Raw genomic sequence first — 57,671 nt, 5'->3', positions numbered from 1 at the left:
TACGCCGCGAGCGATGATCACGCGCTCGCCATCGTCCGCTCCATCATCCGCAGCCTGCATCAGCCCAAGCCGGCCACCGTTGGCCTGACGGATGTCGAGGAGCCGCTCTACAATCCGCAGGAGCTGCATGGCCTTGTCCCACGCGATGTGCGTGAGCCCTATGACGCCCGCGAGGTGATTGCACGGACGGTTGATGGCTCTGAATTCCATGAGTTCAAACAGCTCTACGGTGAGACGCTGGTTTGTGGCTTTGCCCGCATCTACGGCATGCCGGTCGCGATTCTTGCCAATAATGGCATCCTGTTTTCTGAAAGCGCGCAGAAGGCGGCCCACTTCATTGAGCTTGCCGACCAGCGCCGCACGCCGCTGATCTTCCTGCAGAACATCACTGGCTTCATGGTTGGCTCCAAATATGAAGCCGGCGGCATCGCCAAGGATGGCGCCAAGATGGTGACGGCGGTCGCGACAGCGTCTGTGCCAAAGCTCACCGTTGTAACCGGCGGCAGTTTCGGGGCAGGTAATTACGGCATGTGCGGACGCGCCTACAGCCCGCGCTTCCTCTTCATGTGGCCAAACTCGCGCATCTCCGTGATGGGCGGCGAGCAGGCTGCCTCCGTGCTCGCAACCGTCAAACGTGACGGCATGGAACGGCGCGGCGAAGACTGGAGCGCCGACGCTGAAGAAGACTTCAAAGCGCCGATCCGTGATCTCTATGAGCGCGAGGGCAGCCCGTATTTCTCGACAGCGCGTCTCTGGGACGATGGCATCATCGATCCGGCCGATACCCGCCGTGTTCTCGGTCTTGCCTTGTCCGCAAGCCTGAATGCGCCGCTGGGCGAACGCGGCTTCGGCCTCTTCCGGATGTAGATAAACCATGAAAAGGTTGGCAGGTCTTTTGATAATTACCCTGCTGACCTCAGCAGGCTGCGGCGTCTTCGAAACCGTGAACTCGCTTGTCGAAGGCGATCATTACTCTGTGCAGGAAGGGCGCGTTGTCTGGATCAGCTGGTCCTCCATGGGCGGGCCACCTAGTCGCGCAGAACGCGCTGTCGATGCAAATGCTGAAACCTTCAACATTCTGGATGATGCGAGATATGGCGAGGATGGCGAGCATGTCTTCTGCGAGGGGCGTATCCTGGACGCGGCCGATGCATCCAGCTTCCACGTTTTGCCCCGTGTTGAAGGCGGCGAGCGAGACTATGCGGTCGATGCGACGAATGTGTGGACCGGCTGCGAGAGGGTCCAAGACGCAGATGCCGGAACATTCCAGCCGCTTGCAGGATCATATGGGAAAGATGCCGAACACGTATTTAGCTGGAAATACGTGATTGATGGGGCAGATGCGGGTACCTTTGTGCCTCTCGACCAAGACCCCGATTATGGCCGTGACAGAACTGGCATTTGGTACGCTTCATTTCTTATGCCTGTCACCAATCCAGATCGTTTCAGGCTGATCGGTGGAAATTACTCAACCGATGGCGATGCGATTTACTATGCACAATACAAGGTCGATGGCGCTGACGTTGCCAGCTTCCGTGTGCCGAAAGGGATGTCGTATGGCCGCGACAATAGCGGATGCTGGACCGGCACCATGCCAAAGCCTTGTCTATCGGAATGATGATAGACATTTAATGCTCTTGTTAGAGGCCAGAAAATATTGAGTAAAACTACCGCAAAACGGTGCGTTCCCTTCGCCTGACCAAACGGTAATGGCTCCTTTTGCGCCGCCAGGCGTCTCCTCCATGCGCCACAGAACTTGGCGCTCGTAAAATGGAGAAGACCAATGAAACGCTTTGCAATTATCGCCGCCGGTGCCGCAGCAGCCGCTGCATTCTCAGCATCCGCTGGAGAGATGCCATCCTTCAGTGACATCGATACCGACGCGAGCGGAGCAATCTCGGAGGCCGAGTTTGTAGCTTACAAGACCGCAGATGGTGACAAGACGGCCGAAGAAGCCGCAGAGAAGTTCGCCCTGATCGACACCAATATGGATGGTGAGATCTCTGAGGTCGAAATGGAAACGGCCATGGAAGAGTGGAAAGACGACACGTCTGACATGGAGTCCGATATGGAAGACGGAATGTCTGACACGACCTATTAAGGTCGACCCGTCCAGTTATCCAGGAAAGGGCCTGCTTCGGCAGGCCCTTTTGCTTGCTCGATATCAGAACCCATACCACGCAGAGCCGCCAGGCGAGCTGAGGGAGAAGAGCGCTGACATCGAACCGGTTTGATCTGCTGCGTCTTGTCTTCGCGTCGACGGTATTCGTTTTCCACGCAGTTGCGCTATCTGCCTACGCGCCCGGAGGTTCGCTCGAGCGTGTGCTGGGCGAATTGGCTGGGCTTGCCGTCGAAGGCTTTTTCATCGTTTCCGGTGCTCTGGTCTTCGGCTCTTTCGAGCGGTCCCGGTCCCTTGGGCTTTACACGGAAAAGCGGGCGCGCCGTATTTATCCGGCCTATGCGCTGGTGGTCGTCATCCCGGCCCGAAACTCAATGCTGCGCGCTTCGGCGACATCAGCTACGGCGTCTACATCACGCATTTCCCGATCATCCAGGCGCTGCTGATGCTGGGCCTGCTGCCGGTGTTTGGCGCAACCCTTACATTCGTCGCCGCGTTTAGTCTCATATTGCTGGCGAGTGCTTTGCTCTGGTGGACGGTGGAAAAACCAGCGCTTCGACGTGACAGTCATTATCGAAAGGCCGATAGAGAAGGCTGAAGACAAAAGGCATGTTTCAGGGGCTCGACGCCCCGAACACAGGATCAGGAGACCTATCATGGCTTACGAAACCATTTCACTCGACGCGACACCCGGCGGCATTGCCGTCATCACGCTCAACCGGCCGGACAAGCACAATGCGTTCAACGCCATTGTGATCGATGAGCTGACCGATGCACTGACGACGCTGGAAGAGCAGACCACCATCCGCATGGTCATCCTGCGCGGAAACGGGCCGAGCTTCTCGGCTGGCGCAGACCTGGAGTGGATGAAAGCGGCCGCTGACTATTCACGCCATGAGAATGAAGAGGACGCCTTCAAGCTCGCGGAGATGCTTCGCAAACTGTCCGAGTTGCCGCAGATGACGGTTGCTCTGGTGCAGGGCGCGGCCATGGGCGGCGGCGCCGGACTTGTTGCTGCTTGCGACATCGCTGTGGCCATGACGGACGCCAAGTTCCGCTTTTCCGAGGTACGCCTGGGCCTGACGCCTGCCACCATCAGCCCCTATGTGATCTCCGCGATCGGGCCACGCTGGGCCAAGGCGCTATTTGTGTCGGCTGAGAGCTTTGACGCGGCCTTCGCGGAACGTATCGGCCTGGTACAGTATGTCGTGGAGGGCAGTGAGGGCCTTCTGGAGATGGAAGAGTATCTTGCCGATCTCGCCTCCAAAGCTGCGCCGGGCGCAGTCGCCGACGCCAAGCGCCTCGTCCTTGATCTTGCGGGCGCCGAGATTGACCATGGGCTCAGCCATGAAACCGCCAAGCGGATCGCCGCGCGCCGCGCCAGCGATGAAGGCCGCGAAGGTCTGTCCGCCTTTCTCGAAAAACGCAAACCGAACTGGGCCGAATAGGACCAGGCAGGGCTGCTGCCTCGGAGCGCGCGCATGATTGCCTTGCCCGCGCCTTGGTTGCGCCAGCATCGCTTGCAAGATGGGCGGCATGTCGAGGGTTGAGGGTTTCAGAGATGCGTTGACGGCGCGGCGCGAGGCGTTTCGAACGCGCTTCGTCCGCGGGCCTGTGACGGCGGGCCTGTTTGAGTTTGTCAGCTTTGGCATAAAGCAGGGCTGGGCCTGTATCTTTGGCGGGCTTCTGCTCGCGCTGATCCTTGCGACCCATCTCTACTATCCGGAAAACGCCTGGCTCGGCCGTTATGACTTCCTCGTCATTGCGGCGGTCCTGATACAGGCCGTTCTTCTGCTCACCGGTCTCGAAACGTGGGAGGAGGCGCGGGTCATCCTCGCCTTCCATGTGGTCGGGACAATCATGGAAATCTTCAAGACGTCTGCGGGCAGCTGGATCTATCCGGAAGAGAACTTTCTGCGCATCGCAGGCGTTCCGCTCTTCTCAGGCTTCATGTACGCCGCTGTCGGCAGCTATCTCGCCCGTGTCTGGCGCATCTTCGAGTTCAAGTTTGACCGGTTTCCGCCGCTCTGGCTTCAGGCCCTTCTGGCCACAGCGATCTATGTGAACTTCTTCGCGCACCACTACATCATCGACATTCGCAACGCCCTGTTTGTGGCGACGCTTCTGGTCTATGGTCCCTGTGTCGTCTGGTTCAGGCCGGACAGGGAGTATCGGCCGATGCCGCTGGTGATCGGATTTGGGCTCGTTGCGCTTTTTATCTGGTTCGCCGAAAATATTGGAACTTTGGCCCGTGCATGGGCCTATCCGGGGCAAGAAGCAGGCTGGAAACTTGTTTCCGCTGCAAAATTCGGCTCTTGGTATCTGTTGATGATCATAAGTTTTGTGCTGGTGGCCCTGATCCACCGGCGCCGGGAAGGACACCATGCTGAAAAGCCTGCTAATCGCGAACCGGGGTGAGATTGCCTGCCGCATCATGCAGACATGTCGGCGCCTCGGCGTGCGCACCATCGCCGTCTATTCGGATGCTGACACCTATGCCCGCCATGTCCGCGAGGCCGATGAAGCGATCCATATCGGCGCAGCGCCTGCGACCGAGAGCTATCTTGATGCGGGTCGCATCATTGAGGCGGCAAAGGCCTCTGGCGCTGAAGGGATTCATCCCGGCTACGGCTTCCTCTCGGAAAATGCTGACTTTGCCGAGGCCGTCGTTGAGGCGGGCCTGATCTGGGTCGGCCCCAAAGGCGCGACCACCCGCGAGATGGGCCTCAAGGATGAGGCCAAGCGCATCGCAGAAGCCGCAGGCGTTCCGGTCCTGCCCGGCTATCGCGGCGATGCACAGGATGCCGCCACGCTGGAAGCCGAGGCCGAGAAGATTGGCTATCCGATCCTGATCAAGGCGGTGGCTGGTGGCGGTGGCCGCGGGATTCGCCTCGTGTCGAAACGCGAAGACCTTGCAGGTGAGCTTGAAAGCGCCGTGCGGGAGGCAAAATCAGCCTTTGGCGATGGCCGGGTCATGCTGGAAAAGCTGGTCGAGCAACCTCGCCACATCGAAGTGCAGGTCTTCGGCGACAGCCATGGCAATGCTGTCCACCTCTATGAGCGCGACTGTTCCCTCCAGCGTCGCCGCCAGAAAGTGGTCGAGGAGGCGCCAGCCCCGGGAATGCCTGAGGATGTGCGCGAGGCGATGACGGGCGCGGCTGTGAAGCTTGCAAGTTCCGTTGGCTATGAGGGCGCCGGCACGGTTGAGTTTATCGTCGATGGCGCGCGGCCACTCGCGCTCGATACGTTCTGGTTTCTTGAGATGAATACGCGCCTGCAGGTCGAACACCCGGTAACCGAGCTGATCACCGGCGCTGACCTTGTCGAATGGCAATTGCGGGTGGCCTCCGGCGAGACCATTCCGCTCAGCCAGGCCGACATTCCGCTGAATGGCCACGCCATCGAGGCGCGCGTCTGCGCAGAAGATCCGGCAGATGATTTCCGGCCGGGGGCAGGGCGGCTTCTGGCCTTTTCGCTCGGCCCGGCCGAGAGCCTCTCGACCAGTATGGAAGACTATGAAGCAGGTGCATCCGACGAGGATGGCTTGATCTACCGCGTCGATGCGGGATTCCAGGCGGGCGACACTGTGCCAGCCACTTACGACTCGATGATCGCCAAAGTCATCGTCAAAGGCTGGGACCGCGACAGCGCGACAGACGCGCTTTCAGAATCGCTCGGCTCCACCATTATTGCAGGCATCCCCAGCAATACCGGCTTCCTCAAGCGCTGCATCGACCATGACGTGTTCCGCGACGGCGCGCACCATGTGAACTGGATCGCCGAAGAGATCGACGTGCTCGCATCGCCGTCCGAAAACGCCCCGCGTTCGGCCGCTGGCATCATTGCGGGGGCCTTGCTGCAACCGCGCGGGCAAGGGCCGTGGCAGGCGAGCGATGGCTGGCGGATGAACGCTTCGCCGCGTCGCTCAATCCGCCTTGGCGTTGCAGGCGATGTGCTGGAGATCGAGCCAGACGAAGTTGATATGCCGGAGATGTGGGATGTCGAGCCGCTATCGGCGCGCCGGTTTGCCGTCGGCGTTGATGGTGAGACCTGGCTGGTCGATGTGCCTGATTACGAGGCGGAAGCTGAAGCCATTGTTGGCGGCGACCGCGTGACGGCGCCGATGCCCGGCAAACTGATTGACCTCAAGGTCTCCGCAGGTGACGAGGTGAAGAAGGATCAGGTCGTTGCCGTCATGGAAGCGATGAAGATGGAGCACAGCCTGAAGGCGCCGCGCGACGGTAGCATCAAGGCAACAGGTGCGTCCGTCGGCGATCAGGTGGCTGAAGGGGCTATGCTCGTCGAGCTCGACGAAGTCTGACGCCAACCCCATCTTGGGAAGGTAGAAGGCCAGGGTAGGTGCCACTGGCAAACTCGCGCTCATTTCAGAAGGAGGCGCTTTGCTGTTTGCAACGATCATCGCGATAGCGCTTCAAATCTCCGCTGAGACGGGGCCGGTTTCCGATGCCCTCAAGGCAAGTGAAGTGCCGTATACGTTCCGGGCCGCTTTCACAGTTGAGCTTTCCAGCGATAGCGCGTACCGCACATTCAGCTTCGACCCGCGTTGGCCGGACGGCGACCGCTGGCGTCTGATCGGCGGGGATGGCGAGGATGTGGCTCTTGATGCGGCTGCATCGGTCTGGTCACACGAAGCTTCGCCGGACAGTCGATTGTTCCGGAATGGCCTTCGTGCGGCAATGGGACAAATGATCGAGGCGGAGGATTTGGGAGCCGTCTGGCGCCTCTCCTTCAGCCATGTGCCTGACCTTGCAAACACAGACCTGACCATCTGGCTGGCAGACGAGGTGAAAGCCAATGCGTGGCTCGATCCGGCGACTGGCCGGTTCCTGCGCCTCGACTACCGGCTTGAAGCGCCTGTGCCCGGGCCGGGCGGGGGAGAGATTACCCAGTTCAGCCGATCCTACATTCTCGAGACCGACCCCGACTGGGGCTATACCTATACCTCTGCTTTTCTCGTAAATGACGAGATGATCGCAGAGACAGGGGGCGTGCGCCGGGACTATTCTGCGAAGATTACGTCGGTCGAGTTCTTCTATGTCCGCGCCAGCGGACAGCACAAAGATGTGGTTCAGCCGCAGGAGACCTCTGGCCCTGAGCTCGCTGAGCGCTAAACTTATAGAGGTGAGCCTCAACATTCTGAAACTGTGCGTCGGTGCGGATGATCTCAGCGATCTCCAGAACTGGCAGAAGCAACTGATGAAGACGCTGCCGGCGCCTGTGCACCGCACGCGCATGGTGCCCAAACGTATCGACGAGTTGCTCGATGGCGGCTCGATCTACTGGGTGATCAAAGGCGTCATACAGGTGCGTCAGGCATTCACCGACATACGCGTGATTGATGATCGCAACGGCCGCAAAGCATGTGAGCTGGTGTTCGACCCGGAGCTGATCATGGTCGATCCAACGCCGAAACGTCCCTTTCAGGGCTGGCGGTATCTCAAAGGCAGCGAAGCGCCCAAAGACCTGAAGCCCGGAAGTGCCGCAGACGATATTCCTCCCGACCTTCACGCCAAGCTGAAGGATGCGATGGTCTGGTAAAGAAAAACGCCCTGCAGATGATGCAGGGCGTTTCTTTATCTAAGGCTGGAAGCCGTTGAGAGGTCTAGTCGACCTGCTCTGGATTGGTCTTCTTCTTCGGCTTGGACTTCTTGCCCTTGTCCTCGATGTACTCGAAGGCGAGCTGCTCAGGATCATCCTTGTCGACGGTGATCTTCACCGCGCCGCCTTTGGCGAGCTTCCCGAAGAGTAGTTCTTCCGCCATTGGCTTCTTCACATGCTCCTGAATGGTGCGGGCGAGTGGCCGTGCGCCAAACTCCTCGTCGAAGCCGCGTTTGGCGAGCCAGTCGCGTGCATCGTCGCTGAGTTCGATGGTGACGTTGCGATCCGCCAGCTGGACTTCCAGCTGAAGGACGAACTTCTCGACGACACGTTCGATGATTTCCTGTGTCAGGCCACCGAAGGTGATCGTCGCATCGAGACGGTTGCGGAATTCAGGCGTGAACAGGCGCTTGAGGGCGTCTTCCTGCTCGTCCGTCTTCTTGCCGCGGCCGAAACCGATGGAGTTCTTCGCCGCATCAGATGCGCCGGCATTGGTCGTCATGATCAGGATGACATTGCGGAAATCGACCTTGCGGCCGTTGGCATCCGTCAGGGCGCCATTATCCATCACCTGAAGCAGGATGTTGAACAGATCCTGATGGGCCTTCTCGATCTCGTCGAGCAGCAGCACACAATGTGGATGCTGCATGACGCCATCGGTGAGGAGGCCGCCCTGGTCAAAGCCGACATAGCCCGGAGGCGCGCCGATCAGGCGTGAAACGGTGTGCCGCTCCATATATTCCGACATGTCGAAGCGTAGGAGTTCGACGCCCATGATGGAGGCGAGCTGACGGGCAACTTCGGTCTTGCCGACGCCGGTCGGGCCGGTGAACAGGTAAGAGCCGATTGGCTTGTTCGGTTCGCGAAGACCAGCGCGTGACAGCTTGATGGCTGAGGACAGCGCCTCGATGGCATCGTCCTGGCCGTACACAACACGCTTCAGGTCTGGCTGAAGGTTCTTCAGCGCCGCTGCATCGTCCTTGGTGACCTGCTTGGCCGGGATGCGTGCGATCTTGGCGATGATCGCCTCGATCTCCCGCACGCCGATCTGCTTGCGCCGACGGCTTTCCGGGACGAGCCACTGCGTGGCACCAGCTTCGTCGATGACGTCAATCGCCTTGTCGGGCAGCTTGCGGTCCGTGATGTAGCGGGCCGACAGCTCAACGGCGGCCTTGATGGCGTCATTGGTGTAACGCAGGCCGTGGAAGTCCTCGAAGGTGGATTTGAGGCCGGTGAGGATTTTCACTGCGTCAGGCACGCTCGGCTCAACAACATCGATCTTGCGGAACCGGCGGGCGAGCGCGCGGTCCTTCTCGAAATGCTGCTTGTACTCCTTGAACGTGGTCGAGCCCATGCAGCGAACCTCGCCGCTTTGCAGCGCAGGCTTTAAGAGGTTCGACGCATCCATGGCGCCGCCGGAGGTTGCACCAGCGCCGATCACGGTGTGGATCTCATCGATGAACAGGATCCCTTTTTCCTGCTCGCCAATTTCCTTCATCACCGCCTTGAGGCGTTCCTCGAAGTCACCGCGATACCGGGTGCCTGCCAGAAGTGCGCCCATGTCGAGCGCCCAGATGACAGCGTCGTCCAGGATCGATGGCACTTCGCCATCGACAATCTTCTTGGCGAGGCCTTCCGCGATGGCGGTCTTGCCGACGCCAGGATCACCCACGAGGATCGGGTTATTCTTTGAGCGGCGGCAGAGCACTTCGATGCAGCGCTCAATCTCGAAATCGCGCCCGATCAGCGGGTCGATCTTGCCGAGCTTCGCCTTCTCATTGAGGTTCACGCAGTAGGCTTCGAGCGCTTCCTTGGCGGGGCCGGCGGGTTTCTGCTGCTGCTCGGTCTCTTCAGCGCCGCGCGGCGTTGAGCTGCGTGACATGCCGGGCGACTTTGCGAGGCCATGCGAGACGAAGTTCACCGCATCATAGCGGGTCATATCCTGCTCCTGCAGGAAGTAGGCAGCGTGGCTTTCGCGTTCAGAGAAGATGGAAATCAGGACGTTCGCGCCCGATACTTCGTCGCGGCCGGAGCTTTCAACGTGCAGGATGGCGCGCTGCACCACCCGCTGGAAGGCGGCTGTCGGCTGGACGGAGGTCGATGGGCTGTCAGTGATCAGGCTCGACAGCTCTTCGTCGATATATTGCGTCAGCGATTGGCGCAGGTGCGGAATATCGACCTTACAGGCGGTCATCACCTCGACGGCGTCTGTATCTTCCGTCAGCGCGAGCAGGAGGTGTTCAAGCGTCGAGTATTCGTGCGAACGCTCGCCAGCAAGATTGAGGGCCTTTTCCAGAGCGGTCTCAAGGCTATCAGTCAATGAGGGCATATTTTTCTAGTCCTCTTTTTCCATCGTGCATTGCAGAGGATGTTCGTTGCGTCGCGCAAGGTCCATGACCTGGGCAACTTTTGTTTCGGCGACCTCGAATGTGTAGACACCACACACACCCACACCCTTCTGGTGCACGTGCAACATAATGCGAGTCGCCTGTTCCGGGCTCTTGTTGAAAAACTGTTCCAGAATGAACACGACGAACTCCATCGGCGTGTAATCATCATTCAACAGCAGGACCCGGTACATAGACGGTTTTTTCGTCTTTACCCGCGTTTCGGTCGCAATGCCGGTCCCGTCAGTGTCGCCCGTCCGTGTTGGACCTTTGGGGTCTTCAGGGTCTGAAAGCGTTGGTCGGTAATCTTTGGGAGCCATGTTTACGATATAAGTTTGAGATGGGGCGATTTTAAGCCTGAAGGGAAGTTGCGCGGGGATCAAGCTGCACTTCCCGTTTTTTGTTGTAACGTCTGCACCAGTGACCGGACACGTTTCTCGTTTGCACCAAGGTCACTGTGACCAATGCGTGAGCGCGAATAAACGGCGAGCTGAGACTGTTTTTCGTCAACCGTTACGACCTTGATTGCGACATCATCCTTGAATTTCAGGAGCTTTGTCTTCGCCACCGTGTCGAGTTGCATCGCGCCAGCATCTTCCTGCGTGATCGTCCAGCGGTCCTCGCCGGTGATGTGCGCATGAACAATGGCGTAAAGCCGCTCAGCCGGAACAGGGAAGACCGGCGAGATGTCATCATGATTGCCAGTGTCAGTGAGGCCGCTCACGCCGAGAAGAAACGTGTTGGGCTTGGATGGACGCTCGATCGCGCTGAAGTCCACTTTGAATGTCATTCGACAAATCTAGGTCGGCTGAGCCAAACTTGCACGCGATTGGATGCAGTTTTCCAAACGAAAATGGCCGGCTGTCTAAACAACCGGCCACTAAATTCAATTTTGCTTGCGCTTGGGCGGCTTAGGCCGCTTTCGCTTTCGAAGCAGCTTGCTTGGTTTCAGCAAGAACTTCTTTCGTGTAGCCAGCGAATGGCTCCATGAAATCTTTCATGGCGGCGGAATAGATGCCTGCCAGTTCGCTGATGCCGTCCATGTGGGCTTTCATTGCTGTGCGCATGTAGCCGGTCTGGATTTCCATGGCTTCTTCCATGGTGGTGGCGCCGGCGAGCGTTTTGCCCGTCTCAACGGTCATGCTCATACGGTCCTGGGCCTGGCGCATAACAGCGGCGCTGGCGTCCTGGAAGCTTTTGACGGAAGCCTTGGCACTCTCGGTGCTTGCGGTCATCGCGTCTTTGCCCATGTCGCCGAACGAGTTGGCGAACGGGAAAGCTTTTACAAAAGTCTCTGGATTGAACGTTCCAAACATATTGGTTTCGGTCTTGGCCATGGGTTGGTCTCCTTCTATGCACCTAATATAGGGGATCGCCTTCGCTTATGCAACATATTTTTGTGCGGTGCACAATAAACCACTTTTCGCGTGTCAGGCGAAAACGCGCCAACTGGTGCATTAATTGCAGGCAGCACACCAAAAAATCGGGGGTTAACGGGTAGATAACGCAATTCCCTCATCCTAAGCTCAACTCGGGAAAGTTCGGGGGAACACATGAGGAGGGAATATATGCTTATCGGCGCTGGCAGGAAGAAAATCCAGGCAGCACTTGGCGCATTGGCCTTGCTATTCGCGATGGCTCCGGCGGCGGTTGCAGAGAAATACGCATCCATAGTTGTAGACGCAGACTCCAATGAAGTGCTGCACGCGCGGTACGCAGATGAGCCGCGTTACCCGGCATCGTTAACCAAAGCGATGACGCTTTACATGGTCTTCGACGCCCTGAAGGCCGGCGAGATTACCCTCAATGAAAAAATGACGGTTTCGCGGAATGCGGCATCCCAGCCGCCCTCAGCGCTGCGCCTGAAAGCCGGTACGACGATTTCCGTCTCCGATGCGATCAACGCGCTTGTGACCAAATCCGCCAATGATGTGGCCGTCGTGATCGGCGAGCGTCTCGGCGGCTCAGAGTCCCGCTTTGCGACACTGATGACGATGAAGGCCAAAGCGCTCGGCATGAACCGCACGACGTTCCGCAACGCTTCCGGCCTGCCGGACACCCAGCAATTGTCGACCGCGCGCGATATGGCGATCCTGGCAGAGCGCCTGCTTGAGGATCATGGTGACTATTATCACTATTTCTCGACCACCAGCTTCAGCTGGAGTGGACGCGCCTACAAGAACCACAACAACCTTCTCGCCTCCGTCGAGGGGGTCGATGGCATCAAGACGGGCTATACGCGCGCGTCCGGCTTTAATCTGATGGCCTCGGCCAAGCGCGATGGGCGCCGCGTGATCGCGATCATGTTTGGTGGCTCGACGTCAAAGTCGCGCGATGCGCACGTGTCTGACCTGATCGAGGCGGCGTATCAAAGCTTCGACGAAGACAGCAAGCCTGATGCCCTAAAGGCCAACTACGCCTTCAGCGCGCTTCAGAACCCCATCGATCCGGATGGCGCGGCCATGCCGATGCTGAACGGACAGGTCTTTGTCGCCAATCCCGTCGTCGGAGAGGGCGATGAGAGTGGACCGTTTGAAGTGTTGCAGCCAGCGCCGGCTGGGTGATCAACCTTCCGCCGTCCCTAGGCCCACACGAACAATAAAAAAGGCGCTCCTTATGGGGCGCCTTTCTTTATGTGCCGTGGTGGCGGATCAGCCGGAGAGGTGTCTAGAAGGTCAGTTCTGCGCCGGCCAGTTCGGGCAGTTGCAGGACGATGATCAGGTCACGCAGCTCCTGACGCGCCGCGACATGGCTCATCGTGAAGGCGAAGTTGGACCCACGTTCCGTCAGATCCAACAGCGTCAGACCTGCCGGGAAAAGCTCACGATAGATCACCCGTTCGGAGAGGCCTGGTGCCAGACGGAAACCGATACGCTTCGATAGATTGGCCAGAGCCTCGCCGACCTTCTGCTTGTTGCGGGCCTCCAGCGGGGAGACGCGGTTGCGCATCACGATCCAGTCGATTGGCTTGCGCGAGGCTTGCGCCTTCTTCTTGCGGCAGTTCCAGACCATTTCGGAATAGAAGCTCGGCCGGATGACTTCCAGCGTCTGTGGGTTCACATCGCCTAGAAGGTCGAAATCCACGAAGCTGTCATTCATCGGCGTGACGAGCGTGTCCGCCATTGTGTGCGCGAGACGCGACAGGAAAGTGTCGCTGCCAGGTGCATCGATTACGACATAGTCGCAGACGGCCTGCAGCCGCTCCACGGCATGCATCAGGCGCTCGGTCTCTTCGGTTTCGGCCTTGTCGAGATCGCGCTCATTGCTGGCGTCGACGCGGATAATTTCCGGCATGGGCAGTTTGGATCCGGTGGACTTGATCCAGCGCAGCCGGTTTTCGAGATAGCGGGTCAGCGTGCGTTGGCGGACATCGAGATCGATAATGCCGACGCGCTGTTTCATGCGCATCAGGCCGACGGCGACATGCATGGCAACGGTGGACTTGCCAGCGCCGCCTTTCTCGTTGCCGACGACAATGACGCGTCCATTGCCCCCCGCACGATTGGAAAGGGTCAGGGCGTTGTCGTGTGGGGTATCGACTGTTCCGAAACCGTCTGCTGGCATTTGGGGGTTCTCCGCGTTCGCCTGTGTTTCGTCTGATAGGGAGGGGTCTATGAGTTCAGATGTCGTTCGCCGCTGGAAGAGTGTCGCCAGAGTGTTGAACGAGACCGGGTCTCTTCAAACAGCATGGCATCGCTGATCACAGGGCTGTCATCGTGGGCTGCAGGTTGCTCATCATCGAACAGATCTTCGTCAATCAGATCGCTATAGGCGCTGAACTCGACACGCAGGCGGCTCGCTGGACGCTCTTCGACAATCGGCGCGTGGTCGGACGCTTGCGACAGACAATTGCGCAGGCGGCAGAGGGATGTCGTCAGCCGATCCAGAACATCAGGTTTTGCTGTTGGATTCAGGTCATCCGCGAACATCCAGTCGTCATGGGCGAGGGGGTTGCGTTCGGCGTCGCTGCGTTGGATAGGCTCATAAAAGACCGCTTCTCCAGCACGTCTGGCCTTCCGCGATTTGAAAGGCAGCGCCGCAACAGCGAGGAAGGTTTTCAGTCGGTGGATCATAGGCTTTCTCATATATGAAATTTTCGACAGAAATGGTTAATACCGCGTTTACGAAATCAGAATTCGGGGGATCCTCCAAGTGAAGATTCAGACGGCCCGCATCGTTCGTACCCGTTCCGAACTACAGAGCGCGATACGTCAGGCCCGCCAGTCTGGCGCCACTATCGGCTTCGTGCCGACAATGGGTGCTCTTCATGACGGGCATATTTCTCTCGTGAAAATTGCTGGGGATAAATCCAGCTTTGTCGTCGCCAGCATCTTTGTGAATCCGACGCAGTTCGCGCCCGGCGAAGATCTTGATGTCTATCCTCGCGATGAGGCCGGCGATGTGGCGCGCTTGTCGGCCGCCGGTTGCGATCTGGTGTACTGCCCAAGCGTCGAAGAGATGTATCCGGACGGGTCAGTCACCAATGTGCGCGTCGAGGGGATGTCTGATCTGCTCGACGGGATTTACCGGCCTCACTTCTTCTATGGGGTCACCACAATTGTGGCCCGGCTCTTCATCCATGTGAAACCGGACGTCGCCGTTTTCGGGCAGAAGGACTATCAGCAGCTGCAGATCATCAGGCGCATGGTTCGCGACCTTGGCTTTGGCATCGAGATCATTGGCGGGCAAACCTGGCGTGATGACGATGGCCTCGCGCAATCGTCCCGCAACGCCTATCTCAGCGAAGAGGAACGCCAGCGTGCCAATGCGATCTTCGCAGCGCTTCACCGGGCAGCCTGCCGCATTCGCATCGGTGTGGCGATAGAAGAGGCGGTGCGCGAAGCGCGCGGACATATTCTTGCGGCCGGTTTTTCACGTCTCGATTATGTCAGCGCGGTCGACCCGGCGACACTTCAATATCTGCCTGACGGTCCGTTGGCCGAAGGACAGGGGTGCCGGCTTCTGGCGGCGGCCTGGATGGGCTCGACACGTCTCATCGACAATATTGGTGTCTGAGAAAGCTGGTCCTGCACCAGCCGTCTATTCACGGAGCCTGCTCGTTTACCGTCGCTGGCGTCGCGAAGCGTGAGACTGGCGAAGACTGAGAGCTGCGCTAGCTAGCCGTTGCTGCGGTCGTCACGGTCGAGGCCGCAATTATGGCAACCAGAACCGCATCGATGGCCTTGAGTGTGGCCTTGGCCGGCTCAAGGCTGCCTTCCTTGATTTCTTTCAGGCGCGCCTTGTGCTCGCGCAGCAGCTTCTTGTCGAAATTCCTAGTCAGAAGACCTGTCTTTTCCGCCAGCGCAATCGCCACGCAGTCTTCGGCACTTGGCTCCTGGCCCTTGAACATGACCCGGGCGAGATGCGCGACCAGATTTTCCTCAACCGAGCCGTCAACTTCTGGATAGTTCGTCCAGCTGAAGACTAGAAACGACCTTTCCTTTTCCCGTAAGACGCCCCGGTCGACCAGTGACGCGGCCTGCTCACGCATCAGCTGGGACTTGCTCGCAAGTTTGCTGACATAGCGAGATATATCCTTGCCAGATCCGATGGTTTGAATGGCATCGAGGCATCGATCCAGAAATCGGTCGCCGGTGCTGGTCTCGTCACGCAGCTGCATCTTCTTTGGCTTGTCCGGAACAGGCTCCAGTCGACCGCGCAGCATCAAGTCTGCGATTGCGGCGCCCGCCAGTGCGTATTCGACAAAGCTTCCCTGCTTTTCACCTGTCTCATTCTTGCGCGACAGCAGAAGCAGACTTTCAGGAATGGTCAGAAGCATGGAGGAACCCCCTCATATTGAAACCCGGGACAGGCTCCAATATGGGGAGGTAATTATCGTTTTTCAATAAAATCCGAAAAATCGGACGAAGTCCTAGAAGACGCGTGGGCGTTCGTTCTTGTCGACGTGCAGACCGCATTCGGTCTTGTCCATGCCTGCCCAGCGGCCTGAGCGCGGGTCGGACGGATCAGCGGCCGGCTTGGTGCAGGGCCAGCATCCGATGGAAGGATAGCCTTGCGCAACAAGCGGATGCTTTGGCAGGTTCCGGCGCTTCAGGAAGCCATCGATATCGTCCTGCGACCAGCTTGCCAGTGGGTTCACCTTGAAGCGGCCATTGGCGTGCTCAAACACAGGCAGGCTGAGACGGGCGCCGCCGTGGAACCGCTTGCGACCCGTGATCCAGGCATCGTAGCCGGAGAGCGCAGGCTCAAGCGGGCGGACCTTGCGCAGCGCGCAACAGGCATCAGGATCACTTTTCCAGAGCGTGTTTTTAGGGTCCAGCACCTTGCGCTCTGTCTCGCTCGGCGGGACGTCGCGGACATTGGTCAGGCCCAGCCGCTCGCTGATCTCCTGTTTGTAATCGAGCGTCTGCGGGAAGTGCATGCCAGTCTCGAGGAAGACAATCGGGAAGTCAGGGTCAACATCGGCGATCAGCGCGAGCATGACGGCGCTTTCCGCGCCAAAGCTCGACACATAGGTAATCTTGTTTTCCCATTCGCGCACGAATGAGGCGCGCAAAATCGTGGTCGCGGATGCATCGCGCAGTTCGCCATTGAGCCGTTCCAGCCGTTCGGCAACAGGCTCAAGGAGCTTCGTCTGATAATCCACGTAAGGCATGGGGCCCCTAGTCCTTTCTGTGCCGGCGCGCGAAGACGGACGAATTTCCGTCGGCTGCCGGCTGATAGAACGCTGAGTATTCTTCCAACGCCTCTATGACAGAAGGTAGTTCAGCCCGGTCGGTCTCGAAAGCATCGAACCCTGAACGGTCCATATAGAGAATCTGATCTCGCAAAACGTGGCCGACGGCGCGAAGCTCGCCTTCATAGCCCAGTCTGCGGCGCAAAAGCTGCGCCTGCGAGTAACCACGCCCGTCTGTGTATTTAGGGAAACTCACCTCGATCAGCGCCAGACGCTCGAGATCATCGGCAAGCTCACCGGGATCGTCTGCAGGATCCAGGCGCACGCCGATCTCGGTGTTCCGGGCCAGCAGAAGGTCTTTCTCGCCGAGGAAGCGGCCAAGCGAAACGGTGATGCACCCGCCTGGTGAAAGGTCAGCATCATCAGGCACATAGGCCCAGATGTCGTCGATTTCGCGGCGGTTCTTAATCAGCGGCATAGATCGCCTCCTTGAATGCATCCATGCCTTCACGTTCGAACGTCTCGATGAAGGTCTCGTCCTTGCTGTTGCGCAGCTCGCGGTAGCGGTCGACAAGACGCTTCAGAGCGGCCGGCACATCGTCCGCCTTAAGGCCCGGCCCGGCAATCGTGCCGATCGCGGCCTTCTCATCCGCGCGCCCACCGAGCGTGATCTGGTAGTATTCCTCACCCTTCCGGTCGACGCCGAGAATCCCGACATGGCCGACATGGTGATGACCACAGGCGTTGATGCAGCCGGAGATATTTATGTGGAACTTGCCGATATCGGCCTGGTCATCAGGGTCGGAGAAGGCTTCCTGGATCGCCATGCCGACCGGAATGGACCGCGCATTGGCGAGGTTGCAATAGTCCAGTCCCGGGCAGACGATCATGTCCGAGATGAGGCCCTCATTCGCTGTCCCGAGGCCCGCGGCATCAAGCTCGCGATAGACCTGATAAACATCATCGAGTGCGACATGCGGCAGGACGAGGTTCTGCGCATGCGTGACGCGGATATCGTCAAAGCCATACGTCTCAGCGAGCTTGGCGACGACTTCCATCTGTGTGTCGGTCGCGTCACCGGGGGCAACGCCCATGGGTTTGAGGCTCACTGTCGCCGTCGTATAGCCATCCACCCGATGCGGATGAAGGTTTGAGCGGGTCCAGCGCGCGAAGCCAGCATCGGCCGTTTTCGCTTTCTCGAACGCATCGGATGTCGCTGACTTGTCAGCAAAAGCCGGCGGCGCGAAGTAGCTGTGAATGCGGTCGATCTCAGCCTGCGGCAGTTCGATCTTCTCGGCTTCGCGCTGGGCGGCGAACTCATCTTCGACAAGTTTGCGGAAATCGTCCTCGCCTGTTTCAGACACGAGGATCTTGATGCGCGCCTTGTACTTGTTATCGCGCCGACCGAACCGGTTATAGACCCGCATGATCGCTTCGAGATAATCGAGCAGCTGGCTCTCTGGTACGAAGTCGGAAATCTTCGCCGCGATATGCGGTGTCCGGCCCTGACCGCCGCCGACATGGACTTCAAACCCGACCTCGCCGCCGCGCTCACGCATGTGCAGGCCGATATCATGCACGCGGATCGCGGCGCGGTCATGTTCCGCCCCGGTCACCGCAATCTTGAACTTGCGCGGCAGGAACGCGAATTCCGGATGAAAAGTGCTCCACTGGCGAATGATCTCGCACCATGGCCGTGGATCCATGATCTCGTCTTTCGCCGCGCCCGCATAGTGGTCGCTGGTCGTGTTGCGGATGCAGTTGCCGCTGGTCTGGATCGCATGCAGCTCAACGTCGGCAAGCTCTGCCAGAACGTCAGGGATGTCTTTCAGCGCGACCCAGTTGAACTGGATGTTCTGGCGGGTGGTGAAGTGGCCGTAGCCGCGGTCATACTTGCGAGCGATGTCTGCGAGTTTGCGCAACTGGCGCCCGGAGAGCTGACCATAAGGAATGGCGATGCGCAGCATGTAGGCGTGCAGCTGGAGGTAGACCCCGTTCTGCAGACGCAGCGGCTTGAACTCATCTTCCTTGATCTCACCGGATAGCCGCCGGGCGACTTGCCCGCGAAACTGTTCCACCCTGTCGCGCACGATCTGCGCGTCGAATTCGTCATACCTGTACATCGGTTACCTCGTGGAGATGGGGAAGGCCGAGTTCGCGCTCGCAGCGCGCAATCCAGCCATGAACGGCCTGGAACTCGGATACGTCGAACCCGCCCTCATGGGCGAGCCGTGTGTAGGCCAGAAGCGAGATATCGGCGAGCGTCATCTGCTCGCCGCCGGCAATCCAGTCATTGCCAAGAAGCGCCAATTCCATCCGCCCCAGCGCCCGGCGGCCCTTGGCCATAAGGGCCGGATCAATGTCTTCCTCAGCGCGTTTTTCATAGAGTTTCTGAAAGCGGCGAACAGCGATGGCCGGCTCGTGCGAATACTGCTCCCAGAACAACCATTCCTGCACCTTGGCGCGCTCAAAGGCGTCGTCGGGGATAAGGTCGCTGCCTTCCGCGAGATACGAAATGATGGCGTTTGACTGCGCGAGCGTGCGGCCATTCTCAAACGCGACGACGGGGACCTGCCCGAACGGGTTGATCGCCAGAAAGTCGTCGGTGCGCGTTTCGCCCTTCATGATGTCGATCTCGACCCACTCATGCGCGACGCCGAGCCGCTCAGCGACCCATTTCACTTTCAGACAATTGCCCGAAATGCTGTCGCCATAAATGGTGATCATTGAGCATCTCGCTGGAATTGCGGGTGAACCGTTGGGCCATTGGCGCGGATGTTCTCACGCAGCGTCTCGCGGCCGGCAATCTCACCGGCATTGGTGACTTCCATGAAATAGGGGTCGGTGACGACCGCTTCCTGCTTGCTGGCATCGGCGAGGCGCGTCTCGGCCTCATCGCCCGAGAAGACGCCGATCTTGTCAGGGTCATCAGACCAGCTGCCATCAAACGCCATCCAGACGACCTTGCCGGTCATCGTTTCCCAGGCGGTGATGGCCTTGGGTTGGTCTGGTTTCAGTTTCGGGCGGACAGACGTCATGCGAGAGTCTCCTCGATAAATCTCGTTTGTGCCTCGGCTGGCAGCCGCGCCACTTCACCGATGATAAGCAGGGCCGGGCCCTTGATGCCCCGCTCTTCAATGATCTGCGGCAGGGTTTCAAGCGTCCCGAAGCCGCGTTTTTCGTTTGGACGTGTGCCATTCTCGATGACGGCCACAGCCGTGTCGCCATCGAGCCCGGCAGCGCGCAGTCGATCTGAAATCGTTGCAGCTGTGCCGACGCCCATGAAGACGACGACAGTCTGATTTGGTTTGGCGAGCCCGCTCCAGTCGAGATCCGGCACTCCGCCCTTCTGGGCATGGCCGGTCACAAAGGTGACAGACTGGGCATGGTCGCGGTGGGTCAGCGGCAGTTTCGCTGATGCGGCGCAGCCAAGCGCGGAAGAAATGCCCGGCACGACATCGGCTTCGATGCCGGCTTCGCGGAGCGCTTCGACTTCCTCGCCGCCGCGCCCGAAGATGAACGGGTCGCCGCCCTTCAGGCGCACAACACGTTTGCCCTCACGGGCCGCAGCAATCATCAGCTCATGAATGCCATCCTGCGGCACAAGATGCTCGCCCTTGGACTTGCCGACCGGCACACGCTCAGCGTCGCGGCGGACCATATCCATGATCTCCGGCGAGACGAGCTTGTCATGAAAGACAATGTCCGCCTGCTGGATGAGGCGAAAGGCTTTCAGCGTCAGAAGGTCGGGGTCGCCCGGTCCGGCGCCAACGATATGGACCGGTCCGGTCTCTTTATGGGCATCAGCGCTGGAAAAGCGCTCAAGCGCGGCGCCCATGCGCTCTTCGGCAAGCGCCATGTCTCCGGCGTGGACAGCTTGGGCCACAGCGCCGCGAAGCGCGTCTTCCCAGAAATGGCGACGGCGTGTGCCATCATCGATGGCGGCTTTCACAGCCGGACGCCAGCGTGCCGCAAGCGCTGCCAGCTCTCCAATGCGCGCGGGCAGGAGGGTTTCGAGCGAGGCGCGGATGTCCTTGGCGAGAACCGGCGCCGCGCCGCCAGTCGCGACCGCCGCCACGATATCGCCGCGGTCCAGAAGGCTCGGCACCGTGAAGTCACAGAGATGTTTGCGGTCAACCGCGTTCACCGGCACGCCATGGGCATGGGCAAGCTTGCAGGCGGCTTCTGCCTCTTCATCACTGTCGCTCGTGATAATCGCAAAGCGTGTACGCGCCAGATAGTCTGGCGCTTCAGACAGGCTGATAGCCGATATCTCAGCGCCCAGTTCGCTCGCCCATTTCGGCAGCTTATCCGCCACCAGCCAGATGCGGGCAGGGGTTTTGGCAACCAGCCGGGCCTTGCGTTCAGCCTCCGGTCCATCGCCGAAAATCACGATTTCGGCATCGTCCATAAGGAAGAAGGCAGGGAAGAGGCGCATTTTGTGCTCGCTTTGTCGGCAGTCTCGGGCGTACCCGGAAAATGGGGCTTGTAGACCTTGCGCTGCAAGCGTAGACCCCTCATCCGATTGTTTAGATAAACTATGCGGGATTGGCCATGGCCGACAGCAATGACCGACTTCCTCCCCTGAACGCGCTTCGGGCGTTCGAGGCTGCTGCGCGTCGTCTGTCCTTCAGTAAGGCCGCCGATGAGCTGAACGTCACGCCCGGCGCGATCTCCCAGCATATCCGCCAACTTGAAGAATATGCCGGCACGCCGCTCTTCCGCCGGACGGGCCGCAGTGTCCTGCTGACCGATGCCGCGCAAGCCAGCCTGCCGCTGGTGCGCGAAGCCTTCAACAAGATTGCGGAATCGGGCCGCATCATGCAACAGCCTGCGCGCAAGGGCAGGGTGATGGTGTCCTGCGCGCCGAGCTTTGCTGCCAAATGGCTGGCACCGCGTCTCGACAGATTTCACATTTCAAATCCGGGCATTGAGGCGTGGATTTCAGCCGACATGTCGATCACGGACTTCACGACCGCTGATGCAGACTTCGCCATTCGCTATGGCCCCGGTCACTATGACGGCCTTAAATCAGAAAAACTGATGGACGAAACCGTGCTGCCGGTCTGCTCACCGCGCCTGCTGCAAGGCTCGGACGCGATCCGCAAGCCGGAAGACCTCTCGCAGCATACCCTCATCCATGATGAGAGCACCGAGCAGGACCCGTCCTGTCCCGACTGGACCAGCTGGCTCGCCGCGCGCGGGGTTGCCGACAAGGTCGACTCCCATCGCGGACCCCGCTTCAACCAGTCCTCCATGGCCATCGAGGCCGCCGCCTCCGGACGCGGTGTCGTGCTGGCCAAGCGGGCGATTGCATCCTCGGACATGGCGGCCGGGCGCCTCATCGCGCCCTTCGCAGATGGTTCCACGAGCATCGATTTCGGTTACTGGCTGGTCTGGCCAAAGGGGCGGCACCTGTCTGAAGACGTGCGCGCCTTCATCAAATGGGTGAAGGCCGAAGCCGCCGCCGGCGAAATTCAAGGCGTCTAGCCGGGCCCTGACTGGCACGATCTTTGCCTAAGACATCTCCTTGGCCGCAGAGGAGATGCGGAGTGCCCGTTCAGACATTATTCCTCGCGATTGCCGCTGCTGTCGCCCTCATCATTTTCTTCCTGTCCCTCATCAATGAGAATGAACGTGGCCAACGCCCAAAGCGTGTCCGCGACACGGCGCTGTTGGCGGTTCCTGTCTTGATCCTCTCTGTTTTGAGCGTTCTCCACGCGCGTCAGGTCATTCAGCTGGACTGGCTGTTCGGATCTGAAGTCGCCGATATCGGTCCGATCGAATATGGGACAGCGCTGTTCTTTGGCGTTTCGTCCGTCCTGCTCGTCCTGGCGGGACTTCGAGCTGGTGGCCTGAACGGCGCGGTATATGTCGGTGCGGCGATTGTCTGTTTCTTCGTCGCCGGGGAAGAAATCAGCTGGGGTCAGTGGATCTTTCACTGGGAGACGCCCGAAGCGATGGCTGCGGTCAATCTGCAGCACGAAACGAATTTACATAATCTCGTCGATCCGCGTCTTTATGATCTGGTCTACGCCGTTGCCGGCTTTGCGTTCCTGGTAATCGCGCTCATTGCTTCGGTCCCGGTCTGGCGCCACGAGGTCGGCAGAACGGCCTTTCAATGTCCGGGGCTTGCGCCGCTCGGTGACTTTATCGAATGGATGGCCAGGCGGCCGGTTGGTCTTGGCCTTATCCTCGCAACCGCCATCCTGCTGCAGCACGAATCCTTCGAGGAGTTCTCCGAGTTCATGCTCGGCTTCGCGCTGCTTGATTTCATGTGCCGGGTCACGCGCAACGGCCCGGCCCGAACGACTTACGCCCTCAGACCCGCCTGACAGTTGGCGCTGCCAGAGAGGCCGTCAAAGCATCAGCAGGCAAGATTCAGGACGTTTCATCAAGCCGCGCACTGGCCAGACAAGTTAACCGCCAGTAACGTGCCGTTAACCACTGTTCTGTGAATCCTGTCTCCGGGAGCTTTAAAGGCTGATGGAATGCTATTCCTGCTGAACAACCAGATCGTCGATGTGGCCGTGCCCGAGATGCACCTCGAGCGCCGCTGGCAGCGAATTGGGTGTGGCCGGCCTCACGCGTTTCGCGCGCCCGATGTCGTCAATTTCGTCCATGCCCGGCTTGAACAGGCCCGCTTCTTCCTGGGCGGCGTTGGCCATCAGGAAGCCTGCGACCTGGCGGCTCTAATTATCTCCCGCACCGGCGCTAATTGCTTCCGTCTGAAACGCACGGGCGACGGCACGTGTGAGCCTGTGCTCAGCAATTTGCCGCAAGCCATACTTGAGCTCTACGCCGTGGGCGCGGCAAACGACGAGACCTCCGCGCCATACCGGCCCGAACCTCGCCGCGCCGCGATCAGCTAGCAAGTCAGCCTTCAGCCAGTCGTACCTGGAATAGTCATATGCGCCGGTGCGCCTGGTCCCAGATCAATCCCGAGGAACAGCCAGATCATCATCAGCACAACACCAGTGATCAGCATCCAGATTGAATACGGGATCATCATGGCTGTCAGGCTGCCGAGTCCGAAATTCTTCTGCCAACGCTGAGCGAACACAAGGATCAGCGGGAAGTAGACCATGAGCGGCGTGATGATGTTCGTTGCGCCATCGCCGACACGGTAAGCCGCCGTCGCGCCATCCGGGCTGATCCCGACAAGCATCAGCATTGGCACCAGTACCGGCGCGAGCAGGGCCCATTTCGCACTGGCCGACCCGACGAACAGGTTCAGCGCTGCTGAGAACAGGACAATCAGGCCAAGCACGATGGGCAGCGGCAGGCCGCTATTCTGGATGCCTTCAGCGCCGTGGACAGCGGTAATCAGGCCAAGGTTCGACCAGCCAAACATCGCAACAAAGTGCGCCGCCGCGAAGGCGAGGACGAGATAGTAGGCCATGTCTTTCATGCCGCTCGCCATCATCGCGACGAGATCACGGTGGTTCTTGATGGTGCCAGCGGCAGAGCCATAGGCCCAGCCCGCCGCAAGGAAGAGGATGAGGAAGGCGGCCACGAGGGACCGGAAGAGCGGTCCGGCCTGCACATACCAGGCGGCACCAGCATTTTCAGGCCCGTCCGCGAGCAGCGGTGTGCCCGGCCCGATCGTCATGAACACCCAGAGCGCAACAACGCCAAGAATGGCGAGGCCTGCGCGGCCAAGGCCCTTCTTCTCGCCTTCGGTCAGCGGTTTGTCTTCGTCGCCATAGGTCTGCATGTCGCTGTCGGCATCCGGCTTCCATTTGCCCAGACGCGGCTCGATGATCTTGTCGGTCACGAACCAGATCACGGGCAGATAGATGAACAGCAGAACGCCAATGAAGTACCAGTTGCCGGCAAAGTTTACTGACCAGCCCGCATCAATGTTGCTGGCCTCATAGGCGCTTTCGGTAATGCCGAAGAGCAGGGCATCGAGCTGGCCCGGCGTAATATTGGCCGAGAAGCCGCCCGAAACACCTGCAAAGGCGGCGGCGATACCTGCCAGCGGGTGGCGCCCGGCGGACGCAAAGATGATCGCCGCGAGCGGGATCATCACGACATAACCGGCATCAGCGGCATGGTTGGAGAGCATGGCGATCAGCGCGACCAGCGGCGTCAACAAGGCTTTCGGCGCGCTGCGCACCGCAGACCGGATCGCGCTGCCGAACAGGCCCGAGCGCTCTGCCACGCCTGCGCCCAGCATCACGACAAGCACATATCCAAGCGGATGGAAATGCGTGAACGTTGCCGGCATCTCGACCCAGAGGCGCTGGATATTCTCAGGCGAGAACAGGCTGACCGCCTCTTCAAGTTGCGGCGTGCCATCAGGGTTGGTCAGGCTTGGGTGGAATGCAGATACACCGGCCCAGGCGCAAATCTGGGAAATGATCATCAACGCGATGATCAGATAAAAGAAGATAAAGACTGGATCGGGCAGCTTGTTGCCGGTCTTCTCAACCCAGCCGAGAAATCCCTTCTGTACGCTCTCCGCGCTCTGATCCGCCATCCCTCATCATCCCTTATGATTTCAAGTTGTGCGAGACTATTCGCAGCCTCATAAAGCTGGCAACAGCGGAAATGGTTTTCCAAGCGATCTCAAGGCCGTCCATGTCTTAGCCAGTCGTCTACGGAAACGCCCTCGCGGCGTATTGCTGGAAGGTCCATATCGCGCTGCGAGCGTGGCGCGGCCTACGCGCCTGCGATCGTGCATCAGGCACCAGGCACCCGGGATACTGCACACCAGCCCGCGTCGCCATCTCGACAAAACGCCCATTCCCACTTAATCGGCGGGCCATGAGTTTGACCCCCGCAGAAGAAGCCGCCCGCAGGCGGACATTCGCCATCATTTCCCACCCCGACGCCGGTAAAACGACGTTGACGGAGAACCTGCTTCTGGCGGGCGGTGCGATCCGTCTTGCCGGGCAGGTCGCCGCGCGCGGTGAACGTCGCCGCACCAGTTCCGACTGGATGAAGATCGAGCGTGACCGTGGCATCTCGGTTTCGGCGTCGGTTATGACGTTCGAGCATGAAAACCTCGTCTTCAACCTTCTCGACACGCCAGGTCACGAAGACTTCTCCGAAGACACCTACCGTACGCTCACCGCCGCAGACTCCGCCGTGATGGTGCTCGACGCGGCCAAGGGCATCGAGCCGCAGACGCTGAAGCTGTTTGAAGTCTGCCGTATGCGCGACATCCCGATCACCACCTTCATCAACAAGATGGACCGCGAAGCACTCGATCCGCTCGAACTGCTCGACGAGATCCAGGACAAGCTTCAGCTCGACACCGCGCCGCTCTACTGGCCGGCCGCTTCCGGCCAGCGCTTTTCCGGCATGAAGGATCTGCGTAAGGGCGACTTCGTCAATTTCCGCAAGAAGACCGCCCAGGACGGCATACAGCCCGGTCCAAGTGAGCGGATCGGCCTGCAGGAAGCGCGCGGCACACTCGACACCACGGTCATGGATGAGCTGGAAGAGGGCGCAGACCTTGCCTCCGAAGCGCTGCCAACCTTTGACCGCAAGGCCTTTGAGGAAGGCCACATGACGCCCGTCGTTTTCGGTTCGGCCCTTCGCCATTTTGGCGTGAACGAGCTGCTTTCGACCCTCGCTGAATTTGCGCCGCCGCCCCGGCCGCAAAAGGCGGAAAAGAAAGAAGAGCCCATCACAGTTGAAGCGGGCGACAAGACCGTCTCCGGCTTTGTCTTCAAGATCCAGGCAAACATGGACCCGAACCACCGTGACCGGGTCGCCTTCCTGCGGCTCTGTTCGGGCGAGTTCAAGCGCGGCATGCGCCTCAAAACGACCTCCAATAAGCAGCTTAACATCCACAATCCATTGATGTTTCTGGCGCAGGACCGTGAGATCGCGGAAACTGCCTATGCCGGAGATGTGATCGGCGTGCCAAACCATGGACAGCTGCGCGTCGGCGACAGCCTGTCGGAAAATGGCGACATCAAATTCCAGGGCATTCCGAACTTTGCGCCGGAAATCCTCCGTCGCGCCCGTCCGAAAGACCCGATGAAGTCAAAGCATCTGCGCAAGGCCCTCGAAAGCCTCGCGGAAGAGGGCGTCACCCAGCTCTTCACGCCATCGCTTGGCTCAGACATGATTGTTGGCGCCGTTGGCTCGCTGCAGATCGACGTGATGGCAGAGCGCGTTGCGGCCGAATACAATCTCGAAGTCGTGTTCGAGCAGGCCTCCTACAATGTCGCCCGCTGGATCTCGTCGGATGATCCGGCCAAGCTCGAAACCTTCCTCGAGAAGAACCGCTCCAGCACCGGGACAGACCTTGATGGCGCGCCCGTCTACCTCGCCAAGAATGCGTGGGATGTCGGCTATGCCAAGGAAAAGAACCCTGATCTGAATTTCACATCGACGAAGGAACGCCTCGTCTAATTGTCCGCGTCGCTGTCAGAATCTGGCAGATCGTCGTCGTTTTTGTCCAAAACGGAACCCGTCTGCTTCGGACGCGGTGAAGCTTTAGCGTCGGCCTCTTTCTGCTCGCCGCCTGATCCTCTGGTGCGCAGACCTTCCGGCCATTCGAAATTGATGTCGCGCTGCGGGAACGGAATCTCGATGCCCTCGCGCGCGAACACTTTCGCGATCTCGTGGCGGATGTTCGAGGGCGCAAGCACGACATTGTCCGCCTGGAGGAAGATACGAAGTTCAAAATCAAGCGAGCTATCGCCAAAATTCTTCATCACGACCTGAGGCGCCGGGTCGTTCAGGACGTTGTCCATGCCGTTCGCAATGTCGAGCAGCAGTGTTTCGACACGCCGCGTATCGGTGCCGTATTTGACGCCAATCTCGACAGCAACGCGCATCATCGCGCTCTTGTGCGTCCAGTTGCCGAAGGCGTTGCTGATGAGTTCTGCGTTCGGCACGATGATGGACCGACGATCAAACGTCAGCACTTCCGTCGCCCGGACATTGATCTTCTGCACCGTGCCCTCGCCTGACGGGGTGACGATCCAGTCGCCGATCTTGAACGGGCGCTCGAATAGAAGGATCAGGCCCGCGACGAAATTGCTGACAATGCTCTGCAGGCCAAAGCCGATACCAACCGACAGCGCGCCAGCGATGATGGCGAGGCTGGACAGATCAAACCCGACGACGCCGATCGCCGTCAGGCCCGCGATCAGGACGCCTGCATAGCCAAGCAATGTCACGAGCGAATTGGCGGCGCCGCTGCTGATCTGTGTCTTCGGCAGGATGCTGCGCTCAAATGTGCGCTGGATCAGACGCGAAGCCACGAGCACGGCGATCACGGACAGTATCGCCGCGAAGACTTTGCCAAGCGAGATGCGTTGGCCGCCAATCTCTATACCGGTCATCAGCCAGCGGATTTCGTCCCACAGCTCCTGCGACTGCATGCCGAGGGCGAGAAGCAGGAACGGCGGTAGAACCATGAGGACCACAAGATCCACGCTCAGCTTGATCCAGTACTGGGAGTTCATCTGCGGGGCTGGGTATGCCGCGTCCGTGTCGTCTTCGTCGCGCGCTGAGGCATATCGACGGCGCTCTTCGACACCCGACAGGATGCGAAGCGCGCCAGCGCGAACAAATTCGCGAACAAGGATCGCGATAAGCAACACAATCGAGACAAGCACGATGCGCTCCACCACGTAGCGCGCCAGCGACTGGTAGCCCAGGAGCGATGCGGCGAGGATAAAAATCGCGACGGCAACAATCAGCTGGCGGATCACGACGCGAACGGTCGACCTTCCATTTTCCGTCTGAGCCTTCAGCTTCACGGCCAGCCAGATGAGAAGACCACTGGTGAGCAAGACGAGGACAAAGGTCCGGATAGCCACCAGTTCCGGGCCCGGAGAGGCGAGCGCCCCGGTCGAGGCAATCACAGATTCCAGCGAGAATGCGAGCACCATGATGATGAAGGACAGGCTGACCGCCTGTGCAGCTTCGTCGCCAATGCCGATCAGCCGGAATGAAGCTGTGCGAGGGGCAACAACAGAGGCCGCCAGCGCCCGCATGCAGAACACGACGACGGCCAGCATCGCAATGGATCGGCCGATGGCGCTCTCCAGCACATTCAGGCCGATCAGACGGGCCACACCTGCCACGATCAGCACGGCAGCGGCGGCGGCGATAAAGCGAGTGAGGAAGCTCGTCATCGCAACCGTTGCAACGGTCTGCCGGCTCGGTTTGCGGTCTGTGAAGCGCTTGACCTCAAGCTTATATAGGCGCGCATAAAGGCGCATCAGGCCTACCAGCAGGACCAGGGAGACAACGGCAAGAATGACAAATGGATAAGGCGTCCCTGCGGCCGTCCGCTCGGCTCGCCATTCGGCCCCTTCGGACGCAAGTTCGCCTGCAACGTCATCCACCCTGGAGATCGCCGTCGCCCAGACGCTCGGTAGGACCGGAATCGGCCCACGATCCAGAATGTCGCTTACGAAGAGATTGTCCCTGACCGAAGAGATCTTGCTGCTCAGGCGGCTGGCATCGAGACCGGCCAGCCGTGCCGACGCCACAGCGACAGTCGCGCGTTCGAATATCTCCCGCGTTGGCGCTGTCACGCCCGCTAGCGACGTGCCTGCCAGTTCGCTGGCCAGCTTTTCGTCTTGCTCGCCAGACGTTGGCTTGCCAGCCGACGAGCCCGAACTGGAAGGGGTGGTCTCTGGGGCTTCCAGATCACTCACCGACTGCAGGGCCTCTTGGGCGTTCAGGCGAATGAGCGTGGCTGACTGCTCTATGTTCGACAGTTCGGAACGCAGGCTATTCACACGCACGATTTGCTTGTTGAGCTCCTCAGTTGTCTGCTCTGCGCTATATTCGCTGGAGATCGCTGAAATCTCGCTCGTGATCGTTTCAAGCTGCTTTTCGATCTGATCGATTTCGTCGAGCGTCTGGCTGGAAGGACTGGTCTGGGCGAGGCCTTGCGCGGCGCAAACAAACAGCACCGCCATCAATGCGATGAGACGCAGGAAGCCTGAAAATGAAGACATGGATTTTCCTCGCCGAACGACATTGGGCGTATAATGTTCGCTAGGTAGTCAAACAGGCTTTAATGTCAAAATCGTTTAGGCGCTGCGCCAAGCCTGCGAAGCACTTCGGCAGGGATGCCAAGATCGCTGATGACGCTGCGATGATCGCGCAAACCGATCGTTTCTCGCTGCACCAAGAAGGCGAAGGTCGCATCGATCGCCGCATGACGAGCTGTTGCATGGTCGTCGGTGCCAATCGCCCGGCGGTAGCTGCGCAAGGCATCGGCAACTTTCTGCCCCGCGCGGCCAAGTGCTGCGGCCTGCTCGGCAGCGACTTCAGCCTCAAGCGAGGACCCGGCCTTTGTTTCGCTCACACGCTGGAAGGCGTTGCCTGGCGGCTTCAGAGACACAGACTTACCCCAGGGCGGCGTCGATCAGAAGGAAGGCCGAGAGACGAGCACTTGCATTCTTTGAGGAGTGACTGGTTTTTTCCAGGGCCATCAGCGCGTCAGGCTCTTCGATGACCAGAAACTCCCGGGCCATCGTCATCAATTCACGGTCTTCATCGAGGCAGGACTGCACGCGCTGGACGTGTCGCGCGGCTGAGTCCGCAATCGCCTTGCGTCTCAGGCCTTCACCCTTTCGGGCGGCCGATGCAATCCGCTTCTTGTCGCGCGGACGGAAGATTTCTCCCAGTCGCACACCAGCCCGTTGCAAACCGTCGATGACGCCTTCAGCATTTTCCTCGCGCGGGAGCGTTGTATGATCGTCCCGCTCCATATCAGCGATGATATCACGCCAGTGCTGACTGTTCTGGCGCCGGTCATCTCCGGCTGCGCGCTCTTCGGACTCGTCCTCATCGTCGCTTTTATTGCCAGAGGCATCTTTGGTGAGGTCTGTCCCGCCGACGGGCTTGAGATAGGAAGGCATCCGATCAGTCCATCGAGGTGGTGTCTGATCGGCTTCCGCTTTGTCTTCAGACCCATCATGTGCGGTGCCTGGCGCGTGCTCGGTGCTGTCGGACACTGCGGATTGACCGTCTTCGCTATCGGTGTCCGCCCTGTTGGGCGACTCGAACAGGTCCATGTCGGATTCGCCGGAATTCTCCGTCGAACCTTCAGCCTGCGGAACGCTTTTGCCCGAGGTGTCGTCTGCGAAACTATACGAGAAGCCGGGCCGGAGCGCCGGGTCATTCGGGGGCGTCGATACGCTCGCCGACGGCGCATCGTTTTCAGCAGGCTCAGTCGCAACCGGCTGCGATGCGGAAGGCTCGATCCGCATCGTGACGTCTGCTTCAGCTTTTGCGGCGCGGATAGCATCGGCAGCCTCGGCGCCGGCTTGCTTCAGCGCGGCAATGGACAGGGCGGCCTTTTCGGCGGCTTCGGTTGCTTCGGACTGGATATCGACGGACGCGGTCCTCGCATGTTCCAGAGCATCGGCGACAGCTTCGGTAATCCGGTCGCCAGTCGTCGCGGCGCTGGCAGCAACCATCTCGCTGGCCCGCAAGGCCTGATCGACCATGGTCCGCGATTGCTGCAGCTTGGTTTCCATACGCTCGACCGCGAAGACCAGTTCCTCGCTTCGTTTGGCCGCTTCAATCGACATTTCGTCGAGCGAGGAGACCTTGCTCGTCAGGGCTGCGCTTGCCTGATTGAGCGTGTCGAGCCGGCTTTCAAGTTCGCGGTCCGCCTCGGAAAGATCGCTCGCGGCCTGTCGGGCCGAGTCGCGCATCTGGGCGGCCTGCCGCGGGATGGCTTCGCTCATCGCTTCTGTTTGCTCGCGGATATCTGCGGCAATGCTCTCAAGCGCCTCGCGCTCTTTCGCGAGCCGTTCGGACAGATCGCGTGCATTGTCGGCTGTCACATAAGAAACGCTCTCAAGGCGTTGTCTTTCATCCGCAATTTCGCCGGACATCGCCTTCATCGAGGACAGGGCATGGGCCATCGCACGGTCAACCGCAGCCGCCGATGTCTTCATTTCGTCGGCAAACGTCCGGGCTTCACGCCCGCCCGTCTCGAGCGGCGAGAGCAAACGGGCCGCAGCCTCAAGGACAACGGCATTGGTTGCCGACGCGCGGGCATTTTCCTGCGCCAGAAGTCCGGCCATCACGATCATCAGGCCAGGAATTGCGATGGCGAGCGATCCGACGAGAATGCCCGCCATGGGCAGGTTGGTGCGCCCGTCGGAGCCAATCAGTCCAGCAGCAGTGCCGAAAGCGGCGATAAGCCAGACAATAGCCGCGCCAATCGAAACCCAAAGAAAAATGCGCCCAGTTTCCCGCGCCCGGTCCAGCGAGTCGAGATGGTTGGACGGCGTCGTTTCGGCGTAAAGCTGGGGAACTTTAGCCTTGGGTTTTGCTTCGGGCTCAGCAGCGTATTTGGTATCCATATGCGGCCACTCTACTTGTCGTCGCAAAAGCATGCGAGCGGGAAAACGGTCAGGAAGCGCCCATCCAGTCAGGACCAATCGCCAGAGATCGCTTCCTTCGGAAGCTCTGCCTGGCGGGCGCCGGTCTTGGTTAATTGGCTACTATACGACCATTTAATGCGGGCTGAACAGGTTCAGCTGCAAGATCAGCTTTGTTTGCTGGATGCCTTCTTGCGGTCAGCCGACCCTGCCTTTTTGCCGGTTTCCACCGTTTCGGGCGCCGGGGCGGGTGGTGGTTTGGCGACGAACTCGTTCAGCATATGATCGCGCCAGTCGCCGTCGAGCTTCAGATACCGCTCAGCCAGGCCGATCTTGCGGAAGCCGAGCCGGTTCACCAGGGCCTGCGAGCGGGTGTTCTCGGGCATGATCGCCGCCTGAATTCGGTTCAGCCCGAACTCATTGAACGCCATGCCGAGGACTTCCTCGAGCGCGCGCCGCATCACTGACTGGCCTTCATGCCGCCGGTCGAGAAGATAGCCGATCGAGGCGCTCTCAAACGGGCCGCGCATCACCTGATCCAAATCGATCTTGCCGATCACTTCCTCATTGCGATGAAGGATGCAGAACCGGTAGGCGGTACCGTCGCGATACTCGGTCTTCGAGCGACGGCAGGCCGCGCGCCAGTGGGATGCGGTGAAATAATTGTCCGACCGGGTTGGCGAATAGGGCTGGAAACGCTCCCGATTGATCGTCAGGAACTGCGCGATCCGTTTTGGTTCGCATTCGTGCAGGACAACAAGTTCAAACATTCCCCCAAGCCTTTCTGGCCAGCCCCCTCGGCTTGCTGAGGATTTTCTAGCCACAATCGGGCCACGAGGGAAAGGCTCTGACGCCAGTCTCGGGCCGGACAAGTGAAAAGGCGAGGCTTTCAGGTCACGTTCGGGCCGGAAAAGCCCGTCATCAGGGCATCAAAAACAGGCTTTGCCGCCCCGGACAGCGCCAGCAACCACATCTGCGGGCGGGCAGATGCGGCGGTCAGGCCGGGTCGGTTTTCAGGCAAGCGCGCCGTCAGCCGCTATCGTGCCAGCCGGCATAGGCGTCATTGATCTCGCTCGGCAGGATGTCGGAGAACACCTCCAGATCCCGCGAGGGCCGATGAAGGCGCAGCCGCGTGATACAGATCGGGCGCGGCGCCCCGGCGGCCTTCTCGGCAGTCAGGCGGTTAGCCATGCGCTGCGCGATGCGCTCAGGGTGTTTGAGGTGTCGCCTGAGGGTCCTCAGACGGTGTCGTAGCAGTGTTATTTTGGCAGGGCGGCGAACGGATGCGCGGGGCAGGGCATTCAATGCCTTCACCGCGCCGGGATCATATCGCGTGATCGGCACCAGCACGAAGCCACGCAAGCGCGCGATGTTCAAGACAATCGTGCCTTCGGGGAGGGGGTTCGGGTCGCGCAGCCGCGATGCCCGCTTCGATGAGGCGGCAAGGCCTGCCGCCATTAGAAGGATGATCCGCCGCAAGAGGGTTTCGAGTGCGCGAAGGCTGGCGCGGCACTGTCGCGCCGCATGTTCGCTGATGGTGTAGGTGCCAAGCGTCAGCCCGGCCCGCTCATCGGCCTCGTCCAGCGCGTCGGCGATGAGGCTGAGGCCATGCGCAATGAAACCCGGTGTGATCATGCGGGGGAGTTTAGGGGCGCTATGATGGGGTGGGGATGGGAAAATTGTTTCCGGTAGGGTTTTGGGAGTGGATGAGGTCCTCGCTCCCGGCTGCTGGGGCACCTGATAGCACGAGTTCCCCGCCTTCGCGGGGAAGATCGGATTTTGGGGAGGCCTCATGCTGAGCCTGTCGAAGCATGCTGGCGTTACGCTTGCGGCTTCATCCGTCGACTTCACTCAGGATGAGGTCGGAGTGGGGAGTGAGGTTGGATGACTGCCGATTGCGGTACGCATTCCCCTCTCCCGGCTGCGGGAGAGGGGCTAGGGGTGAGGGCGCTGGCGTCGATGACAGGCGCTGAAGTTGGAGTTGGTTTGGACCGTTGCAGCCCTCATCCCCGCCCTTCTCCCGCCGCCGGGAGAAGGGGGCGAACCTCTCTGGCGTTGCGCTTGGGGCTGACCTCATGCTGAGCTTGTCGAAGCATGCTGGCGGAGGGGTTGGAGATAAATTGCACGAGATCCCCGCCTTCGCGGGGAAGATCGGTTTTTGGGCTCAGGATGAGGATAGGCAGGTTTTGGCTCATCCGACGCGGCAGGAGATGGGCCCTCAGACCGCTTTGCGGTCGAGGGTGACGCCTGGTGGGGCGGTTTGGGAGAAGGCCGGGGGCGGGGCGCTATGGCTCCGGTTTGCGTCACTCCCGATGAGCTTCAGCTCATCTGGGAGCCTATCTCCGGATGTCTCATCGCAGGATGAGGTGAGAGGCAGAGCGACGAATGGGTTGCGGCGGGCGTTCCCCTCTCCCGGCTGCGGGAGAGGGGGCAGGGGTGAGGGCGCCGGCGTTGCCGACACACGCTGACGTTGGAGTTTGTCTGGAACGTCGCAGCCCTCATCCCCAGCCCTTCTCCCGCTGCCGGGAGAAGGGGGCGATGGTCTTGACCCTTGCGCGCGTATCCGACCACTCTCAGGGCCGGGCGGGACTTCGAAGGATCAGAAATCAGTCCGGTGGACTGATTTCCCTGAGAAGGCCTTGAGCGTCAGCGAAAGGCTGCGGGCCATTGCCATGGCCTTCTCCATCTTCATTCGATCCCCCGGATCGAATGATCGCTGACGCGACCGATTGCGAACTTGCCATGGCCTTCTTCGCCTCTAATCGATCCACTGGATCGATTAGTCGCTTGCGCGACCGGCTCCGAAGGGGACAGCCCCGAAACCGGCGAGGCGGCGGCCTGCGCGCAGGAGGATGAGCTCGGCCGGAAGGTCGAAGCGCGGGCGCGCGCGCTCTTTGCCGCCGGGGACAGGTTCACCTTTTTGCCAGAGGGCAATGACCGCTATGGCCGCACCCGCGCCCATGTCTATCCGCGCGGCGGCCACTGCCGTGGCCTTCTTCGCCTCAGATCGATCCACCGGATCGATCTGTCGCTTGCGCGACCGGCTACGAAGTATCGGCTGGCTGCTCTCAAAGGACGGGCTGTCAAAGCCGGTCGAGGCAGGCGGCAAGGTGGATTGGTGTGGGTAGGAGTCTTGACAGAATATTAAGTGGACATTCAGTCCAAATTGTAACCTTTAAAATCGACTCCAACTTTCTCTCTAAACTTTTGGTTCGAAAAATGCAGAAGGTGGAGGTTGCCCTTAACCTCTTCAAATAGTTGAAATTTTTTTCCGTCGACGAAAAATTCTATCAAATCGGCCCTCCGCGGTGTGCGGTACGTGGTTACGATGAAACAAATCGGATGATCCGCAAGTAGGTTTCTCCACTCCGCTTCGGAGAAAATCATGTAAATGCCATCCAAGTTGCGGGTTGGATTGGACCATTTCGCACCATCAGCAAATACTACTTTGGCGGAAGGGTGTTCAAAAAGCGACCTTTTAAAAAGCACATTTTTGTAGCTTCGAACAAAAGGAGCATAGCCATGGTTCTCGAACATCCCAGTGAACGAAATGAGACACATAGATTTATCGGAATTCAACTTTTTGCGAAGTTCCGTCAAAAGCCGTTGCTGACTTTTCTTTGATGCATCTTGTATCCCTGTTTTTCTATATTGCACGGCTGGAACGTCACCAACGTTGCTTAAAGGGCCGATGGTTTTTCCATATCGTTCACGAATAGGTGGGTCTGGGAAGTAACTATAAGACTTTATACTTGGAATTGTCTTTTCTCGGAGGTCCAAAATCAATTTTGAAATGACGCTGTTTATAAAAATTTGTAAACGACCTACTGGTCTCTGAAACTGAGATTTTTTGTCCAAAATGTTTACTAATTTTTTTAAGATGAAATCGATCGTGCTTCCAGCTTCAAAGAATACTTTCCAATCTGAATTTAATAAAAGTTCAGTTTCATATTTGTCCCAGAAAAATTCTGATATGGCGAACTTCTCATCAACATCTCGATTAGTTCTTTCAGCCAATAGCTCCAATTTAGACAACGCCTGAATAAGATCATCAAAGATTGGACTGTTACTTATTTGATGGGGTAACGTTTTAAGGCTTCTTGCTAGGTCGTAAGGTTCTGAGCGAACCCATCCAGGGTAGGCTTCTCGGATAAGACGACTAGTTTCGGAATAAAGCGAATGCTGAAATTTTATGTTGAAGTCGTCCTTTTTGTCGGGGTCGTACTGTACGTGGGACCAATCATCTTCGATGACTTTTTCTCGAAAATTTTCCAATCTCTCGGTTGGTTCAGAATACTTGAAACTATCTCCATCGATTAGAAACGCCAGAATTGGTTTCTCGGATTTTTTAGCTTCTTCATACTCCAACTCCGTGTAGCTTTCGCCTGAAGACGCTGTTCCGCCGCTTCTCCTTCCTAGTATCAATACAAATATATCAGCTTCTCGCACCTTTTCTCTTAAATATTCGCCGTTCTTCAAATGTGTCGCATGGAAAATTTCCATCCCTATTGGGATGTTCTGTGTTCGAGATATTATCTCGTAAGCACTTCTTCTCTCGTCCACTAAATCTGGTATTGTCGAGCTTACGAAGACCGAAAATTTTTTTCTCGGTAAGTCTCTGTAATCAAAGTCATGAAATCGCATATGCGCCCCCCCCCATCTTTTGTTCATTACAACGTTAGATGGGGTACGTGGCGCTTTCAACTAAAAACGATTGGAACCTCGAGTAGAGACTAATCAATAATAAGTTGTTTTCTCGGTGCTTGCAGATCTAAACTCAAAAATGTTTTTGTAGCAAATTTCTTTATACCGCTTCAAAGCAGACAACGTACCAAGTCGGCTCACGCAGGTGCTTGGCGTTTCGACATGAGCATTCGTCATCCAGGCCGACCGGAGGGAGAGCCGGGACCCAGTGTTCGAAGGTTGCGAGCGGTTCGGCTGGGTCCCGGATATTTGCGTTGCAAATTCCGGGATGACGGGCTGAGAGGTCCGGTCTGGATTAGAGCCCCAGCTCTTCCTCCCTCAACTTCTTCAACTCATCCCGAAGCCTCGCCGCTTCTTCAAACTCCAGATTCGCCGCCGCTTCGCGCATCTGTTTCTCGACGCTGGCGATGACGGCTTTGAGGTTGTGACCTGAGCCGGGTTCGAGTTTGGCGGCGGTGTCTTCGGCGACGCCGCGGGCGGGCAGGCGTCTTGATTTACCGCCCTTGAGCTGTTGCGACTTGCCGCCGGGTTTCTCGCCGAGGTCGGCCAGGATGTCGGCGACGGCGCGCACAATGGTGGTCGGCGTGATGCCGTGCTCTTCATTGTGGGCGATCTGTTTCTCGCGGCGGCGCTGGGTCTCTTCCATGGCGCGTTCCATCGAGCCGGTGATCCGGTCAGCATAGAGGACGACGCGGGCTTCGGAGTTACGCGCGGCGCGGCCGATGGTCTGCACGAGGGAGGTTTCGGAGCGGAGGAACCCCTCCTTGTCCGCATCGAGAATGCCGACAAAGGCACATTCGGGGATATCGAGGCCCTCGCGCAGGAGGTTGATGCCGACGAGGACGTCGAACTCGCCAAGGCGCAGATCGCGGATGATCTCGATGCGCTCGACCGTGTCGATGTCCGAATGCATGTAGCGCACGCGCACGCCCTGCTCGTGCAGGTATTCGGTGAGGTCCTCGGCCATCTTCTTGGTCAGCGTGGTGACGAGGGAGCGGAAGCCGCGCTTGGCGGTGTCCTTCACCTCGGCGAGGAGATCGTCGACCTGGTTGATATGGTTGTTGGCCTCGGTGCCGGTGACGGGACGGACCTCGACCGGTGGGTCGATGAGGCCGGTGGGGCGGATGACCTGTTCGGTGAAGACGCCGCCGGTCTGCTCCATCTCCCATTTGCCGGGGGTGGCGGAGACGTGGACCGTCTGGGGCCGCATCGCCTCCCATTCGGGGAATTTGAGCGGGCGGTTGTCGATGCATGACGGCAGGCGGAAGCCGTATTCGGCGAGGGTGGACTTGCGGTTGAAGTCGCCCTTGAACATCGCGCCGATCTGCGGAACGGTCTGGTGGCTCTCATCGACGAAGACGAGGGCGTTTTCCGGCAGGTATTCGAACATGGTTGGCGGCGGCTCGCCCGGGAGGCGGCCGGTGAGGTAGCGCGAATAGTTCTCGATGCCGTTGCAGGAGCCGGTCGCGGCCATCATTTCGAGGTCATAGGTGGTGCGCTGTTCGATGCGCTGGGCCTCGAGCAGCTTGCCGTGTTTCTCGAAATGGGCGAGCGTTTCCTTCAGCTCTTTCTTGATGCCGCCAATGGCGCCATTGAGCGTCGGGCGGGGGGTGACGTAGTGGCTGTTGGCGTAGAGCTTGATGGCCGGCAAATCCTGGATCTTCTTGCCGGTGAGGGGATCAAATTCGACAATGGATTCAAGCTCGTCGCCGAAAAAGCTGAGCTTCCATGCGCAGTCGTCATAGTGCGCCGGGAAGATGTCGAGCACGTCGCCCTTGAGGCGGAAGCTGCCGCGCTGGAAGGCGGTGTCGTTACGGGTGTATTGCAGCGCGACGAGCTTTTCGGCGACCTGGCGGGGGTCGATCTGCTGGCCCTCTTCGAGCTTGAAGGTCATCGAGCTATAGGTCTCGACCGAGCCGATGCCGTAGATGCAGGAGACCGAGGCGACGATGATCACGTCATCGCGCTCGAGAATGGCGCGGGTGGCCGAGTGGCGCATCCGGTCGATCGCCTCGTTGATGGAGCTTTCCTTCTCGATATAGAGATCGGCGCGCGGGACGTAGGCTTCGGGCTGATAGTAGTCGTAATAGGAGACGAAATACTCCACCGCATTGTCCGGGAAGAAGGATTTCATCTCGCCATAGAGCTGGGCCGCGAGCGTCTTGTTGGGCGCGAGGATGAGGGCCGGGCGCTGCACCGCCTCGATGACTTTCGCCATGGTGAAGGTCTTGCCGGTACCGGTCGCGCCGAGGAGGACCTGGTCGCGCTCGCCGTTCTGGATGCCCTCGACGAGTTCGGGGATGGCGGTGCGCTGGTCACCGGCCGGCTCATAGTCGGAGGCGACGCGAAAGCGCTTGCCGCCCTCGATCTTCTCCCACTGGCGGTCGGGCCGGTGGGGCGTCCAGTTGTCGGACGGGAGGCCGCCGGCCGCGTCACGCGCAGCGCCGGACCAGTTGAACGTCGCGCCAGCATCCTGGACGCCTGAAGAAGGGGAACGAGCCATGAACGCGAAGATGGGGCGGACAGGGGGGAAGGTAAAGGGGGCGCTGCTGACAGGGGTGTGTCAGGAGTGGTGTGTTACGTTTCGATGCACTCTGGTTCGTCCGGCAGGTCAGGTGTCGTTCCATCCTGCAGGGTGGCGCCAGCTTCAAGAAGCGCTTTCGCGCCTCGCCATCCGGAATGGCGTTGCCGGCTATTTGCTTCTTTTGAGGCGAACATATTCAGACAGAGCTCGAGACTATTTGTACCACTCCGCGACCAAATTTGGTCCAGTTCAACCTTGTTTTCGATCAGACGCGCAATGACTTCGGTGTGACCGTTCCCCGCTGCGACCAGGAGCGGGAACATGCCACTGGTCTCATTTCGTTGATTGACGTCAGCACCCGCTTCGACGAGGGCTCGAACGATGTCGGCACAGCCATGCTGTGCGGCCTGCAGCAGCGGAAAGGTGCCACTGATTTTATTCTGTTGATTGACGCTAGCCCCGTTTTCGAGAAGCCCGCAGACGACCTCGGTATGGCCAGTCTGTGCGGCCTGCAGCAGCGGGAATGTACCACTGATTTTATTCTGTTGATTGACGCTAGCCCCGTTTTTGAGAAGCTCGCAGACAATCTCAGTATGGCCTTCTTGGGCGGCTTGCAGCAGCGGGAATGCGCCACTGATTTCATTCTGCTGATTGACGCTAGCCCCATTTTCGAGAAGCTCGCAGACAATCTCAGTGTGGCCATTCTGTGCGGCCATCACAAGCGGGAATGTGCCATCTAGCCTATCAATCTGATTGGCATCAGCACCCTTTTCGAGGAGAATGTTAACGATTTGAGCATGACCTTCCTGTGCGGCCATCAGTAGCGGGAAGGTGCCACTGGTCTCGTCCTGCTGATTGAGGTCAGCCCCCACTTTGAGGAGGGCTCGAACGATGTCAGCGTGGCCTTCCTGGGCGGCCATCAAAAGAGGAAAGTTACCACTGCTTACATTCATTTGATTGACGTTAGCGCCCTTTTCTAGGAGAGCGCGAATGATGTCAGTGTGGCCATTTTTTGCGGCCTGCAACAGCGGAAAGGTGCCACTGATTTCATTTTCTTGATTCACATCTGCGCCTTTGTCGAGGAGGTCACGGACGATGTCGGTATGGCCATTCTGTGCGGCCTGTAGCACCGAAAAGGTTCCAGCTACTTCATCGAATTGATTGACGTTCGCTCTTTTTTCTAGGAGGGCACGGACGATGTCAGTGTGGCCTTCTTGGGAGGCCATCAGCAGAGGGAATGTGCCGCTGACTTCATTCTGCTGATTGACGCTAGCCCCGTTTTCGAGAAGCTCGCAGACGATGTCGGTATGGCCATTCTGCGCAGCTTGCAGCAGCGGGAACGTGCCACTGAATTCGTTAAGCTGATTGATGCTAGCCCCGTTTTCGAGAAGCGCGCGGACAATATCCGCATGGCCCTCCTGAGCTGCATACAAGAGCGGAAATCCTCCGTTTGAGTTCTCCGCTGATACAGAATGGCCGAATTCCAAAAGTTTGGAAGCGAGCCCTGAGAATCCGAAGAACGAAGCAGCATTCAAATCAAAATCTTGAGCGTTTTCTGCAGTCAAACTGTTGGGTTTGAAGCACGCCAGTTGCTGAAACGTTTTTGTGATGCCCAAGTCTTTATGATCTTCGCCAAGCCGGACAAGAAATGAGTAAGTCTCAGACGGATTTATAGTCCATGCATCCTTGATCAGACGATCATAGTCCGATCGGCGCAAACGCAGCCAATCCACCAGATACTCACCGAGCAGGTCTGGCACCCTGGCTTTCAGAGGGATATCCATTGTGCGTTTGCTGGCTGACGCATCAATGTCATAGCCTAGCACGGCCCAGGCTTGAATGCGCGTTTCTACGTCGCGCAGCTTGTAAAAATCGTCATCTGAGTTGATGTCTTCAATGTCGAGCTCTCCGAGGATCGTTGCCAGTATCGCTTGTCGTGCGGCCGCATCAGATGGCTGGCCTTTCCGCCCGATGATCTTCGTCCAGGATCGCTTTTGTTCTTCCTCGAGCAAAAATTCCAGAGCCTCGCCGATCGAAGCCGTCTGACCTGCCGTGCCGTCCATGATGATGTCGATCAGGACCATGGCGATGAGCGGTCGCCAGGCGCGCGGACGGGTCTCACTCACGCCCTGACGGCTCATATTACTGAGCATCTGATCGAGGTGATCAGCTTCCGGAATTGGCCTGTCATTGCTCTCGCGCCATGATCGGGCAATCTGTTTCATGGCTTCGGGCGTCAGGCTATCCAGCGGGACTGGATAATCGCCGTGCTTGCTGCTCTCTATGATTTGCCGATGGCCAGTTTCGCAGAATGCGGAAAACCAGAGCGCTGGCATGTTGTGATCGGGAGAGGCGTAGGGCGAACGCTCAACGAGCAGCAGGCGGAAATTTTCGTCTTCGGTCTTTTTATCTAATTGGCGTATGCGCTCGACCAGACCTTTTGCCACGTTCTGCGCTTTTTGCGGTGAGGCAACATAATCGACGACGCATAGTGTTGGCTGGTGGAATTGCAGAGCTGACCAATCGACTTTTTCGAGTTGGTCTGACCTCAAGAAACCGGCTCGCCAGCCACGGTCATTGGCGTCTCTTATGAGTTCGAGCGCGAGGCGGCTCTTTCCCTGCCCGCCGTCACCGGCGATTTGCCACCAGCGGACAGGTGACGGATGATTGAGAAATTCTCTCAAGGCAGACATCTCAGTCTGTCGGCCTACGAACTCGGTCATTCTTTCCCGATAAACATAGTTCAGAAAACGCACGCCATCCTGGCTGTGTGTATCGGCGCCTTGCGGATCAAGCGGTAGCTGAGTTTTTCTGAAATGCTGGTCGATCGCCCGCAACGCTTGTTCGATGTCGCAAAGCCGTTCATCGAAATTTTCGTCGAGGTCTTTAATCAGACCCTGGATAAGTGTGGTGTGGGTGATCAGTTCATCGGTTTTGAGGCCGATCTCAGAAGAAAAATTCAGGATGATACGTTTGTACTCGTCCTCATGCGCTTTCTCGCATAAGCGCTCCTTGATACGGAATCTGTAGGTGGCAAGCCAGCCGGTTGACGGATCATCGAACTTTTCCAGAAAGTGGGATAGCGGTCGGCGTTGTGCGTCGCTGGGTTCATTCGACGCCTTTTCGCGGATCGTCAGACCGTTGGAGGCGAATGCACGGTTTCCAAGCTCCTCAAGCAGGGCTTCTGCGGCGAGGCGCGAGGTCAAAAGACGGACGTTGTGTGACGTAGCGTCGGCTTCTGTCGCAGCGTTGTATCCGGAGCTATTGCTGGCCTCGCGGGACAGGATTTCGTCCAGGCCACGGACGAGAAACTGGTCGCTATCAGAGAATGTCGATATTTCCGGAGATTGCGCGGAAATCCCACGCAGCGCCCAACTCAAGCATTTCTGCAGCGTAGTCTTTGACGACGGCGCATCAAGGTTACGTGGATCCAGGTGTTTACTGATATCGGCCTTTTGTAACTCGTAGGCGATGCCATAGAGTTTACCGATTACGCCTTCCTTCGTGTTGTATTTATTGTATTTATCTCGGTCTATTTCGGTGAGCAGGTCTTTCAGAGCTTGCCATTTGACCTCATGCACCATCTGAAAAAGGCGGTGATTGCTGTCAGAGCGGTCCGTGCCCAACAAGCCCCGCGCAAACTTTAGGGCAGGCTGTGACGCTTTCAGCCCGGCATAGGCCGCAGCGGACGCGCCAAAATCGATCCCGAGGGACATGGCGCAGGCAAGGTATACATTATCTCGATCGGCCAGTCCGGCGCGGACCATATTGGATATGGTTGAGCCTGCCATGTGTCCCCAATCAAGCGAATAGATTCAGCCTTAGGTATGAGTTCTAGGTCAATGCTGTGTTGTCAACCTTCAACTAGGGGACCAGCGATTAGCCGTTCTATGTGCCACTTCGCGGCAGGGCGAAAGCACTGCGTCTTCAATTCTCCCAACCCGGCCGTTCTATGTCGAGGACGAGGAGCAGGCGGGATTTGTCGAGCGGTCCAAGCGGTGGGGAGCGATGCAGGATGCGCTGGGGTTTGTTGCGGCGTTTGCCCTGGAAGGCGGCCATGTGGAAGGGGGCGAGTTCGTGGACCGGGGGGTCGATATCCGGGCTTGCGGCATCCATCCATTGGCTGCCGCGCCCGCAATAGGTGGTGATCAGCCGGATATCGGTGCGGTCCTTGTGGAATTTGCGGCAGGCATCATCAGTGACGTGTTCCAGTCGAAGCATGTAATCGGGACGACCGTCTGCGCTGGCAGCGATGGCCTGGCTGACGTCGTCGAGGATCTGTTCAACCGCGATGCGAGGCCATCCGAGCCGCTCAATTTTGCCAGAGAGGCTCGAAAGCAACCGGGCGCCGCTCCCGCGCAGTCGGATGTCCGCGAAATTGCCCAGATCAAGCTCGGCGAAAGCGCGGCACATGTCCGGAGACATTGCGCGGGACAGGATGGACAGCTCTGCCGTGTCGCGCATTGCGCCCTTAATGAGATCGGCCATGTCTGAACAATTCAACACGATTGGCGCGTCTGAAGCGGGGCCGGCGGGGGGCTGTGCCAGCATCGTTTGGGGTTGCATCAAGTTTGGCCCCAGGCCGGGAAAGGGTCGGTCTGGACGTTCGAGGCAACGATCTCGCCGGCGGCGTTTTTCTTCGGATCTGTCAGGCAGCTGTCGAGCCGTCGGGTGATGGCGGCCTGGTCCATGCCGATGCCAATGAAGACGATTTCCTGTCGGCGGTCGCCGAATTCATCGTCCCAGACAGAGGCGAGATAGTCTTCCAGATTGCTGGCGTCAGGCCAGCGTTCGCGCGGCACCGCTGACCACCATGTGCCGCCGCCATTGTGGCGCACGAGGGCGCCAGCCTGGCTGACCTCGCCGAGCCAGCTGGGGCGGCTGGAAATCCAGAAGAAGCCTTTTGCGCGCACGACATTCGGCCATGCCTCATTGAAGAAGCGATGGAGCTTCTCCGGGTCGAAGGGGCGCCGGGCGCGGTAGACGAAACTCTCAATGCCGTATTCTTCGGTCTCTGGCACGTGCTCGCCAAATCCGTAGAGCTCCTTGGCCCAGAGCGGATGTTCATGCGCCTTTTCGAAGTCGAACCGTCCGGTCCCCATGACCTTGCCGAGTGGCACATCGCCGAATTGCGACTCCACGATCTCGGCGTCCGGGTTCAGCGACCGTACGAGCTTTCGCACGATGTCGAGCTGGTCAGGCGCGACGATGTCAGTCTTGTTCAGGATGATGACGTCGGCAAACTCAATCTGTTCAACGAGGAGCTGGACGAGCGGGCGGTCATCCTCCTCGCCAAGGCTTTCGCCGCGATCTGCGAGAAAGTCGGAGCTGCTATAGTCCTTCAGGAGGTGGGCGGCATCGACGACCGTGACCATCGTGTCGATCTTCGACACATCGCCGAGTGAAAAGCCGCTCTCATCGCGAAAGTCGAATGTCGCGGCGACGGGCAGCGGCTCGGAAATGCCGGTGGACTCGATGAGCAGGTAGTCGAAGCGCCCTTCCTTTGCTAGCTGGGTGACTTCTTTCAACAGGTCATCGCGCAGCGTGCAGCAGATGCAGCCATTGCTCATCTCGACCAGAGCTTCATCGGTTCGGGACAGATTGGCGCCGCCATCGCGCACAAGCGATGCGTCGATGTTGACCTCGCTCATATCATTAACGATGACGGCCACGCGCCGGCCCTCACGATTGGACAGGACATGGTTGAGCAGGGTGGTCTTTCCGGCGCCAAGAAAGCCAGAGAGCACGGTGACGGGGAGGGGAGCGGACATGGCTGCACCTTTTCGATATTGATTGCGGGTGATTGATTGGATCGCGGCCCTCAGGCCTCATGCGCGTTGGAATTCCTGTGCCGCGACCAACGCCAGATGTGCGCCGATGCCAGGAGCAATGCGCCGGTCACCGTCACCGGCGTTTCGACCTCATGAAGCGGTTTGAGGAAGGCGGCGGCGATGAGAAGCGTGAGGCCGGACAGCGCCAACAGCATGAAGCCGAGGCCTCCCGGGGAGGTGGCACTGCGGACGATCGCGAAGCCAGACAGCGGAACGGCCACGAGCACAAAGGCCTTGTGCACCCATTCCGCCTCGGCCCAGACGCTGGCGAGGGGGAGCATGGCTGCAAGCAGCGGCAAGGCCAGACAGTGGATCATGCACAGAGCCGACAGAGTGATTGCGGACGCATCAATGGCCCGTGGGTTAAGAACGCGTGCTGTCATGAGCAAACTCCGGTTGCGTAATATTATAACATAATGTTATTGGTCGCTCAGACGCTTGGCAAGAGGCGAATTGAGCATGACAGCAATGACGGACAGCCCGGGAAACAATTTCGAGATCGAGGACTTGTTCGAGCGCGCTGACCTTGCGGCCGAACGTGCCGGTCTGCGCATGACCCGCATTCGGCGACATGTGTATCGGTTGCTGCTGGAAGCTGATGAACCACTCAGCGCTTACCACATTGCAGACAGGCTAGATGGTATCGGCAGCCCGAAACCGGCCACCGCTTATCGGGCCCTGGATTGTCTGGAGAAGATCATGAGGGACATCAACACGACCATCGGGATCTGGACGCCAGCTTCGAATTTACCTGCGAGAAACCTGACAAGCTGACAGCGAAAGCGTGACTTTCGAAGCCGGGCCCGATGGCGTTGAGGTGTCGAGCGTTGATGAGCCCGCTCGAGCGAGCACTGACGGGTCTGCCAGACCTGCCTATTGGGCAGAAGGGACGCTCTCGTCAGAGGAAAATCGCAATGAGGTCGGCAATGCGGCTTACACAATGACGCTCAACAAGCTCGAGCCTTATCGCACCATCCGGAATTAGAAGCGCTCAAACCATTATCAGATTCATTTGCCCCCGCGCGCGGTGACATTGGGCCCTCATCTAATGAGGCTGCCTGATTGTGATGGTGAAATGCAGGTCGTCTGCCGACGCGTCCGGCGGGGCGGCAGGGTAGGGGGCGGCGGTCAGGATGGATTTGAGGCAGCGACGGTCATAGCGGGGCGTGCCACTGCTGGTACGGATGGCTCTGGATGTGACTTCGCCCTCGGGGGAAAGACGAAATTCGACCTCACAGTCGCGTGCGCCCGAGATGGCTTTGGGCGCGTGCTGCAGCAAGTGCTGCCTGACCTCAACGAGGTAGGCGGTCATCGCCGTGTCGCTGTCGCGGCCTGAGCGCTTGCGGCCATCTCCGGCGGGCGACGTCTGCGCTTGGGGGGCCAATGACGCGTCATCGCGGTCAGCTGGGTCGCGTGTGTCTGAGGGGCGAGGGGGCTCGCTAGTAGGATCGACAGCCGGGGGGGATAGCGCGACGCCGTCCTCCTGCGCGGATGGTTCCGGGGGCGGCGGTGCCGACATGTCCGGCTCGTCCGTGTCCTCTATAACCTCCATCGCCTCCGGAGGCGTTTCGGCTTCGGGGGCTGATTGTTGTTCTTGGGGAGAGGAGACTGCCGTTTCCGGTTCCGTTTCCGGTTCTGGTTCAGGTTCTGGTGTCGGGGTGGGCTCCGGCTTTGGGGCCGGGAGAGGCTCCGGTTCGGGCTGAGGCTCCGGTTCGGGGAGAGGCGTCTCCTCGACTGCTGGCGCGACCAGCGTGACGGGAATGATTGTTTCTGAGAGCCCCTCGCCAGTCCCGGCTGAAACTGGCAACAGGAACAGGATAGCGGCGACAGCCGCATGGACGAGCGCAGCGAGGGCTGCGCTCGTCAGGGATACGGATGGGGACGTCTGTCCCCACATGCTAGAAGGCGACGCTCACGCCGACATTGAAGGAGCGGCCCGGTCCGGCAACCTGGCGGAACGGTCCGGTCCGTCCCTCATATTTGTAGTCGCCGAAGGCAATCCCGCCGAGGGGCAGGTCATAGTTCTCGTCGAGCATGTTTTCGATCGAGGCATTGACCGTAAAGCGGCCTATGTCTCCGCCAACCCGCAGGTTCACGAGCACATAGCCCGGCGTTTCAAGCTCCTGCCGGAGCGCGTTGACGGTGTCCTTTTCGTCGACGAGTTCCACTTCCAGGGCCTGCGTCCAGGCGCCCTTGGTATTCTCGAGGGAAATGACGCCTTGAAGCGGGGCGATGTTGTAGAGGTTGTCGCCGGTATCCTCATTGGTGCCCTTGGACCAGCTGAGCGTCCCGGTCAGACGGGTGTCACCCAGCTCCGACTGCCAGACCGGCATCGTTCCGCTGGCCTCAAAGCCGTAGAGCTCAGCATCGTGATTGGCGAAGCGCAGGATAGGCAGACCGTCATTCAGCGTCCCGAGCGGGTCAGCATCGATATAGTCATCGACTTGCGATGCCCAGGCTGACAGCCGGAGGGCGCGGCCATCCTCCTTGCCATCAGTCCAGTCGAGCGTCGCGGCGAGGCTGCGGGCGACTTCCGGTTCCAGTCCGATATCGCCAACATAACCGGCACCGTCGCCCGTCATATTGGTCATCGATGTCGACATGTTGCCGCGTCCCCAGGCGTAGCGCTCATAGAGATTGGGCGAGCGGGTTTTCTGGGCGGCGCCGAACTCGATTGCGACCGTGTCCGTCGGCTTCCAGGTGGCCTTGGCGGTAACGTCGACATTGTCATCCTCGCGGGCCCGGTCGGCCGCGTTGAAGGCCATCGCGGCCATGGCATCGGCCATGTTCATCATGCCGGTCCAGGAATAGGGCTGCACTTCGCCTGTATCCATCTCGACGCGCTCATAGCGGACACCGAGCAGGGTTGACCATTTCGGGGTTGGCTCAGCCTCCCATTCGGCCCAAGCGCCGGTGCGGTTTCGTTCGCCATCATTGATGTTCACATAGTCCAGCGGGGACATCATCATGCTGCCCGGAACGGCCGGCCAATAGTCGTCCATGGATGCGCGGAACGTCTCGGCACCGAAGCGGAGATCACCAACGCCTTCGACGGCGAGTTCGTATTTCAGCTTGGCAGAGATATCCTCGCCCTTGGTGATCATGGGCATGCCGCCATTGGCCGCGCCGCCCTTGTCGGACAGGAAGTTCATCTCGTGGTCGACGTCGCGCCAGGACGCATCGGCGGTCAGACGCCCGGCGCCGAGCGGGCCTTCGCCGTGCAGCTGGACGCTGTTTGATTTATTGTCGACAAGATCCATGCGCTGATTGGCGAAGCCTTCATACGGGACGCCCTGCTGGCCAATCCGGACCCAGAAGAGCACATCATCAGCCGGGCGCGCGGCCAGAAGCAGAGACTGATCGTAGTTCTCATACAGGGTGGAGCGGACCTCCTTGCCGTCGCCGGCTTCGTAATTGTCCGCCTTGTTCCAGCTGGCCTCATAGCGCGCGCTGACCTTTTCGCCCGCGACATTGGCCTCGAGCGACGCGGACCGGCCATTGGACACGCTGCGATAGCTCGCTCGGGCCTTTCCGAAGACTTCGACGCCGCCATCGGAGAAGTCAGGGGTGCGGGTCTCGATGGAGATGATGCCAGCGATATTGTCCCCGCCGAGGCTGACGGGGGAAAGGGTCGGCGTGACGACGACCCGCTCGACGCGGGAGGCGTCGATATAGGACGTCACCGGGTTCATGTGGTTCGGGCAGTAATTTGTCGCCTGCTGGCCATCGATCAGCACACCGACGCGGTCATCGGCGAGACCGCGCAGGATGGGCAGGGAAGCGATGCCGCCATTTGACTGGACGGCGACGCCAGGCTCCCGCGAGAGCAGCATGAGCGGGTCGGCAGAGCTGGTGCGGCGTTTATCGATCTCCTCAGGGGCGACGGAATAGCCGCCGACAGACGTGCCGGCTGGGCCGGCTGCTTGAGTGGTTTCGGCGTCTTGCGCCTCGATAGGAGGCAGTTCGGTGGGCGCCTGCGCCACGGCCCAGGGGGCTGGGAGGGTGAAAGCAAGAAGGGTGGCAGCGGTGCTGCCCAGAAGGTTGGGTTTCATGTCGGATGTCTCTCGGGTGCAATCAGAGTTGGCCTCGCCAGCGCGCACGCAAGAGGTGCGTCGCCAGCAGAGGCGCGTGTTCGGAAAACTCAGATTGTGAGAGGGGGCGCTCGCGGCGGTGGCGGCGGTGCGGCAAGACCTTGCCCTGGCGCGACGAGGGCCAATTCAAACGCCGGCGAATAGGAGGCATAAACCGCCTTATCCAGCGTTGCGGCCAGGACGGGCAGTGAGAAGAACGCCGTCATCGCATAGGGACAGCTGTTCGTCTGATCAGGGTCCGATTGGCCCGGCAGCTCGTCCGGATCGACATATTTGCCATTTTTGAGATCGAGGACGGCGTTCGCTGTACCGCCGCCATCACCATGGCAGATCGCAACGGTGATGAACTGGTTCGGCTCTGCGGACGCTTCGAACATGTAGCCTGCCGGCACAAAACCGCGCACGACAATCGCCACCAGCGCGAATGCGCAGAGCAACGACCTCAGTCGTGAACGAGATGCCGGATATACAGTCATTGCTAGCACTTACGACGACAGGAAATCGCAAAAGACAACTGCGGCACGCAGCCACAGAAGAGATGCCAGACCTTATCGCAGAAGGGCGAAACGAGCCAAGGGTGAAGCCTTACAGCTTCGCCCGTTCTTTCTGCGGCCTGGTTTTCATTTGCAGTGAGCGACCTGTTCGTCGTGAAGTGGGCTTGCACGGCCACTGGACTCTCACGTCCATGTGTCCGCATTCTCGGCCTCCTGCTTGTACGTCACGATGGAGATGGCGCGATCGCCCTTTCATATGAGAATTTCTTCGGGGTCGTCGGCATACTGACGGGGTTCGTCTGTCTGCTTCTGAGCGGGTTTCTTGTGGCTGTTCCGTCGAAGCGGAAGACATCGAACCTGTTTCTCGCCGCGTTTCTGACGCTGACCGCGATTGAGCTCAGCATCTGGGTCTGGGGCGGGTGGCAGGCGGGCGGAGATGGCGAGCTGATGGCGGTCTGGCGTGCGCTGGGGCGGCTGCAGATGCCAGCCTTCTTCTTTTTCTTTCTCTCGGCCTGTTATTCGGATCTGCGGTTGAAGCGGCATGATCTGCTTCACCTTCTGCCAGCTCTCTTATGCCTGCTGCTTGCGATGACGGGCGGGCCGGGTGGCGGGTTTCTCGCGGGCCTGTTCGATGAACGGACGCATCAGGGGTGGGCGGTCTCGCAGCTCATCTATTTTGGCTATATGGCGGCGATCCTGGTGCTGCTCTGGCGCTTTCGGGCGCAGTTTCGAATGCATCATTCCGGCGGGCGCTCGCAGATGCTGGTCTGGCTGGTGCAGCTGGCCGCGGCGTCCCTTTTTGCGCGTCTCATCATATTGTCACGCGATCTGATTGGCCCGGCGATAAGTCCTGAATTCGTGCTGGTCTTGCAGGTCATTGGGGCGTCTGTTGCGCTGTCTGTGATGAGCTGGATCGCGCTGAAATCGCTCCTCCAACCTGAGCTCTTTCGGGATGTGGACCGGCGGTTGTTGCGATCGCACGATGCGGCTTCGAATGGCCAGGCTGACGCGGATCGGTTGAAACGACATATGGATACCGAGCAGCCCTATCTCGACCCTGAGCTGACGCTTTCGGGGCTGGCCGAGCAAGTGGCGCTCACCCCGCGCGAATTGTCGGAACTGTTGAACCAGTCGCTGGGGCTTCACTTCTTTGATTTTGTGAACATGTACCGCGTCGAACACGCCAAAGCGGAGCTGCTGGCAATGCCAAAGCAATCTGTGCTGACAGTGCTCTATGCGTCGGGGTTCAATTCGAAATCATCGTTTAATACCGCGTTCCGCAAACATGTCGGGATGACACCGAGCGAGTATCGCCGAACGGCGGTCGCGGCGCCGTCAAAAGCGTTCGACTTCGCGTAGTCGGACGAAAGCAGGCAGGTTCACAGCCTAGTTCGCCGACTTTCGAAATCTGGAGTCGGTACATGTTGATACGCGTTTTCAAAGCCTATTGTTGTGCGGGGGTGATGTCCTTGTCAGGCCTTGCGGGGCAGGCGCAATCCGATGGGGCAGGTGAGCCCACGATCGGCCTGGATAAGGCCCGCGCCGTGAGCGATATCTCCGAAGTGCTGGCGCGCTATGAAGCGGCGTCGGTGTCGGTGGCCGTTATCAAGGACGGGGAGATCATCTTCACCCATGCGGCCGGGTTGCAGGATATCGCGTCAGGCGCGCCAGCGACCCCGGAAACGCAATATGCCATCGGGTCGATCGCGAAGTCCTTCACAAGTGGGCTAATCGGCACGCTTGAAGAGGAGGGGCTGGTCGATCTCGAGGCGCATCCGTCCGACTATGTTCCCGGCCTCGAATTCGGTGATCAGAATCTTCAGGAGGATCTGCGCGTCTCGAACCTTCTATCGCAAACCTCGGGTCTGCCTTGGCTTGAGGGATCGTATGTGCTGTTTCCGGAAGCGACGCAGGGCGAGCTGGCAGGCCGGCTGTCCAGCTTTGGGTCGTCCTGCCGCGTTGGCGATTGCTGGGCCTACAACAATTTCAACTTCATCATGCTCGACATGATCGCTGAGGCGGTCACGGGCCAGTCAAAGTCCGACCTGCTGGCGACGCGTATTCTGGAGCCTGTCGGCATGGCGGACAGTGTCAGCGCGACCGCAGACTTCAAATCATCCGATAGAGCGGCCACGGGATACGGTCTGCGAGACGGGGCAAATGTCCCGAAAGCGACGGAATATGTGTTCGGCGAGCAGGTCTACGCATCGGCGCGCGATCTGGCGAAGTGGGCAAATGTCTGGATGAATGAGGGCGGAGATGTGCTTCCAGCAGACTATGTCACGCGCGCGATTTCGATGCAGGCCATTGATGATGGCAGCCCTCCCAAAAGCGACGCGCCGGGCATCTATCTGTTCGGCTATGGTTATGGCTGGTTCATCAAGTCGGTCGACGGGCATTATGTCGTGCATCATGGCGGCAACGAAAACGGCTTTACTGCGCACGTCCTTTTCGTCCCGTCGGAAAATCTCGGATTTGTTACGCTGACAAACCAGCAGGACTCCCTTCTACCGAACGTCGTGAATGACCTTCTGATGCGGCGTATGCTGGGCCTCACGGAAACGCCGGTGGAGGAGTATCCTGTTGTTGTGAAACCGGTTGATGGTCTCGCATCACCCGAAGCGGCGAGACTGAGCGATGCGGATAAAGCCGCGATGCGCCAGACGCCGCAGGCGCTCGTCGGATCCTATCGGGCGGAAGGGTATGGCCAGATTGAAATCACCCATGAAGCGGGCGGTTTGAGACTGAAAACGCCAGCAGCGACGTTTCTCCTGACCCATGAAGACGGCGACACGTTCGGGCTTGCGGTAGCTGAAGAGCTGCCGCTTGGGCTGAATGTGGACTTCTTCCGTGTCACCTTCGTCGAGAGTGGGCTGACGTTTAATCTGTCGAGCCCTGAGGTCATGTTCACGCGGGTCGATTGAGGGGGACGAGCATACTGAAACTGTCTACTGAGCCGCAGTCTGCGGCGGGCTCTCGATGAGGTCGTCGATGAAAACGGACATGAGCGTCGCTTGGCTGCTGACGCCGGCCTTGGCGTAGACCTGGCTGAGCTGAGATCTGACTGTCCCAGCTGCCGCACCTCGCAGGCGGGCAATTTCCTGGCTGTCGAAGCCCTTTAACGCAAAGAGCGCGACCTCGCCTTCGCCCCTGGTCAGCCCCCATTCCTTGAACCGGATCATGATATGCTCGCCAAGCGCGCCGCGCGCCTGAGCAAGCGAGCGCTCCTTTTGGCGGAGGTCTGCCATCAGGCGAATAAGATTGCGTGAGCTGAGAACCACGCCCGTCAGCAGGGCGAGCGCGATCACGCATTCCATGGCGAGTTCCAGCCCAAGTCCGGTGGTGCTTGCAGCGATCCAGTCTTCAAATCCGTCGACGACGAAGAAGCCCGCTGCGAGCAGTTGCAGGACCATCAGACCTATTGGGAAGGCCAGTTTGAGGTTGCTGTGATGCTTCATCGTATGGTGCTTTCTGGCTGCGCGGTCTGCGTGGACTTCTGCTTATTCGGCCCGCTCTAAGCGGGTGCTTATAGGCTTTCCCCACCGTCTCATTAAGTCGCGATCCTATCCAGCAACTCAAGAGGTAAGACGCTGTGAACGAGACTGACAAAGCCATCCTGACCAAAGTCCCCGCGATTACGCTGGGGTTCTGGATCATCAAGATACTGGCAACAACATTCGGCGAGACGGCAGGCGATAGCGTGTCGATGTCGTGGCTCGGCGAGACGACGGCCAAGGCGTCAAACGCGTTCTGGCAGAACGGTTATCTGATTGGCACGGGCATCTTTGGCCTCGCCCTGGCGGTGCTCGTCTTCGCGCAGATCAGGGCCCGGCGCTTCAATCCATGGCTCTATTGGGCTGCGATCATCGCGTCCACGACCGCCGGGACGACAATGGCGGATTTTGCGACCCGGTCGCTCGGGATTGGGTATTCGGGTGGATCGCTTCTGTTATTTCTGTGTGTTCTGGCGTCGATTTTCGTGTGGCGTCAGACGCTGGGCACGGTTTCTGTCGCGTCTATCCACCGGCCAAAAGCCGAAATCTTCTACTGGATCACGATCACGTTCTCGCAGACGCTCGGGACAGCGCTTGGTGATTGGATCGCGGACGGTCCGCTCGGCTATCTCGGCTCTGCGCTGATATTTGGATCGCTTCTGGCGCTGATTGCGATGGCCTATTTCTGGAGCAAAATTGACCGGGTGGCACTGTTCTGGGCCGCGTTCATCCTGACGAGACCACTTGGTGCCGTCGTTGGCGATTTCCTCGACAAACCCTACTCGCAGGGCGGCCTCGAATTGAGCCGGGTGAGCGCAAGCCTGGTGCTCGGCGGGGCCATCGTCGCGCTGATCTTCCTGTTCAGGCAGAAGGCGGCCCCCGCCGATGTGCGGCAGATGCATTGATTGCAGACGCGGCGCCTTAGCCCTTGGCCAGCCTGATCTTCCGTCCTGCGCTGAGGTGCTGCGCGGCGTTCACGATGGCATCGGTGTCGATCTGGTAGTGTTTGTGGAGGTCGGGGATGGTGCCGGTCTGGCCGAAGTGTTCGACGCCGAGGGGGGCCGTCATATGGCCGGCGACGGAGCCGATCCAGGCGAGCGTGGCGGGGTGGCCGTCGGTGACGGTGATGAGGGTCGCGTCGCGCGGGACGTCAGCCATGAGCCGCTCGATCTGGCTGACGGCGCTGGTGTGACCGCGCGCGCGGGCGCGGCGGGCGGCGGTCCAGCCTGAGTTAAGGCGGTCGGCGGAGGTGACGGCGAGGACGCCGATGTCGCGCCGATCATTGCCGATACGGCCTGCCGCCTCAATGGCTTCCGGGGCGATGACGCCCTGATAGGCAATGACAACCTCGCAATTCGGGCCGGGCTTTCTGAGCCAGTAAGCGCCGTCGACGACGCCGCGGCGGAACTCTTCATCGTCGCGGTTGCGGGGGCCGAGCTGTTCGATCGGACGGGTTGAGAGGCGGAGGTAAACAGAGCCGCCGGTCTCGTCGCGCAGCCATGTGCGCTCATCCGGGTCATTCTCACCAGAGCGCTGCAGATAGTCGAAGCTCCAGTCCATGATGATGGACAGCTCATCCAGGAAGGCCGGCTCAAAGCTGACAAGGCCGTCCTGGCTCATGCCGATGAGCTGCGTGCCGATGGACTGGTGGGCGCCGCCTTCGGGCGCGAGCGTGATGCCGGACGGGGTGCCGACGATGATGAAGCGAGCATCCTGATAACAGGCATAGTTCAGCGCATCGAGGCCGCGCGCGATGAAGGGGTCATAGACGGTGCCGATGGGGAGCAGGCGCTCACCGAAATGCGAATGGGCAAGGCCCGCCTGACCGAGCAGCAGCATGAGGTTCATCTCGGCGATACCAAGTTCGAGATGCTGGCCCTCAGGCGAGAATTCCCACTTCTGGGCAGACGGGATGGATTGCTCCTTGAACGTGTCAGAGACCTCGCGCCGGGCAAAGAGCGAGCGGCGATTGACCCAGCCGGTGAGGTTGGTGGAGCTGGTCACGTCTGGCGACATGGTGACGATGCGGTCTGCGAGCTCTGACTGCGAGCGGGCGAGGCCGTCGAGGATTTTGCCGAAGCCGGCTTGCGTCGCAAGCTCACGATCATCGAGCCAGACAGGGCCGGGGCTTTTGACCTCTGGTGCGGTGAAGCGGCGCGTGCCTTTGGCGAAGAAGGGGACGTCATCGAGGAACGCCTGAAGGGCTTCGGGGTCTTCGACCGTCGCGAACTTTTCCCATTCCTCACCGCCCGGCACGCCCATGCGCTTCTGGAAGTCTTCGAACTGGGGATTGTTCATGTAGCCGCCATGATTGTCCTTGTGGCCGGCGAGCGGGGTTTTCCAGCCCTTGATCGTATAGGCGAGGAAGACGGTTGGCTTGTCGTCGGTGATGGAGTCGAAGGCTTCAGTCAGCGTGGTAAGGCACTGGCCGCCGAGATTGTTCATCAGGGCGTCGAGCTCTTCATCGGTGCGCTTGTCGAGTAGTTTGGAAACCTCGCCCTGGTCGCCGATATCGTTCATCAGGCGTTTGCGCCAGGCCGCGCCGCCTTTGTAGGTGAGGGCGGAGTAATCCATGTTCGGGCAGGACTGGATCCATTCTTTCAGGGCTTCGCCGCCCGGCTCCTTGAAGGCTTCTCGTTGCAGGACGCCATGGCGCAGCACCACCGTGCGCCAGCCGAACGCCTTGAAGATGGCGTCGATCTTCTCCCAGAGGCCTTCATGGACAACGCCGTCGAGGCTCTGGCGGTTGTAATCGATGATCCACCAGGTGTTGCGCAAGTCGTGCTTCCAGCCTTCCTGAAGGCATTCATAGATATTGCCTTCATCAAGCTCTGCGTCCCCGACGAGCGCGACCTGACGGCCAAGTGGAAAGTCCTTCGCCCAGGATTTGGCGGCAATATAGTCCTGCACCAGCGAGTTGAAGGCGGTCGCTGCGACGCCGAGGCCGACTGAGCCGGTGGAGAAGTCGACATCGTCGACATCCTTGGTGCGGCTTGGATAGGATTGCGCGCCGCCCCAGCCGCGGAAGTCTTCGAGCTTCTCTCGGGTCTGGTTGCCCATCAGATATTGCATGGCGTGGAAGACGGGCGAGGCGTGCGGTTTGACGGCGACGCGGTCTTCTGGCTTCAGCGTGTTGAAATAGAGCGCCGTCATGATCGGCACCATCGACGCGCAGGAGGCCTGGTGCCCGCCCACCTTGATCGCGCCATCATCCTTCTTGCGGATATTGTTGGCGTTGTGGACCGTCCAGGCCGAGAGCCAGAGCAGGCGCTGCTCGATGGTGTGAAGGGCGTCAAGATTGGCAGTCATGGCAAACTCTATGCTGGTGCAACTAAGATGGCGCACCTCTTGGCATGGCGCGCAATCAGGGTCCAGTTTCACGTCTGTTGAACGCGTAGTGGTATCAGTTGCCGACTGGACGCAGGTTTGTGTTTTGGCCACAAACCAGAACGCAAGGGAGCAACGTTTATGGCTGATGAAACTGAGACGAAGCGCAAGATGGACGCAGCCATACTGGACATCATCACCGACCTTCAGGCCGGACGAGCTGAGCAAGGGCTCAAGAAGGCTGGCGCTTTGGTCGAGAGCTATCCTGACGAGACCGAGCCACAAATGGTTCTGGCGCTGTGTGAGCGAAGGGCTGGCAAGGGCGCGGCAGCGATAAAGACGCTTGAAACGTTGCTTGAGCAAACGCCGAAACACGGCCGCGCCTGGCAGGAGCTTGGTCATTGCCGCAGGGCCATCGGCTCGCCGGATGCGGCAGCTTACGCCTACCGGCAGGCCGTTGACGCGAATGATTATCTTGTCGGCAGTTGGCAGGCGATTGCTGCTTATGAGGCGTGGATCGGAAACCAGCTAGGCGCGCGCATGGCCGGTCAGGAAGTCAGCTATTTGCAGGGGTTGCCTCAGCAACTCGTCGCGATTGGCAATCTTTTGAATGATCGCAGGTTCGAGGAAGCAGAAGCCCTCTGCCGGGAATTTCTTGAAGCCCATCCGGACAGTGCTGAGGCCAAGCGCCTGCTAGCGAAAATGGGTGTCGAGTTTGGCCGAATGGAAGATGCTGTACGATTGCTGGAACAGGCGGTGCAGGACGAACCGAACAATGTTCGTTGCGGCATCGACTTCGTAAACCTGCTCAGCAAGCTTCACCGGTATGAGGAGGCCTACAAAGCCGCCCAGACGCTTGCTGAACATCACCCCGGCCACCCTAATATCGAAATTCTGATCGCCTCTCAGGCGGCGCATCTGGGGCGACCAGAAGAGGCCGTACGGATTTACGATGCGCTCTTGCCGAAGTTGCAGGCGCCGACGCAATTGCTGAATTTCCGCGCTCTGGCGCTCAATACGCAAGGCGATCAAGACGGAGCGGTCACCTCCTATCGCCGGGCAATCGCGAGTAATCCAGCGTCCGGCGCCGCCTGGTGGGGGCTTGCCAATTTGAA

54 protein-coding genes (2 of these 54 cut by a window edge) are annotated in these 57,671 nt (G+C 59.4%); 21 read left to right on the top strand and 33 right to left on the bottom strand.

Annotation, left to right across the window (positions count from 1 at the left end):
- The 4 genes from B8783_RS00595 to B8783_RS00580 form a co-directional block, all read left to right on the top strand.
- Positions 1–867: the 3' portion of a carboxyl transferase domain-containing protein gene (locus tag B8783_RS00595; protein WP_084417839.1), read on the top strand. The gene continues 741 nt to the left of window position 1, outside the view; only the last 867 of its 1,608 coding nucleotides appear in the window; the start codon falls outside the window, past its left edge; the stop codon is at positions 865–867.
- Positions 868–874: 7 nt separating this feature from the next.
- Entirely contained in the window at positions 875–1,618 is a 744-nt protein-coding gene (locus B8783_RS00590; RefSeq protein WP_084417838.1) for a DKNYY domain-containing protein, read from the top strand.
- Positions 1,619–1,783: 165 nt separating this feature from the next.
- Positions 1,784–2,101 carry an EF-hand domain-containing protein gene (locus B8783_RS00585; RefSeq protein ID WP_084417837.1) on the top strand — a complete coding sequence of 106 codons (318 nt, stop codon included), beginning with the start codon at positions 1,784–1,786 and terminating at the stop codon, positions 2,099–2,101.
- Positions 2,102–2,214: 113 nt separating this feature from the next.
- Positions 2,215–2,565 carry an acyltransferase family protein gene (locus tag B8783_RS00580; RefSeq protein WP_324612742.1) on the top strand — a complete coding sequence of 117 codons (351 nt, stop codon included), beginning with the start codon at positions 2,215–2,217 and terminating at the stop codon, positions 2,563–2,565.
- Here the strand turns inward: B8783_RS00580 and B8783_RS18290 are convergent.
- On the bottom strand, positions 2,457–2,690 hold the full coding sequence (locus B8783_RS18290; RefSeq protein WP_139792176.1) for a hypothetical protein: 234 nt from the start codon (positions 2,688–2,690) through the stop codon (positions 2,457–2,459). The two genes, B8783_RS00580 and B8783_RS18290, sit on opposite strands and share 109 nt — an antisense overlap.
- Before the next feature lie 85 nt (positions 2,691–2,775).
- On the opposite strand from B8783_RS18290, the gene B8783_RS00575 reads away from it, so the two are divergent.
- The 5 genes from B8783_RS00575 (at position 2,776) to B8783_RS00555 (ending at position 7,678) form a co-directional block, all read left to right on the top strand.
- On the top strand, positions 2,776–3,567 hold the full coding sequence (locus tag B8783_RS00575) for an enoyl-CoA hydratase-related protein (RefSeq protein WP_084417835.1): 792 nt from the start codon (positions 2,776–2,778) through the stop codon (positions 3,565–3,567).
- Between the two features lie 88 nt (positions 3,568–3,655).
- Complete coding sequence (locus tag B8783_RS00570; protein ID WP_084418316.1) at positions 3,656–4,537, top strand: DUF817 domain-containing protein; 882 nt, start codon at positions 3,656–3,658, stop codon at positions 4,535–4,537.
- Positions 4,503–6,440, top strand: coding sequence for an acetyl/propionyl/methylcrotonyl-CoA carboxylase subunit alpha (locus B8783_RS00565; protein WP_084417834.1), 1,938 nt, complete (start codon positions 4,503–4,505; stop codon positions 6,438–6,440). Before B8783_RS00570 ends, B8783_RS00565 begins: the two co-directional genes overlap by 35 nt.
- Before the next feature lie 79 nt (positions 6,441–6,519).
- Complete coding sequence (locus B8783_RS00560; RefSeq protein WP_084417833.1) at positions 6,520–7,251, top strand: hypothetical protein; 732 nt, start codon at positions 6,520–6,522, stop codon at positions 7,249–7,251.
- A gap of 10 nt (positions 7,252–7,261) precedes the next feature.
- A complete protein-coding gene (locus tag B8783_RS00555) occupies positions 7,262–7,678 on the top strand; it encodes a DUF1489 family protein (RefSeq protein WP_139792174.1) in 417 nt (138 codons plus the stop codon).
- A 64-nt stretch (positions 7,679–7,742) separates the two neighbouring features.
- Here B8783_RS00555 and clpA read toward each other — a convergent pair whose 3' ends face one another.
- The 4 genes from clpA to B8783_RS00535 all read right to left on the bottom strand — a co-directional run bounded on the left by clpA (position 7,743) and on the right by B8783_RS00535 (position 11,462).
- Positions 7,743–10,067, bottom strand: a complete 2,325-nt coding sequence (clpA, locus tag B8783_RS00550; RefSeq protein ID WP_084417831.1) for an ATP-dependent Clp protease ATP-binding subunit ClpA — start codon at positions 10,065–10,067, stop codon at positions 7,743–7,745.
- Between the two features lie 6 nt (positions 10,068–10,073).
- A complete protein-coding gene (gene clpS, locus B8783_RS00545; protein WP_084417830.1) occupies positions 10,074–10,445 on the bottom strand; it encodes an ATP-dependent Clp protease adapter ClpS in 372 nt (123 codons plus the stop codon).
- A gap of 59 nt (positions 10,446–10,504) precedes the next feature.
- On the bottom strand, positions 10,505–10,915 hold the full coding sequence (locus B8783_RS00540) for a DUF1499 domain-containing protein (protein ID WP_084417829.1): 411 nt from the start codon (positions 10,913–10,915) through the stop codon (positions 10,505–10,507).
- Between the two features lie 121 nt (positions 10,916–11,036).
- Positions 11,037–11,462, bottom strand: a complete 426-nt coding sequence (locus B8783_RS00535) for a phasin family protein (RefSeq protein WP_084417828.1) — start codon at positions 11,460–11,462, stop codon at positions 11,037–11,039.
- A 231-nt stretch (positions 11,463–11,693) separates the two neighbouring features.
- On the opposite strand from B8783_RS00535, the gene B8783_RS00530 reads away from it, so the two are divergent.
- Positions 11,694–12,689, top strand: a complete 996-nt coding sequence (locus B8783_RS00530) for a D-alanyl-D-alanine carboxypeptidase family protein (RefSeq protein WP_084417827.1) — start codon at positions 11,694–11,696, stop codon at positions 12,687–12,689.
- Between the two features lie 103 nt (positions 12,690–12,792).
- On the opposite strand, the gene B8783_RS00525 is transcribed toward B8783_RS00530, so the two are convergent.
- On the bottom strand, positions 12,793–13,689 hold the full coding sequence (locus B8783_RS00525) for a division plane positioning ATPase MipZ (protein ID WP_084417826.1): 897 nt from the start codon (positions 13,687–13,689) through the stop codon (positions 12,793–12,795).
- Positions 13,690–13,736: 47 nt separating this feature from the next.
- Positions 13,737–14,198, bottom strand: coding sequence for a hypothetical protein (locus B8783_RS00520; protein WP_084417825.1), 462 nt, complete (start codon positions 14,196–14,198; stop codon positions 13,737–13,739).
- Positions 14,199–14,283: 85 nt separating this feature from the next.
- Here B8783_RS00520 and panC point away from each other — a divergent pair, with 85 nt between their 5' ends.
- A complete protein-coding gene (gene panC, locus B8783_RS00515; protein WP_084418315.1) occupies positions 14,284–15,141 on the top strand; it encodes a pantoate--beta-alanine ligase in 858 nt (285 codons plus the stop codon).
- A 97-nt stretch (positions 15,142–15,238) separates the two neighbouring features.
- On the opposite strand, the gene B8783_RS00510 is transcribed toward panC, so the two are convergent.
- From B8783_RS00510 to cysG, 7 genes are all read right to left on the bottom strand, one after another.
- Entirely contained in the window at positions 15,239–15,904 is a 666-nt protein-coding gene (locus tag B8783_RS00510) for a GOLPH3/VPS74 family protein (RefSeq protein WP_084417824.1), read from the bottom strand.
- A 93-nt stretch (positions 15,905–15,997) separates the two neighbouring features.
- Entirely contained in the window at positions 15,998–16,741 is a 744-nt protein-coding gene (locus B8783_RS00505) for a phosphoadenylyl-sulfate reductase (protein WP_084417823.1), read from the bottom strand.
- 7 nt (positions 16,742–16,748) lie between these two features.
- A complete protein-coding gene (locus B8783_RS00500; RefSeq protein WP_084417822.1) occupies positions 16,749–17,240 on the bottom strand; it encodes a DUF934 domain-containing protein in 492 nt (163 codons plus the stop codon).
- Positions 17,227–18,885 carry a nitrite/sulfite reductase gene (locus B8783_RS00495; protein WP_084417821.1) on the bottom strand — a complete coding sequence of 553 codons (1,659 nt, stop codon included), beginning with the start codon at positions 18,883–18,885 and terminating at the stop codon, positions 17,227–17,229. Before B8783_RS00495 ends, B8783_RS00500 begins: the two co-directional genes overlap by 14 nt.
- Complete coding sequence (locus B8783_RS00490; RefSeq protein WP_139792173.1) at positions 18,872–19,489, bottom strand: glutathione S-transferase family protein; 618 nt, start codon at positions 19,487–19,489, stop codon at positions 18,872–18,874. The genes B8783_RS00495 and B8783_RS00490 overlap by 14 nt, the downstream gene beginning before the upstream one ends.
- Complete coding sequence (locus tag B8783_RS00485; RefSeq protein WP_084417820.1) at positions 19,486–19,800, bottom strand: DUF2849 domain-containing protein; 315 nt, start codon at positions 19,798–19,800, stop codon at positions 19,486–19,488. Before B8783_RS00485 ends, B8783_RS00490 begins: the two co-directional genes overlap by 4 nt.
- Complete coding sequence (gene cysG, locus B8783_RS00480) at positions 19,797–21,200, bottom strand: siroheme synthase CysG (RefSeq protein WP_084417819.1); 1,404 nt, start codon at positions 21,198–21,200, stop codon at positions 19,797–19,799. Before cysG ends, B8783_RS00485 begins: the two co-directional genes overlap by 4 nt.
- 116 nt (positions 21,201–21,316) lie before the next feature.
- Here cysG and gcvA point away from each other — a divergent pair, with 116 nt between their 5' ends.
- From gcvA to B8783_RS00465, 3 genes are all read left to right on the top strand, one after another.
- On the top strand, positions 21,317–22,252 hold the full coding sequence (gene gcvA / locus B8783_RS00475) for a transcriptional regulator GcvA (RefSeq protein WP_084417818.1): 936 nt from the start codon (positions 21,317–21,319) through the stop codon (positions 22,250–22,252).
- A gap of 62 nt (positions 22,253–22,314) precedes the next feature.
- Positions 22,315–23,097, top strand: a complete 783-nt coding sequence (locus tag B8783_RS00470; RefSeq protein WP_084417817.1) for a hypothetical protein — start codon at positions 22,315–22,317, stop codon at positions 23,095–23,097.
- 156 nt (positions 23,098–23,253) lie between these two features.
- Positions 23,254–23,634 (top strand): hypothetical protein, encoded by a 381-nt coding sequence (locus tag B8783_RS00465; protein ID WP_084417816.1) that lies wholly within the window; start codon positions 23,254–23,256, stop codon positions 23,632–23,634.
- A gap of 11 nt (positions 23,635–23,645) precedes the next feature.
- Here the strand turns inward: B8783_RS00465 and B8783_RS00460 are convergent, their stop codons facing one another.
- Entirely contained in the window at positions 23,646–25,247 is a 1,602-nt protein-coding gene (locus B8783_RS00460; RefSeq protein WP_084417815.1) for an AbgT family transporter, read from the bottom strand.
- A gap of 287 nt (positions 25,248–25,534) precedes the next feature.
- Between B8783_RS00460 and B8783_RS00455 the strand changes: the two genes are divergently transcribed.
- Positions 25,535–27,136 (top strand): peptide chain release factor 3, encoded by a 1,602-nt coding sequence (locus B8783_RS00455; RefSeq protein ID WP_084417814.1) that lies wholly within the window; start codon positions 25,535–25,537, stop codon positions 27,134–27,136.
- Here the strand turns inward: B8783_RS00455 and B8783_RS00450 are convergent.
- From B8783_RS00450 to B8783_RS00390, 13 genes are all read right to left on the bottom strand, one after another.
- The gene (locus B8783_RS00450; RefSeq protein WP_084417813.1) at positions 27,133–29,706 is read right to left on the bottom strand and encodes a DUF3772 domain-containing protein; all 2,574 of its coding nucleotides are present in this window, start codon (positions 29,704–29,706) and stop codon (positions 27,133–27,135) included. The two genes, B8783_RS00455 and B8783_RS00450, sit on opposite strands and share 4 nt — an antisense overlap.
- A gap of 65 nt (positions 29,707–29,771) precedes the next feature.
- Entirely contained in the window at positions 29,772–30,095 is a 324-nt protein-coding gene (locus tag B8783_RS00445) for a DUF6665 family protein (protein WP_139792172.1), read from the bottom strand.
- A 4-nt stretch (positions 30,096–30,099) separates the two neighbouring features.
- The gene (locus B8783_RS00440) at positions 30,100–32,073 is read right to left on the bottom strand and encodes an AAA family ATPase (protein ID WP_084417811.1); all 1,974 of its coding nucleotides are present in this window, start codon (positions 32,071–32,073) and stop codon (positions 30,100–30,102) included.
- A 185-nt stretch (positions 32,074–32,258) separates the two neighbouring features.
- On the bottom strand, positions 32,259–32,861 hold the full coding sequence (locus tag B8783_RS00435) for a GNAT family N-acetyltransferase (protein ID WP_084417810.1): 603 nt from the start codon (positions 32,859–32,861) through the stop codon (positions 32,259–32,261).
- A gap of 119 nt (positions 32,862–32,980) precedes the next feature.
- Entirely contained in the window at positions 32,981–33,112 is a 132-nt protein-coding gene (locus B8783_RS18690; RefSeq protein ID WP_267889633.1) for a hypothetical protein, read from the bottom strand.
- An 8-nt stretch (positions 33,113–33,120) separates the two neighbouring features.
- Entirely contained in the window at positions 33,121–33,726 is a 606-nt protein-coding gene (locus tag B8783_RS00430) for a hypothetical protein (RefSeq protein WP_084417809.1), read from the bottom strand.
- Positions 33,727–34,870: 1,144 nt separating this feature from the next.
- Complete coding sequence (locus tag B8783_RS00420) at positions 34,871–35,107, bottom strand: hypothetical protein (protein WP_233355625.1); 237 nt, start codon at positions 35,105–35,107, stop codon at positions 34,871–34,873.
- Between the two features lie 140 nt (positions 35,108–35,247).
- Entirely contained in the window at positions 35,248–36,735 is a 1,488-nt protein-coding gene (locus B8783_RS00415; RefSeq protein WP_169711659.1) for a DUF4062 domain-containing protein, read from the bottom strand.
- Positions 36,736–37,090: 355 nt separating this feature from the next.
- Complete coding sequence (gene uvrB, locus B8783_RS00410; protein ID WP_084417805.1) at positions 37,091–39,298, bottom strand: excinuclease ABC subunit UvrB; 2,208 nt, start codon at positions 39,296–39,298, stop codon at positions 37,091–37,093.
- A 74-nt stretch (positions 39,299–39,372) separates the two neighbouring features.
- Positions 39,373–43,110, bottom strand: coding sequence for an ankyrin repeat domain-containing protein (locus B8783_RS00405; protein ID WP_084417804.1), 3,738 nt, complete (start codon positions 43,108–43,110; stop codon positions 39,373–39,375).
- A 136-nt stretch (positions 43,111–43,246) separates the two neighbouring features.
- A complete protein-coding gene (locus tag B8783_RS00400) occupies positions 43,247–43,807 on the bottom strand; it encodes a DUF1826 domain-containing protein (RefSeq protein WP_169711658.1) in 561 nt (186 codons plus the stop codon).
- Positions 43,808–43,884: 77 nt separating this feature from the next.
- Positions 43,885–45,090: a zinc metallochaperone GTPase ZigA gene (gene zigA / locus B8783_RS00395; RefSeq protein ID WP_084417802.1), complete on the bottom strand. Its 1,206-nt coding sequence runs from the start codon at positions 45,088–45,090 to the stop codon at positions 43,885–43,887.
- 50 nt (positions 45,091–45,140) lie between these two features.
- Positions 45,141–45,533 (bottom strand): MerC domain-containing protein, encoded by a 393-nt coding sequence (locus B8783_RS00390; protein WP_084417801.1) that lies wholly within the window; start codon positions 45,531–45,533, stop codon positions 45,141–45,143.
- A gap of 76 nt (positions 45,534–45,609) precedes the next feature.
- Between B8783_RS00390 and B8783_RS18920 the strand changes: the two genes are divergently transcribed.
- On the top strand, positions 45,610–45,924 hold the full coding sequence (locus B8783_RS18920; protein ID WP_084417800.1) for a hypothetical protein: 315 nt from the start codon (positions 45,610–45,612) through the stop codon (positions 45,922–45,924).
- 10 nt (positions 45,925–45,934) lie between these two features.
- A complete protein-coding gene (locus B8783_RS00380; RefSeq protein ID WP_084417799.1) occupies positions 45,935–46,135 on the top strand; it encodes a DUF3299 domain-containing protein in 201 nt (66 codons plus the stop codon).
- A gap of 60 nt (positions 46,136–46,195) precedes the next feature.
- On the opposite strand, the gene B8783_RS00375 is transcribed toward B8783_RS00380, so the two are convergent.
- The 3 genes from B8783_RS00375 to B8783_RS00365 form a co-directional block, all read right to left on the bottom strand.
- Positions 46,196–47,047 carry a TonB family protein gene (locus tag B8783_RS00375; protein ID WP_084417798.1) on the bottom strand — a complete coding sequence of 284 codons (852 nt, stop codon included), beginning with the start codon at positions 47,045–47,047 and terminating at the stop codon, positions 46,196–46,198.
- Between the two features lies 1 nt (position 47,048).
- Positions 47,049–49,202 carry a TonB-dependent receptor gene (locus B8783_RS00370; RefSeq protein ID WP_084417797.1) on the bottom strand — a complete coding sequence of 718 codons (2,154 nt, stop codon included), beginning with the start codon at positions 49,200–49,202 and terminating at the stop codon, positions 47,049–47,051.
- Between the two features lie 89 nt (positions 49,203–49,291).
- Entirely contained in the window at positions 49,292–49,717 is a 426-nt protein-coding gene (locus B8783_RS00365) for a DUF2946 family protein (protein ID WP_324612735.1), read from the bottom strand.
- Between the two features lie 153 nt (positions 49,718–49,870).
- Between B8783_RS00365 and B8783_RS00360 the strand changes: the two genes are divergently transcribed.
- Both B8783_RS00360 and B8783_RS00355 read left to right on the top strand, forming a co-directional pair.
- Complete coding sequence (locus B8783_RS00360) at positions 49,871–51,094, top strand: helix-turn-helix domain-containing protein (protein WP_084417795.1); 1,224 nt, start codon at positions 49,871–49,873, stop codon at positions 51,092–51,094.
- Between the two features lie 62 nt (positions 51,095–51,156).
- Positions 51,157–52,659, top strand: a complete 1,503-nt coding sequence (locus tag B8783_RS00355; RefSeq protein WP_084417794.1) for a serine hydrolase — start codon at positions 51,157–51,159, stop codon at positions 52,657–52,659.
- 24 nt (positions 52,660–52,683) lie between these two features.
- Here B8783_RS00355 and B8783_RS00350 read toward each other — a convergent pair whose 3' ends face one another.
- On the bottom strand, positions 52,684–53,193 hold the full coding sequence (locus B8783_RS00350) for a helix-turn-helix transcriptional regulator (RefSeq protein ID WP_084417793.1): 510 nt from the start codon (positions 53,191–53,193) through the stop codon (positions 52,684–52,686).
- Positions 53,194–53,327: 134 nt separating this feature from the next.
- Between B8783_RS00350 and B8783_RS00345 the strand changes: the two genes are divergently transcribed.
- A complete protein-coding gene (locus tag B8783_RS00345) occupies positions 53,328–54,134 on the top strand; it encodes a COG4705 family protein (protein WP_084417792.1) in 807 nt (268 codons plus the stop codon).
- 16 nt (positions 54,135–54,150) lie between these two features.
- On the opposite strand, the gene B8783_RS00340 is transcribed toward B8783_RS00345, so the two are convergent.
- Positions 54,151–56,538, bottom strand: coding sequence for a transketolase (locus tag B8783_RS00340; protein WP_084417791.1), 2,388 nt, complete (start codon positions 56,536–56,538; stop codon positions 54,151–54,153).
- A 159-nt stretch (positions 56,539–56,697) separates the two neighbouring features.
- Between B8783_RS00340 and B8783_RS00335 the strand changes: the two genes are divergently transcribed.
- Positions 56,698–57,671, top strand: partial view of a tetratricopeptide repeat-containing sulfotransferase family protein gene (locus tag B8783_RS00335; protein ID WP_084417790.1) — the beginning only. 1,015 nt of this gene lie beyond the right edge of the window; 974 of the gene's 1,989 nt are visible here — the first part of the coding sequence; the start codon lies at positions 56,698–56,700; the stop codon falls past the right edge of the window.

This window comes from Henriciella litoralis, assembly GCF_002088935.1.
Lineage (GTDB): Bacteria > Pseudomonadota > Alphaproteobacteria > Caulobacterales > Hyphomonadaceae > Henriciella > Henriciella litoralis.
The sequence above is the reverse complement of the archived record's forward strand: the minus strand, read 5'-3'. Positions and strand labels throughout refer to the sequence as shown.

Bases quoted from the DNA above. Each gene is read 5' to 3' on its own strand.
- B8783_RS00510 (WP_084417824.1), bottom strand. From the start codon at position 15,904: ATGCTTCTGACCATTCCTGAAAGTCTGCTTCTGCTGTCGCGCAAGAAT.
- B8783_RS00520 (WP_084417825.1), bottom strand. From the start codon at position 14,198: ATGATCCACCGACTGAAAACCTTCCTCGCTGTTGCGGCGCTGCCTTTC.
- B8783_RS00370 (WP_084417797.1), bottom strand. From the start codon at position 49,202: ATGAAACCCAACCTTCTGGGCAGCACCGCTGCCACCCTTCTTGCTTTC.
- B8783_RS00415 (WP_169711659.1), bottom strand. From the start codon at position 36,735: ATGCGATTTCATGACTTTGATTACAGAGACTTACCGAGAAAAAAATTT.
- B8783_RS00590 (WP_084417838.1), top strand. From the start codon at position 875: ATGAAAAGGTTGGCAGGTCTTTTGATAATTACCCTGCTGACCTCAGCA.
- clpS (WP_084417830.1), bottom strand. From the start codon at position 10,445: ATGGCTCCCAAAGATTACCGACCAACGCTTTCAGACCCTGAAGACCCC.
- B8783_RS00450 (WP_084417813.1), bottom strand. From the start codon at position 29,706: ATGTCTTCATTTTCAGGCTTCCTGCGTCTCATCGCATTGATGGCGGTG.
- uvrB (WP_084417805.1), bottom strand. From the start codon at position 39,298: ATGGCTCGTTCCCCTTCTTCAGGCGTCCAGGATGCTGGCGCGACGTTC.
- B8783_RS00460 (WP_084417815.1), bottom strand. From the start codon at position 25,247: ATGGCGGATCAGAGCGCGGAGAGCGTACAGAAGGGATTTCTCGGCTGG.
- B8783_RS00575 (WP_084417835.1), top strand. From the start codon at position 2,776: ATGGCTTACGAAACCATTTCACTCGACGCGACACCCGGCGGCATTGCC.
- B8783_RS00365 (WP_324612735.1), bottom strand. From the start codon at position 49,717: ATGACTGTATATCCGGCATCTCGTTCACGACTGAGGTCGTTGCTCTGC.
- B8783_RS00390 (WP_084417801.1), bottom strand. From the start codon at position 45,533: ATGACAGCACGCGTTCTTAACCCACGGGCCATTGATGCGTCCGCAATC.
- clpA (WP_084417831.1), bottom strand. From the start codon at position 10,067: ATGCCCTCATTGACTGATAGCCTTGAGACCGCTCTGGAAAAGGCCCTC.
- B8783_RS00495 (WP_084417821.1), bottom strand. From the start codon at position 18,885: ATGTACAGGTATGACGAATTCGACGCGCAGATCGTGCGCGACAGGGTG.
- B8783_RS18290 (WP_139792176.1), bottom strand. From the start codon at position 2,690: ATGACTGTCACGTCGAAGCGCTGGTTTTTCCACCGTCCACCAGAGCAA.
- B8783_RS00435 (WP_084417810.1), bottom strand. From the start codon at position 32,861: ATGTTTGAACTTGTTGTCCTGCACGAATGCGAACCAAAACGGATCGCG.
- B8783_RS00530 (WP_084417827.1), top strand. From the start codon at position 11,694: ATGCTTATCGGCGCTGGCAGGAAGAAAATCCAGGCAGCACTTGGCGCA.
- B8783_RS00375 (WP_084417798.1), bottom strand. From the start codon at position 47,047: ATGTGGGGACAGACGTCCCCATCCGTATCCCTGACGAGCGCAGCCCTC.
- B8783_RS00585 (WP_084417837.1), top strand. From the start codon at position 1,784: ATGAAACGCTTTGCAATTATCGCCGCCGGTGCCGCAGCAGCCGCTGCA.
- zigA (WP_084417802.1), bottom strand. From the start codon at position 45,090: ATGTCCGCTCCCCTCCCCGTCACCGTGCTCTCTGGCTTTCTTGGCGCC.
- B8783_RS00525 (WP_084417826.1), bottom strand. From the start codon at position 13,689: ATGCCAGCAGACGGTTTCGGAACAGTCGATACCCCACACGACAACGCC.
- B8783_RS00340 (WP_084417791.1), bottom strand. From the start codon at position 56,538: ATGACTGCCAATCTTGACGCCCTTCACACCATCGAGCAGCGCCTGCTC.
- B8783_RS00540 (WP_084417829.1), bottom strand. From the start codon at position 10,915: ATGACATTCAAAGTGGACTTCAGCGCGATCGAGCGTCCATCCAAGCCC.
- B8783_RS00400 (WP_169711658.1), bottom strand. From the start codon at position 43,807: ATGGCCGATCTCATTAAGGGCGCAATGCGCGACACGGCAGAGCTGTCC.
- B8783_RS00440 (WP_084417811.1), bottom strand. From the start codon at position 32,073: ATGGATACCAAATACGCTGCTGAGCCCGAAGCAAAACCCAAGGCTAAA.
- B8783_RS00355 (WP_084417794.1), top strand. From the start codon at position 51,157: ATGTTGATACGCGTTTTCAAAGCCTATTGTTGTGCGGGGGTGATGTCC.
- cysG (WP_084417819.1), bottom strand. From the start codon at position 21,200: ATGCGCCTCTTCCCTGCCTTCTTCCTTATGGACGATGCCGAAATCGTG.
- B8783_RS00500 (WP_084417822.1), bottom strand. From the start codon at position 17,240: ATGCCGCTGATTAAGAACCGCCGCGAAATCGACGACATCTGGGCCTAT.
- B8783_RS00350 (WP_084417793.1), bottom strand. From the start codon at position 53,193: ATGAAGCATCACAGCAACCTCAAACTGGCCTTCCCAATAGGTCTGATG.
- B8783_RS00465 (WP_084417816.1), top strand. From the start codon at position 23,254: ATGCTATTCCTGCTGAACAACCAGATCGTCGATGTGGCCGTGCCCGAG.
- gcvA (WP_084417818.1), top strand. From the start codon at position 21,317: ATGGCCGACAGCAATGACCGACTTCCTCCCCTGAACGCGCTTCGGGCG.
- B8783_RS00570 (WP_084418316.1), top strand. From the start codon at position 3,656: ATGTCGAGGGTTGAGGGTTTCAGAGATGCGTTGACGGCGCGGCGCGAG.
- B8783_RS00405 (WP_084417804.1), bottom strand. From the start codon at position 43,110: ATGGCAGGCTCAACCATATCCAATATGGTCCGCGCCGGACTGGCCGAT.
- B8783_RS00485 (WP_084417820.1), bottom strand. From the start codon at position 19,800: ATGACGTCTGTCCGCCCGAAACTGAAACCAGACCAACCCAAGGCCATC.
- B8783_RS00455 (WP_084417814.1), top strand. From the start codon at position 25,535: ATGAGTTTGACCCCCGCAGAAGAAGCCGCCCGCAGGCGGACATTCGCC.
- B8783_RS00535 (WP_084417828.1), bottom strand. From the start codon at position 11,462: ATGGCCAAGACCGAAACCAATATGTTTGGAACGTTCAATCCAGAGACT.
- B8783_RS00505 (WP_084417823.1), bottom strand. From the start codon at position 16,741: ATGCCTTACGTGGATTATCAGACGAAGCTCCTTGAGCCTGTTGCCGAA.
- B8783_RS00490 (WP_139792173.1), bottom strand. From the start codon at position 19,489: ATGATCACCATTTATGGCGACAGCATTTCGGGCAATTGTCTGAAAGTG.
- B8783_RS00430 (WP_084417809.1), bottom strand. From the start codon at position 33,726: ATGATCACACCGGGTTTCATTGCGCATGGCCTCAGCCTCATCGCCGAC.
- B8783_RS00565 (WP_084417834.1), top strand. From the start codon at position 4,503: ATGCTGAAAAGCCTGCTAATCGCGAACCGGGGTGAGATTGCCTGCCGC.
- B8783_RS18920 (WP_084417800.1), top strand. From the start codon at position 45,610: ATGACAGCAATGACGGACAGCCCGGGAAACAATTTCGAGATCGAGGAC.